The organism is Anaerocolumna jejuensis DSM 15929 (assembly GCF_900142215.1).
Classification (GTDB): domain Bacteria; phylum Bacillota; class Clostridia; order Lachnospirales; family Lachnospiraceae; genus Anaerocolumna; species Anaerocolumna jejuensis.
Genome location: NZ_FRAC01000033.1, coordinates 1 through 57,671 on the forward strand (window position 1 = coordinate 1; position 57,671 = coordinate 57,671).

A 57,671-nucleotide genomic window follows, 5' to 3' on the forward strand; every position below is an offset into this window, starting at 1 on the left:
GACTTGCATGTGTTAAGCACGCCGCCAGCGTTCATCCTGAGCCAGGATCAAACTCTCAAATTAAAGTTTAATCATTTTCAGAATTAACATTGGCTATTTAGAAGCTTATAATTTATGAATAAATCAAAACTTCAACAAGTTAATTTCCGTAGTCTGTGGTGTTACCCACATACTTTTACTGTTTTTAGGTTGTATCATTTCTGATACTGTTCTTTTATTAAAGATTTCTTACTATCAATTTTTGCTCTTATGTAATAGGAACAAAGTCATGATTTCTTAAATCCTTAAATGAAATTTTAAAGAAAATTTCAGGGTTGTTTCACTGTTCAGTTATCAAGGTTCATTTTCTGCTCTTTCAAACTTCATTCAATGGACTTTTCAGCAGCTTTGCCTGCTTACTTTGTTTTCATTTTCTTCAGCTCGTCGGTGCTTTATTACTATAACACAGAGCAAGTTGTTTGTCAATAACTATTTTGAAGTTTTTTTATCAGGTTTTATTGGCCTTATTTATAATTTTCTATACAAAATATATTATTTACAATTTTTATACAATATCTTGTATAATCTGATTATTCGCAAGGTCAATGCAATAAATACTACTGTTTCACAAGCAGCGTATTAAATAATAACACTTATCCTATCCATTGTCAAGTCAATTCAGCAACAAATTTCATCAAATTATAACTAATTAGATTACGTGTAATATTTAAAAGAAAATATTATACGGAAACAATATAAAAACCGTTGACTGCCAGATGAAATCAAATTCACCTGCAATCAACGGTTTGTTCCTTATTTTGATATTCAAATCTAATCAGCCTTCTGTTTTCATAGCCTCAATGGCACTGATTTTAGTTGCTCTGCTGGCGGGATAATAACCGGAGAAAATACCGACCATAATTGCAAGTCCTGCAGCGACTAACGGAAGCCATAAAGGAATAATAGAAAATTTACTGTTTTCAGGATTATACATGTAGCTTGTAGACATCAATGCCTGAAACAGCGGCCCACCGAATTTATTAATCGCCCAGGAGGCTATATAGCTCAAGACAATTCCAAGCACGCCTCCAATCAAACCGATCATACCTGCTTCAAAAAGGAACAGTTTCTTAATATCCTTTACCAGGCATCCCAATACCTTCATAATACCTATTTCTTTTGTTCTTTCATAGATGGACATTATCATAGTATTAGCAATATTAATGGCAGATACCAGCATGGATACAGCGCCGATTGCTCCCAGCACCATCTGCAGCATATTTGCAGTACTTAACATAGGTGCCATAAGCTTAGCAAGACTGTCTGTCTGATAACCCAATGCATCAATTTTCCCCTGTACGTCTTTTACATTCTCAAAATTGTCAACTGTTACCTTTAAATTGGTGTAATGCGCTACAGCGGTCATTGCTTTTTTACGTTCTGTTGTTTTAAGAGTATTTACATATTTATTATACAAATATCTAAAATAACTAATATCCATATAGCTGTTATAGTCAAATTCATAATTATTTGATTTGGTAAGCTGCCCATACCGTTCAACCTTAACTGTCAGCGGCTTCTTTTTTTCATCTATTTGATATTGATAGGGATTAAAACCAAAGGTAATTTTATCTCTTGTGATATCGACCTGTTTAGACGAGCCGAACCTGGAGGTGGGATCGTAAAAATTACTCAGTGAATCACTGCCAAATACGATTACCTTGTTATCCTTTGGCGTAGGCAGGTTTCCGGCTGTGAGAGCAGGAAACTCCATGCCTGATATGTAATTGCTGTCCAAAACGTATAACTGGATATTATTCTGGTAACGGCCGCTATACATGAACATGTTGGTTACTATCATAGGTACAACAGACTTTACATGGGCCAAGGCTTTAACTTCCGCAACCAGTTTATCATCCATAGGGTCTGCCTTGATTGATACATAATTTCCCTTATCATCAACATATCCTCCGGTACTGCTTACAGTAATCGTTGTAAGGCTTCCCTGTTCCATAACCTGCTGGGTATAGCTTTTTTTCATGCCAATACCGATAGATATCATAACCACTATAGATATTGTTCCTATAACTACACCCATAACTGTCAGGGTTGTTCTAGCCTTTCTGCGCTTCAAATTCCGGAGGCCTATTTTGATTAAATCGCTAATCTTCATAAAGCTCTATCCCTTTTTTAATTTTGCGCTTTGCCAACAGGATACCGATTACCACACTGACTGCTAATGTAAGAAAGGAAATGCCTATAACAAAGGGCCAGTTGGAAAGCAAAGGGTCTTTCACTGTACCACCGCCCATACCTGCGGACGTCCCGTCAGGGCTAACTCCCCCACCAGCATCTCCGGCAACCTCACCGCCGCCTCCGGCTGCATTGACTGCCATGCTCGCCGACGCCATGATAGTATTTCCTTCATGAAGATATACCTGTACACCTAAATCCTGATTCATTTCTATCGTCATGGCTTATCTCCTTTCTTTCTTAATCTGCTTCTTCTATTTTTCTTAATTTCTTTTTGTATAAATTAATCTTAATTTTTCTTGCTGTAGCTATTCCAACTCCCAAAATAACCACTTGTATTATCACAAAAATCCATATGGGAAGAATAGCTTTTTTCGCTTGTGCTACATTGCCATCAGGATTTCCTGCTGCACCCGGATCCGGTGTATAAGCAGCTTGTATTGAGCCTGTAAAATCCTTTGTAATTTTAACTTCCTGCCCGGTGCTGTCTTCAAAGGTCACTGTCAATACGCCCTTGGCCTCCCCTTCAACAGAAGGAATTGCTTCAAGCTCAGGGGTTTGCTGCCCTCCGGCCTCTACATTACCTACAAAGAGCATGTCTCCGGTGCTAAGCTTATAATCACCTGATACGGTTGCCTTTACATTGCTTAAAGTGGATTTTCCCATATTGTAAAATGCAAAGGTTATGGTACAGGGCTGGTTTACTACCGGTGCATCATAGGAACCTACTACGATATTATCAACTACAGCCCTGGTATTCTCTGCCGCCTGCAGATTTATCGTTTCCTTGGCAGTCTCCCCGATTTGTCCGGTGGTAGGATTTGCTTTTGCACCTTCATAATCATAGTCCATTGTAACGTCAAGAGGATAGGCCTTCGTTACCGCATCTGATTTCACTCTTATTTTCAGAGTTTTCTTGATTTTTTCACCTGCGGAAATCTTACTGATATAAAAGGTATTGCTTCCATTGTCAACCATGAAGATATTATCTGTCTGACTAAGCGTCACCTTGATGTTCCTCGCACTCATACTTGGATGGGTATTCTTTATTTCAAAGGTAAAATCAAAGGTAGTTCCTGCAACCAGCTTTTCTTCACTAGCTGAAAAATTACTTATAATAAGCTTCGGTTTACTGGAACCTGCACCGTTATTCTGTACATTTAAAATATATAAATTAGCTGTCTCGTCTGCGCTGGTCTTTCCGTTCGCTACGTAGGAATACTTTAATGCCACGCTGCTCGTACCTTCCGGTATCGAATCCGATGCCTTCAGGGACATATTGACCCTTGCCTTATTCCCACCCTTTATGCTGTCTATGTAGTAATACGGTTCAGAACTTAAAGGAGCGAATACATCTCCTGTTGCAGTGGCTAACGATATCTTCACATCACTGATATCCACTTTGCTTTTATTTTCCATATCAAATGATACATTCACTCTGGCACCGGCATTCGGTGCATCCGGACTTTGGGTCACATTGGTAATTACAATATTAGGCTTGCCGCTTTCATCCACACCCTCTGTCGCTTCCACTGACAAATAAACGGAGGTTTTTGTATTAAAGGGAGTCTTTGTTTCATCCGTATAGGCAATAGTAATCGGAACTTCTTTTAATCCGACCTTTGCATTTTGAGATACAATCAACGGAATTTTAACGTCTGTCTTACCATTAACTGCTAATTTATCAACCGCAATTGTCTTTCCTGTATAGCCAGGCAGAAAACCTTCTGAACCCAGTCCGTCAATTGACACCTGGATATCGCGGGCAGGGCTCTTTCCTGTATTGCGAATGGTCACGACCATATTGAACTTATCGCCTGCCACCAGTTCACTGGCATATTTAGTGCTTACTATTTCGATAACAGGAGCCTCTGTATTAGCTGTTACAGTAATGTATACCTGACTGGTGTCGGTAGTTACATTGCCATCCTCATCTTTATACTTCATAGTAACCGTAAGCTTCTTCAGTCCTGCCGTTGCATCACTCTGAATCTTCAGGGGCAGCTTTACATTATAAATTTCCCCGCCTTTCAGAGTTCCCGACTTGCCGATTTTTTGTTCCAGTTTTGAATATCTTGGTGAAATCTTTGTTTCATCAAAGCTCTTGTCATCAATACTGAAATAAGCATTTCGTGCGGTTATTTTTCCTTCATTTCTAATTGTGAAATTAAGGTCAATGCTCTTTCCGATAGTTGCATTATCATAATTTACATTATCGACTGTCAGCTGGGCGGGTTCTATCTCATCCGAAATTATAAAATTAAGGCTGGGAAGGGTATAGGTCGCACTGCTGTAACCGGTGTCAGTACTGTATAAGGCATCAACTTTTACTTCCAGCTTGGTTATTCCTATTTTGGCAGTTTCTTTCACAGCTAAATCAAATTCTATATATAATTTTCCAGCATTAATACCGATAGGCGGATTATCTGATGAAAACCCATCACCGGTCAATGCGACATTTTCAACTTTATATGGTTTTCCCTCTGTCACTACAGTAATTCTTGGCTGTGCCAAATAGCCTCCTACCGCTTTTATCGGCAATTTGACATGGACTGTCTCCCCTGGAACCCCATTTATATCATTCACAGAATCGGCATATACGATACTGATTCCGTTCCCACTGTCCGCAGTGGCTTTTACAGCTGTCCCTCCGGCTAAATTAGCTGCTATCATTGTCATAATCAATACAGCAGTAAAGACCTTTTTAACCTTTCTCATCCTTTAACCCTCTTTTCCTCTATTATTATCATTTCAGCTGATTGTTTCCGCTTTTTCCTTTGCCTGCAGGGTATTCCCTTCAGCACCGGCTGATATGGGCACTTCCTGCTTTTCCTCCTGAGCTTCTTGAGCCTCCTGTTCGTTTGTTACCGCTATGTCCAGGGAGGCTGCCTCTCTTACTTCAATTTCCTGAATTTTTCCGTCCAATATATGTATGATGCGGTCTGCAAAATCCGCTAAACGCCTGTCATGTGTTACCATTACTATGGTTTGGTTATGCTGCTTTGCCATCATTTTAATCAGCTTCATAACATCCATTGTTGTCTTTGTATCCAGATTACCGGTAGGCTCATCAGCAAAAACAATCTCAGGACTTGCCACAAAGGCTCTTGCTATTCCAACTCTCTGCTGCTGCCCGCCGCTCATTTCTTTGGGTTTATGATTCAGCCTGGTTTCCAGCCCTACTTGTTTCAGCATGTCTCTGGCCATTTTCCTTCGCTGTTTTGTCTTTACTCTTTTAAATATCAGCGGAAATTCCACATTCTCCAGTGCCGTCATAGAGCCTATAAGGTTATAGGATTGAAATACAAAGCCTAAATAGCGCTGCCGAAATCTGGCCAGATTATTCTCACTCATTTTATGTATCTTCTTGCCCTTGATGATAATCTGTCCGCCTGAGATTTTTTCTATACCTGCCATGAGATTTAACAGGGTTGATTTACCAGATCCGGAGGTACCCAGTAGGCAGCAGAATTCTCCTTTATAGATGTCGAAGCTTACATCATCCACCGCGTGTATTTTCTCCTGACCCATGCGGTAGATTTTTTTTACGTTTTTAACCTCAATAATTTTTTCAGCCTGGTTTGCCACCTTGAACAATCCCCTCCTTGCTATCGCCTGTCTCCTAACATCTTACAATACATATCTTAAATAAATTCTAGTTGATTTCTTACATTTTTCTTACAATTTATTCCCATAACTTACTATTGATATACTGCAAAAAAGGCCGCATAAAGTCTCCTTATAAGAGGCTCATGCAACCTGATGTACTAATTTATGCCAGCCTCTTCTTTGGACGGCTTTTTCTCTCTTCCCTGCTCCTTTTGTTTCACGCCGTCCTGTTCCTCCTGCTTTTCCTTCAGTCTTGTGTCAACATATCTGGAAAACAAAAGCTTAAGCAAAGCACCGACAGGCACAGCAAAGAGCATTCCAAAAAGTCCTCCGATGGCATTACCGAATATCAAAGAAATGATTACCAGTACCGGATGTATCTTGATACTCTGGCTTAACAGCTTTGGTGCTATTATATTGCCATCCAGAGCCTGCACGATTGCCAATGCAATAACAGCAATTATCAGCTTTTGATATTGGCCATATGCAAGACAGCTTATCGCAGTTCCGAAATAGGCTATAAAGGGTCCCAGGTAAGGTATTAAATTTCCCAGCCCTGCAATTATTCCAATGAGCACCGAATATTTTACCCCGATTATTGACAGAACTACTGTGAGCGCGAACATCATTACCATAACATCCAGGAGCTGTCCCCTGATGTAGCCGGAGAATACATAATCGGCATCCTTTAAAAATATGCTGATCCTTGTATTCCAGCTATTATTTAAAAATGCCCTTCCGACTTTCCTGATATAATTTTTGATCATTTTGCCGTCAATCATAAAGTAGATTGAAATTACCAGGGCAAAGATGACGGTTGTTATATAGGAAGATATATTGGCAAGGGAAGAAACAAACGAAGTCCCTCCGGTCTTTAGTGCATCCACCAGTTTCGTTGCATTATCCTTAATATAATCATTAATCTGTTCCGAATGAATATTAACCGTCTCCAGCTTAGCCAGAACAGAAGCATAAAAATCATTAATATTATTTATATAATTTGTTGCCAAAACTACAATGTCATCTAACTTTGCCAGTCTCAGCTGGTTTGTGACATTATAGACAAGCAGGGAAATGCCAAGCACTATAATAGCAAGAAGCAGCAATACCGTCGTCATAACTGCCCAGGTGCGCCCGGATTTCAGCTTCCAGTTCTTAATCTTTATCTTTCCATAAAGGGTTTCAAAGAAGTTTACAACAGGGTCCAGCAAATAGGCTAAAATAAATGCAATAGCAATTGGCTTGGCGACTCCCATTACCCAATTTAACATACCAAGCAGCCCTGTTAAAATATCCTTTGCGTTTTTTGCTACCAGACTCAATATATATATGACGATACATGTTATGATGACATAAACAGATATTAGCGTGTAGCGTTTATTCATTCTGTTGCTGATTTTCATTGGATACCCATACCTTTCTGTCCATTAAATAAGCATATTTTACCGTTTATTATAGCACAGCAAATCCATCGTGTATACCATTTCACGCTAAGGGAGAAACTTTTTCTTTCCACCGGTCTGCGCTTATACAAAGTACAGACCGCAGATTATTCTCTTTAATACCGGAAGGCTTCTAAATACTGTTTTCTTAACAAGCTGGTAATAGTTACCGGCACTTTCTGCTTCCTCCGGTGTCAACGGCCCGGAGCCAAACCTTGCTTTCAGAACAATATCGATGAATTGCAGAAATTCCTTTTCTTTCAGCTGCTGCAGGTTATCCTCGACCATTAAAGCCGAATGCTTGTAGTCCGCCTCGTCCAATGGTACTCCGGCGGCTCTTATCAGAAATTTCACTTTCCGGTAAATAAGGATTGTTTTCTTTCCCGGCTCCGCTTTTTTTAGGCTGATAAAGCGGTATACCTTTATCAGAACGCCGGCTGTTATAAGGAATACTAAGGTTATTAGCATTGCTGTAAGCATAAATACCGCTATATCCTTATAATTCATATGGCCGCCCTTTGCCGTTTTCTCTGCACCGGAGGAATCTTTTTCATTGTTGGTATCGCTTTGTTCCGGCACGGTAGGGGTCGCGGTTGCCTGTGGTGTCGGTGTGACAGACGGTGTTATTTCATTCTGCCCTGCAGGTGTGCTGTCTTCTTCCGTCTGAAAGCCCGGTGTCATTTCCACAGGAACCCAGCCCCAGCCATCCTTATAGACCTCCACCCATGCATGGGCACCCGAATCACTGATTCGCACCTCACGTTCCACAACTGTCTGCTGCTTCATCTCATCATTTTCAGAGAAAACCGTAACCGTCTTGCTTCCGATATTCTTTCCATTCTTAATAGCCGTGGGTTTTGCTATATACCCTTCTACATATCTGGCCGGTACACCTGCAAAGCGGTACGCCAGGACTGCAGCGCTGGCATAATGCGTACAAAAGCCCTGTTTTTTCTCATAAAGGAAATACTCCACAAAGTCCTTACCCTTTGGTAAAGTGCCGGGCTTTAAAGAATAGGCCGTATTTTTCTGGATATAGGTACGGATATAAGCTGTTAGTTCACTAAGGGCTTTCTCTTCCCCGTATTTTTCTCTCATTTCCGCATATTTACCCTCCATGTCGGCCTTGAGCTGTTCAAGTCCGCTGTAAGGTACCTGCATATAATATTTCTCTATAAAAGTACGGTATTGCTTATCCGTCTCTTTATATTCCATTAACTTATTTTTCAACTCTTCATTCATGCCGCCGTATACTGCTGGCTTCTGTTGATATTTTGCAAGTTCTGTAAAAAAATCGCGATTTAATATATCTTCCTTACCCGTATAATAATAGTAACTAATCAAATAACCCATGTGGGCAGCACTGCTCTTACTATATTCCGGATTGGCCGTATCCATTCCCGTCTCCTCGTTAAGAGAAGGATAATATGGCATATAGGTATATTTGCTGTTTGCACCTACATTCTGGATGTTCATATAATCACGGTAAAAGCCCATAGGCTGAACATATCCCAAGGCTTCTTCCATAAGCCTTATGAGTCCCCCCGTCTGGTCGGCTGCCTCCAGATTAATATTTTCCCACATTGCCTTATATTGAGCATAATCTGCCATAGCTTCATCGCTCAGGCCGTTCCAGGCATTGCCGTCATAGGTGCTTCCGGTAAAGCCTTTCAGGTAAACAGTCTTACTGTTTTCCAGCACATTTATAATAATGTCCGTCTTATTATCATAATTAAGCTTTCCCACACCTCCCAGTCTGCCTTCATTCAGACCGCCGGAGGCTGTGTAATATTTAAAGATAACGATTTTCCCATTATTCAGAAAACCAAAATAGTCAGCTACATTCTTTACATCTATTTTTTCAATCTTTACCCGGACTTCTTTCTTCACCTTCGGAATATTCATTTTATATTCATAGGTCGTTTTTGAAAAGCAAAAGGGAATAAGCAGAAACAGCAGCAAAACGCTGCAAAATATCAAAAAGCTGCCCTTTATGTTTATTCGGTAGTGACTGCTGTCCATTATTTTTTTTTGTTCCTTTAACGCTGCTCTTTCCTCCTTTGTTCCTGCCCCTGACATCCGAATATGGTTGCCCAGTACAAATATGCCAAAAGTAGCAGCTATGTAGGCAGAAAAGGAAGAAGTGGAAGGAATACGTCCAACCACAAAGGGAAGGATAATAATAGGAAGTGTCACCGGATAATATAGTAAATGGGAGGCCTTATTCAATATAATCAAACTAAGTATTAAGGCAAGGGGCAGAGTAACAAAAATAAGAAAAACCGTAATTACCCTTGCCGGCTCATAGTTATCTACCAGAAAAGTATAAGCATGGGTACCATAATACTTATTCATAAAAGTTATGAAATAATTCTCTATCTGCCAAAAACCGTTTCCAACTTCCTTCCACATCCTGAAAAACCCGTATAGATAGGTCGCCAGAATCGGCAGAAAAATTACTATTCCAGCTTTAAAAAAAGCAAAGAGTCCCCAGCATACCAGCCCGAAGAAAAAAATCGCTCCCAAAAGAGGCAGCTGTACTACCGGAAGCTTAAGTCCCGTTGCAAAACCAAATATTACACTATAAAGCACAGCCTCTATGAGGATAATCTGCATTATGGACTGAAGGCAGGGATAACTGCCGTATCCCACAGCCATTACGGTTTCTTTTCCTCTGATAGATATCCCATCAAAAGACTTTTCTTTCTTAGCTCTCATAAAACCTCTTTCCCGTTTCTCTCGTCAGCTTAAGCAATAACACCCAGTTTAAAAATTGTTTCTTTTATATTGTTGATGTCAATAGGGTAGCAATCTATCATGGATTTTTTTAAGAAATCCATTGTTTTTGACTTTAACGGCAGCTTTTGAAGATCATTGATATAAATGATGTATAAATGATGCATGCCTGATTTCTGCAGCTTCAGAATCTTATCTTCCGATACCTCATTGGTGAGATAAATGACATTTCTGCCTGCCTCATCCTCCAGCTCATACACTTCCTTCTCTTCCTCTTTCCTGGTATAAAAAGAAGCACTTAATAACGCTGTCTGCGCCTCATTGCTGCTGTTATTATCTATTATATCCTTTTCAACATACTGCTTTTCAACCCAGTCATACCATACAAGTCTGTGCTGATGCCCTTTTTTTAATATTCCTTCGGAAACCGACATGGCAGCTTCTATATAACTGTCCAGCTGCAGCAATTTCTTCTCGCCCTCTTCCTCTCCTTTAAAATCCATAAAAAAAAGGGCCTTATCTCTTAAGGGCTGACTGTACTCTTTCATAATCAGCTTCTGGTTTTTTCTGCTGAGCTTCCAATGTATCTGGTTGGGCCTGTCCCCTTCTTTATAATCCCTTACCCCAAAGATTTCAGAAGGGTCATTTCCGGGTTTATATTCAAGATAATGGACACTTTCATCATCCATTTCCATATCCGCAGTTTTTCGAATAATATCCCCTGCTATCGGATGAAGGTTCGGCATTACGGATACCATTAACCAATCGGGACATTTTCTGGATACATATCCTATGGATAAGATATCATAGCATTTAATGCGGTAAACCGATATCTTAATATTGCCGCAATGCTCCGACTTCAGATTTAAAACTGCATAGGAGGAACTGTTTTTATCCACACTTAAAATGATCTTATCCTTTTTCCTGCGGTTCGAGATTTCATTGCAATAGGTATAACAAATTTCAAGATGGGTAATGGGTATATCGGAGCGGTTATAAGCTTCGAATTTTATTTCGATGTCCTCTCCCTTTTTGGTCAGGGCCGGCACAGCAGAAACTTTCACTTCCACTCTTCTTAAAGACAGCCAGGCTATAAAAAGGAGTAAAAAGGGCAGCAAAAGGACTGCAAAGAAAAAATTCATGGTAAAGTATACATTATAGAATATGGAAAAGAGACCAACTAACAGAAGAAATATGACATATGCTATTCTTTTTCCAGTCATTTTATGTGTAGTGTACCGCCGCTGTCCTTCCTGCGGCTGCCGCAGATTTTTTGGCTGAAAGAAGCACCAGGGCATCCTTTCTTTCTCTATTTTCTTTCAACCTGTCTTTTGCAGACCTGCCTGTTTTTCTGTATGCTATGCTTTTCCAAGCCCTGGTATTTATCCAATGGCGGATATTTCCCCAAGCCTTGGTATTTATCTAATCTTTGATATTTATCTAATCTTTGATATTTATCCAATCTTTGGTGCCTGTACCTGTTTTAAAATTCCCTTGCTGACCTGCTCCAGGCTTACGTTGTTTACCCTTGCCTCCGGCTTTAATATAATACGGTGTGATATGATATCGTAGAATATGCTTCTGATGTCATCCGGCACCAGAAAATCCCTGCCGTTGATATAGGCATTCGCCTTTGCCATGTTGAGCAGGGCAATGCTTCCTCTCGGGCTTACCCCAAGCTCTACATAGGGGTCCCTTCTCGTCATAAGTATAAGCTTTACCAGATATTCATAGATACTGTCATTTACATAAATTTTTTCCGCCTGCTGCTGCATGGTAAGAATATCTTCCCTGCTGACCACTTCTTTCATTTTGGACAGAGGATTTTCACCATTCCTGTCTTTTAACATACGAATTTCCCCTGCAACATCCGGATATCCCATAGAAAGCCTTATCATAAAACGGTCCAGCTGGGATTCCGGCAGCATGTGGGTGCCTATGGACCCTACCGGGTTCTGGGTTGCTATTACGGTAAAGGGCTTTGGTACCTGCATGGTAATACCGTCAACTGTCACACTGCCTTCTTCCATTACTTCCAGAAGCGCTGACTGTGTCTTAGAGGAGGTACGGTTGATTTCATCAGCAAGGAATAAATTACAAACAACAGGACCCTGCTTGTAATCACCTAATTCTCCATCTCTTGTTATAACATGATAACCGATTACATCTGTGGAAAGTACGTCCGGGGTAAACTGCAAACGGTTATATTCCAGATTCATTACTTTAGAAAAAGCCAAGGCCAGGGTCGTCTTTCCGACACCCGGAATATCCTCTATCAGGATATGCCCTTTCGCTATTATGGCAGTCAGGACTTTCCGAACGATATTTTCCTTGCCAATGACTGTTTTGTTCACTTCTTTCATAATATCCTGTGTAATCTCAAAATTCAGCATTTTATCCTCCATGCATTCCGCCTTACTACCTGCGGCGCCGCATTTTTCAACCCGCTCTCTTTTTTAGACTTCTTTTTTACTATAACTCAATCCCCATATATTTGCAATAGAAATGCTGGTAAGAAACACAGCAAACGCATGAAGGAAGTTTATGGAAGCGGACGATGACCAAGGAGGTTATTTTGGAGTTTTGTTACGCGAGAACCCTTATTCCACTAAAGCGCCAGGAAACGTGACTGGCAGGCAAAACAGCGCCAAACTCGCTGTAACAAATATGGCGGTGTTAGTTATCAAGCTCAAACAGTGGCACCGTTTTACCTAGTCACATTTCCTGCCACTTAAGTGTCATAAGGAACCTCTTGAGGCAAAACTCCAAAATAACCTCCTTGGTCATCTGTACATATCCACTATTTGGTCTCATGCATTTGACCTGTGGCAAGAAAAAGGAATACAAGTATCTGCGGACAGCAAATACAGGTATTCCTATTCTTACATTATCAATTATTGACACCTATTATGAATTCATTCCCAGCATCAGGAATTTTTCATTACAATGCTTTCGATTTCATTGGCCACATCTTCACAGGCATCACAGCATTTTTCAAGCTTACGGTAAACTTCAGTCCAAATCATCAGATCAACAGGGTCTGAAGTGTTTCTGTACAGTTCCTTTACGCCGTTAATATAGAGGGCATCTCCCTCTTCCTCCAGGCGGTTTACCTCAACTACTTCCGCATGAAGCTTCTTGGACTTTTTAAAATTACGCATTTCTTCCACGCTGACATACATGGATTTACAGCAGGCTTCTATGGTCTCTGTAAATTTCGGTATCTCCGGACGGATTTTTTTCACATTGAACATGTCAATGCACATTAATACATCTTCTACCGCATCCGTAACATCGTCAATCTGCTGAGCTACATTAATAATATCTTCTCTTTCAATAGGAGGAAGGAATTCCTTTATAAGATGTTCGATCATATCATGCTTTGCAATATCTGCTGAATGCTCAATATTATGCATTTCTCTGATTTTCTCCTCCAAAGTTGCTGTATGGAAATCAGAGATTGTTTTCTTTAAAAGCTCTGATGCCTGTAAAGAAAACTTGGATAAACCAAGGAGTGCTTCAAAATAATCGTATGCTTTTTTACTGCTCATGTTAATTCCTTTCTCTTAAAAGATTCTCATAAAGATATATGCCATCAGGTACCCGACTACTCCACAGCCCGGGAAGGTCAAAACCCATGCCAAAACCATTTCTTTTACAACACTCCAGTTAACGGAAGAAATTCTTTTGGAGGCTCCAACACCCATTATTGCCGTTGTTTTTGTATGAGTTGTACTTACAGGAAGACTGGTAAGGGAGGAAATCAACAAGCTGATTGCTGCTGCTGTATCAGCTGCAAATCCCTGATATGTATCCAGTTTCACCATTCCCATACCAACTGTTTTTATTATACGGTATCCGCCGATGGAAGTTCCCAGAGCCATAACCAAAGAACAAAGTATCATAAGCCATACGGGAATTGTAAAATTCGTTACATCGCTTTGGCCATTTGCTAAAAACATTCCTAACATGAATACGCCCATAAACTTTTGTCCGTCCTGTGCGCCGTGCATGAATGCCATTGCTGCTCCGCCTAAGATCTGTGCCTTCTGAAAAGCCGGTTTCGATTTTCTTCTGTCCATCCCTTTACAGGCGGCTTCTATTATTCTTACAACCACAAAGCCCAGAACAAAACCAAGCAGGGTAGAAATTACCAGACCATATATTACTTTAATCCATTCATGCCAGTTGATACCGGATATACCTCTCTGAAGAGCGATGGCCGCACCGGAGAGGCCTGCTATTAATGCATGACTTTCACTGGTAGGAATACCAAATACCCATGCTCCTGTTGCCCATGCTACGATGGCAACTAAGGCGGCACACAATGCAATCAGAGAATTATGGGAATCACCTCTGAAATCAACCATATTGTAAATAGTCTGGGCTACTGTCGCATTAAATGCAGTCATTACAAATACACCGAGGAAATTGAAAATAGCTGCCATAATAATGGCCTTCTTCGGTTCCATGGAACGGGTCGACACACAGGTTGCGATAGCGTTGGGTGCATCCGTCCAGCCATTGACCAAAATAACCCCCAAAGTTAAAACAACCGTAATAAGCAAAGCCGGATTATTAATAATCTGGTGGATAAAATCACCAAATAAAATCGTCATATTGCTCTCCCATCTGCGAAAATTCGCTTAATTTTATGGTGGCGCTTGTCTTATCAAGCCTTAAAAAGCTTAACATGAACTTTACAAAATATCAATGTGTTATTAACTTCTTTACATTTTCTTAACGTTTTCTTAACTGGGTATATACCAGTAGGAATACTATAATTCCTATTGTTTTATGCATCATTGCGGTTTTTCTCCCGTTATTTTCTTACGTTTTTTATAGAATGCACTATAAATTACTATTAAGAATTCTTAAGAAAGAATACCTTACATATTTTTGCCTGTTTCTGCCTCCATTTACAGATATCCAGGATTTTCGCTATAATTTTCTATGGTGCAACATAATAAAATATATTATAATAAGAATATTGAAAGTAAATCTTATATATTTTGGAGAAACAACATGCAAAAACCTGATACTTCGGCTATTCTGTCCGATATTTTAAAAACAGTTCTTATATTGTCTGCCTCAGCCATACTATCCTATCTGGTTATTCACAAAACGGGAGAGGACAGTAATGTATATATTTTTTACATTCTTTCCGTTATTATTATTTCCAAAATAACAGAAGGTTATCTTTGCAGCTTTATTGCCTCTTTTTTAGGAATATTAGCTGTATATTACTGCTTGTTCTTCTTAAACCTCCGTTTTACTCCTTCCAGCGAAGGCTACCATCTTACCCTGGCAGGTATGTTCATAATATCTGTTATTATCAGCATGACTACTGCCAACTTAAAAAAGCATGCACGGGAGGCGGAAATCAGAGAAGAAAAAACAAGGCAGCTCAATGAAATCAGCAGAAAGCTTCTGTCTCTGAACGGGGCAGAGAACATAGGAAGCCTTGCTTTGGAATATGTTTCTTCTCTTACGGGCTGCTCCTGCGTTTTCTATTCCAAATCGCCCCAGTCCGGAGAACCGGGCATGATTCACAGCCTTGATCCAAAGCATATCCCAATTATGAATTCAAGCCACGAACGCTTTGTTGCCCACTGGGTCTTTGAAAATCAAAAAATCGCAGGCTTTCAGACGGACTTTGGCAATGAATCCAGTTGTACCTATCTCCCCTTAATATCCCATAAAAAAATCTGGGGAGTTATGGGAATTTTCCAGCTGTGTCAAAAGCCCCTGGATAAAAGTACCCTGGATTATTTAAAGCTCATCATCTCCCAGGCAGCTATTGCACTGGAACGGGAGTATCTGTCAGATTCCCAGCAGAATATCCTGCTGGAGACGGAAAAGGAAAAAATGCGTGCCAATCTGCTGCGTGCAATCTCCCATGATTTGCGTACTCCTCTCACCGGCATGATCGGCGCCAGTGAAACGATTATGAATAACAAAGAACAGCTAAGCCAAAAGGAACAGGATAAGCTTATCAAATATATCTATGAGGATTCCAACTGGCTATTGCACATGGTTGAAAATCTGCTGTCCGTTACCCGTATAAAGGAAGGTGTTTCTTCCGTCAGCAAATCCCCGGAACCTCTTGAGGAGGTAGTAACTGCTGCCGTAGGCCGCTTAAGGAAACGCTATCCAAAGGCCAATGTGCAGGTTAAAATACCGGAAGAGTTTCTGATGGTCCCCATGGATGCCACACTGATAATGCAGGTACTCATTAATCTCCTGGAAAATGGTGTAAAACATGCCGGAAAAGGTGCCTTACTATCACTGAATGTAACGGCTGCCGAAAACGAAGTCCTGTTTCAGGTAGCAGATAACGGAAAAGGCCTTACCTTTAATGATACGGATTCCGTATTTGAAGGTATTTCCCCGACCACTGCCCAGACCAGCGATGCCGTAAAAGGAATCGGTATCGGACTTTCCATCTGCAAGACAATTATTATGGCCCACGGCGGAACCATAAATGCCCAGAACCAGCTAAGCGGCGGAGCACTGTTTACCTTTACACTTCCCCTTGAAGGAGGCAATACACTTGAGCAAGAAAATAAAAATTCTGCTGATTGAGGATGAACCAACTATCAGTAAATTCATTGATGCAACTCTTTCAGCCAATCATTATAAAGTAATCCTGTGCCGTACCGGAAGAGAAGGTATCGAGCTCATCTCCTCCCATTGTCCGGATTTGGTTCTGCTAGACCTTGGTCTTCCTGATATGGATGGATTAGAGGTGATAAAGGAGGTAAAGGAATGGTCTTTCCTTCCCATTTTAGTGGTATCTGCAAGGGATGACGAATATTCCAAGGTTCAGGCTCTGGACGCGGGGGCTGACGACTACATTACAAAGCCCTTTGGAACCAGCGAGCTGCTGGCCCGTATCAGGACAGCCCTCAGGCATTATATCAAGGCTGATTCCAAAGGCGGTAAGGCAAAAAGTTCCTATAAAGCAAAGGATTTTCTTATTGATTTTGACAAGCATCTGGTAACCATCCGCGGAGAGGAGGTCCACCTGACCCAGATAGAATATAAGCTGGTATCCCTTCTGGCCCAGAACCCGGGGAAAGTATTGACCTACGATTCCATTATTACAAAGATATGGGGTCCCTATGCGGAAAAAGATAATCAGATTCTAAGAGTAAATATGGCAAATATCCGAAGAAAAATTGAGAAAAATCCCGTTGAACCGGAATATATCCTGACTGAAATCGGAGTGGGCTACCGAATGGTAGAAGATTTTTCATAGCGATTATTTCGCTGCTTTCACCCATAAGGAATAGAATTATCCCTGTTTCACCGAATATGTTCCGGCTTAACAGGTTAATCAGATGTGCTTTCTGCAGGTATTAAGAGGCTGCTGCAAAAGATGAATAAATACCTGCTAATGTATACATAAATGTATATCCACCCTATGCGGTATAAAACACCTTTTGCAGCAGCACCCCGGTTACCTTTTCAGGAAAGCTGTTTTGTTTATTTCTTTAAAACAAATGCTCTTCCTCTTGAATTACTTGTGCTTACAGTTCGTTTATCAGGGTCTCGCCCTTCTTATACTTTTCAAAGCTTTCTTTAAACATCCTGATTATTTTCTTAATAACATTCTTGGAAATGGCTGAACTATGAGGTGTAATTAGAACATTGTCAAGCTCCCATAAAGGGCTGGCCTCCGGCAGGGGCTCTTCATGAAAAACATCCAGAACCGCTCCCTGAATCCTTCCTTCTCTTAAAGCGGCAATAAGAGCTTCTTCCTCTACCGTATCACCTCTTGCAATATTTACAAAAACCGCTTCCTTTTTCATAAGAGCAAATTCCTCTTCTCCTATCAAATGATAAGTCTCCTGGGTAAGGGGAGCTGCCATTACCACATAATCAGCCTTTGGAAGCATTTCTTTTAACTTGTCCATGGAATACACACCAGCAAAGCCGTCTAATTCACAGGGTGTCCTCTTAAGTCCAAACACCTGCATATCAAAGGCCCCGGCTTTTCTTCCGATTTCAGAGCCGATGTGCCCTGCCCCTATGATCAGGATGGTCTTTCCCTCCATATCTTCCCCAGATATCAGCTCGCCCCACTTTTTTTCTTTCATTAAAGGAAGATACCTGTCATAGTGATGGCTCATGACAAGAAGCCCGCCCATAACATATTCTGCAATGGTCACCGCATGGACACCACTGGTATTGGTAGCCAGAATTCCTCTTTCCTTTAATTCCTTTAAAGGGAGCTTCTCTACGCCGGCACTCACACTGAATACCCACTTTAAAGAAGGAGCTGCCTGAAGCATCTCTTCATCTAAGGGCACCGAAAAGTTCCCTCCTCCAATCGTCACAATAATTTCCGTCTCAGGCAGATATTTTAAAGCCTCTTCCTTTGTAAGGCAGACCTGCACCTTTTCTCCGGTAATGTCCGATATGGCATCCGTATAGGCATTTTGATTATATATAAGCGATATGATCATACTTCTTCCCCTTCTTTTCTTCTAATGGTAAAAAGCCGTTAAAACCAGACATGAATTACACCTGTTTTCACGGCTTTATACTTACAGGCTTTGGATTCCCGCCGCCTTACTTCTTAAAAATATGTCTTTGTAAGCTCTTCTACAATATTCTTCATACAGCCATCCTGAAAAGGAGAATCCAGCCCTACCTTGTTTAACATAGGCTCATAGAATTCTCTTGCGGAAAGTCTGCAAAGCTCAAGATAGCTCTCCCAGGCTTTTCCATAGTCCTTATCCATCTTAATGCGGTATTGAAGAGCGCAGGTCTGTGCCAGGCAGTAGTCAATATAATAAAAGGGATCCACATAAATGTGCTGCTGTCTCTGCCAGAAACCACCCTTTGAAAAGAACGGGTCATTCTCGTAATCCATATGAGGCCTGTATTCACTCTCCAGCTTCATCCAGGCGGCTTTTCTCTCGTCAGGAGTCATATCCGGGTTCTCGTATACGATGTGCTGGAATTCATCTACCATGCAGCCATAGGGAATAAAGATAATGGCATCTGCCAGATGCATTTTTCTGTAATCCTCCGCCCTGTCTCCGAAGAATTTCTCCATGTACCTGTCGGTAAAGAATTCCATGGACATTGAGTGGATTTCTGCTGTTTCCATGGTAATGTCCCTATGCTCTTCCACTTCATAATTTCTGGCTACATATCCCTGGAAGGCATGACCGCATTCGTGAGTAATTACATCTACATCAGAGCTGGTTCCATTAAAGTTCGCAAAAATAAAGGGTGCCCGGTAGTCCGGTAAAAAGGTCATGTAACCGCCGGCCTGCTTATTCTTTCTTCCCATTACATCAAACAGCTCATTTTCATACATGAATTCAAAAAACTCTTTTGTTTCGAGAGATAAATCGCTGTACATCTCCTTACCCCACTTAAGAATTTCTTCCGGCGTGCCAATGGGTGCCGGGTTGCCGTTGTTAAAGAACATTTCATTATCATAGTATTTTAAGGAGTCCAGTCCTAAAGCCTCTCTCCTTTGTTCATGAACCTTTGTAGCAAGAGGAACAAATACCTTCTTCACCTGATCTCTGAAGTTCTTGACCATATCACGGTCATAGCTGTTGCGGTTCATCCGGCAATAGCCCAGCTCCACAAAATCCTTATAGCCCATCTTCCTGGCCTGTGCCGTACGGTTCTTTACCATCTTGTCATAAATATCATCCAGCTCTTTGCTGTGCTCCGCAAAGAAACCGGAAAGCTTGCTCCAGGCTTCCTTTCTGACATTTCTATCGGAATCCGTCAAATATTTTCGAAGCAGGGAAATGTTAAGCTCTTCACCGTTAAAGTCAATCTTAGCACCGGCAATTAGCTTATGGTAGGTGGATTTCAGATTATTATCCTCCTGCATAAGGGGGATTAATTCTTCATTCAGAGCCTTTAACTGCAATTCAATATTCTTAAACGCCACCTTTCCGATTTTTTCTTCCAGGTAGGGCCTGTAGGGTGACTCTAACAGAACCTTGGAATATTGAAGCTTAAGGTCATCAAACTCCGGCTTCTTTTCATCATAATAGTCATTTTCTTTTTCATAGAACTCATCTGCGGTATTGCCGGAATGCCTGATTTCACAAATTGTCATTTGTGTAAGTACCTTATCAATTAGACCGTAAGCCTTTTTATGAATCTCAAACTGCTCTTCTCCGCTTTTTGCTTCCTTTTGCTCCTTTATCAATTCGAAAAAGGATAGTTTTACTTCTTCCATATCCACTCTTTTATATGGAATATCTTTGAATTTCATAATTTAATCCTCCGTTTTTTAAAATAATATCCATTCTTATTATATCTTAATTAAAATAACTATATTCTGCAATGGAGAATATGATAAAATTTATGAATAACTGGATAAATCTTTCATTCATTTATTATTTTACTTCATCCTGTTCTTCATAAAATAAGGCAGCCTTATTCAGGCAGCCATTGCAATTCCTGCAGCCGTGGCTTTCCTTCCACAGCCTGTCGGCAACCGGTTCCCACCTGTCTGCAGCAGGAATACATTTTTCAGTAAGGCTTCCTACCTCTTCCGGATTCTTAAGGTCGGTGGATTTGGCGCCAGACCTTTCCACCATTTCAGCAAGTCTGCCCTGATTATCAAGAAGCGGGCAGGGTCTAAGCAAATTGGCATGAAAAGGCTGGTTCTTATGATATTCCATAAACAAAGGTGATTTTAAGGCCTCCAGTATACTTTTCTCATATACATTACTGTCCGAATAATGAATAAAGGCACAGGGTTCTATATCTCCATTGGCATTGATGTGAAGATACCTTCTGCCGCCTGCAATACAGCCCTTTACATATTCTCCGTCGTTCCAGAAATCTATTGTAAAAATAGGCTTGCTCTCACGGAAATGCCTGATCTGCCGGTATATAAATTCACGCTGCTCTGCTTTAGCCAAAAGCTCCGGTACGGCATCTTTTCCTACCGGCATATAAGTAAAGAACCAGGCAAATTTAGCACCTTTCCCAACCATAAAGTCAAAGTATTCCTCACTTCCGATAACTTCCGTATTCTTACTGGTATAGCAGCAGGATATGCCAAAGGGCAGCTTTTTGGCTCTTAAAAGCTCCATTGCCTTCTCTGTGGCTAAAAAGGTTCCCTTCCCCCTTCTGTAATCCGTTTCCTCCTGAAAGCCCTCCACACTGATTGCCGGGACGAAGTTTTTGACCCGGAGCATCTCCTGTGCAAATTCATCATTTATTAAGGTTCCGTTGGTAAAGGCAAGAAACGCACAGTCCTGGTGCTTTTCACACAGCCTTATAATATCTTTCTTCCGTATAAGCGGTTCTCCGCCGGAATAAACGTAAAAATATATTCCAAGTTCCTTTCCCTGGGTAATAATGCTGTCCAGGGTATCAAAATCCATGTTTAATTTATCCCCATATTCTGCCGACCAGCAACCGATACAGTGCAGATTGCAGCCCGAGGTAGGGTCAAGCAGTATAGCCCAGGGGACATTGCACTGATATTCTTTCCTGGCCTTATTCTGCCTTTTTCCTCCTATAAATACCCCATTGACAATAAAGTTCTCAAAGAGCTTCTTCCTGACTCCATCGTCTACATCCGTATACAGGCTTTTTATAAGACGGTACCAATTGTTATTCTTATTGTCCATATAAGGCAATATAACCTTAGCCTGTTTTGCGACGTATTTTTCCTCCTTATCTATCTTTATCAGCCAATTCAGTACTTTGGGAATGTTTTTTTCAGGATTGGAATCCAGATAATAGACCGCCTTCTTGATACCATAACCCTGTATAGCCTCCTTGATACTTTTTCTTTTCATGACCACCCATATCCGCCTTGTTTTTAGTAATTATATGCAAACAGCCGGTTAAAATGCAATTCCAAAAAGCCTTATATAAAAAGCTTGATTCGGACAGCAGAATGCTATGTTTCTTGAGATTGCCTTCTGATACCCGAATCAAGCTTACCATGTTGTACTATCTTTGCAAATAAAAATGCTGCCATCCTATAGCTCCCATCAAAGGATGGGGCACCTGACGCAGCATAATTATTTTAGAAAATTTAATTTAGGGGTATCTATCTAAGCTATTGATTTTTTACGGGATATCTTTTAATCACTGACTATATTCTATGCATTGATATCTTTTAACCACTGATTACTTTCTATGCATTGATATCCTTTAAATCGGATATTAGTTCCAAATCAGAGGCCGTTACTTTTAAATTCGAACTGAGAGTCTCACCGGATACTGTTGTGACGGTAATTTCGATAACCGTTCCTTCCTGTAGGCCTTTATTATTTACAGCCTCAATAAATTTAGGAAACTTGGGATGGTTACCGGTAAAGGTATCCCAGGATTTCTTTAATTTCATCATTTTTACGGGATTTAACATGATATTCCCTCCTTTTAGTAATTTCAGCTTAACCTTAGCTTATTCGTTTTTTCTCTTTCTTACGCTCTCTGACAGCAAATATTCAATCTGTCCGTTAATAGACCGGTAATCATCCTCTGCCCAAGCAGCGAGTTCGTTCCATAGGGTCGGTGACAGTCTTAAAAGAATTTGCTTTTTGGATTTTTCCTTTTCTTTTAATTGTCTTTCCTTCTGCAGGAGCTCCTGCTCAATCTCTTTTATTCTTTCAAGACGTTTTTGCAGTTCCTCTTCCCTTTTATCTATGCTTCCTTCATTGTTTACTGCCATCTTACTGCCTTTCCTTTAATCTTAATAAAGAGAGCCGCTGTTTACGATAGGCTGCGCATCCTTATTTCCGCAGAGTACTACAAGAAGATTGCTTACCATAGCTGCCTTTCTTTCATCATCAAGCACTACAATCTCTTCCTGCCCCAGCTGGTCAATAGCCATCTTCACCATGCTTACAGCACCTTCCACTATTTTTTGTCTGGCTGCAATCACAGCTACGGCCTGCTGTCTCTGAAGCATTGCTGCCGCAATTTCTTCTGCATAGGATAAATGAGTGATTCTGACTTCCTTTATTTCAAGACCGGCTTCACTTACTCTTTGCTGCAGCTCTATTCTCATGCTTTCGGCGATTTCCTGGCTGCTGCCTCTTAGAGTTTTCTCATCCGCATCATTTTCCATGGTATCATAGGGGTAAAGCCTTGCCACATTTCTTATGGTCGAATCGCACTGGATGGACAGGTAGGTCTTATAATTATCCACATTGAAAACAGCCTTTGTAGGGTCCGCTACTCTCCAGATAACCACCGCACCAATTATGATAGGATTACCTAATACATCATTTACCTTCTGCTTCTCATTGCTAAGGGTAAGGGTCTTTGTTGAAATCTTCTTACTGCCCTGACTTGCAGGATTTGTGGTAGTTGTGCCTGTGGTATAAGTCCCCATATTTATATTCGTATTAACCGGTGACGTTCTTGCCGGATGAATGGCTCCGGCAAAAGGATTGGTATAATAAAAACCTTCCTTTTTGATAGTTCCATAATACTTTCCGAATAAAGTCATTACGATAGCCTCATTGGGATTTAAAATATGAAAACCACTCAGCAGTACACATAATACAACAAAAAGAACAATACCGGCAACCAGTAAAAATGCACCAAGATTATAATTCATTTTACTTAAATTAATAGAGCCGGCAATAATCCCCCAGATTGATACCCCAAACCCGATCAGCACCAGCAATAACATTATTCCACCGCTAAAGGGTTTAATTTCTTTTTCTTCCACGTTATTTAGCCTCTGGCCATTTTCATTTTCCATAATAACTCCTTTCGCTAATATCAAATCAGAGATTTGATATTCCTGATTACTTAGTTGAAAGATTTCCTTTCAATCTGATTTTTCTCATATTAGTATTTATATTAGTATTTATATTAATATGATATCATTATGATATCATATTATCTTTCTATGGTAATTTTGTCAATAGATAAATTGAAAAATTCGGCAGAGAAATTCAAAAATTTAGGAGAAAAACGTATGCCATTATATGTGTTATCATGAATTTTTAAAAAAAAATAAAAAATTCAAACTTTTGCTTGACTTTTGGACAAAATATAGTAGAATATATACGTTGACGCTTCGCAGTTGTGGCGGAATTGGCATACGCGCTAGATTCAGGTTCTAGTCCGCATTACGTGGGTAGGGGTTCAAGTCCCCTCAACTGCATATAAAGAAAAGCCTTGTAAATGTTGAGTTTACAAGGCTTTTTGCTTTTTTACCAAATGATGGTCAGAGTAGAAAATCCACTTGACAGCTGCCAGATTATTTTATTTTCATTTTACTCTGGCGTAATCTATGAATGTTAAAGCCTTGCAGCTAACCATGAGCATGGAAGATATGCCCCTTTCACAGTCTGACAAAGAGCGAATACAAGAATGTATTGACGGGAAAGTAAGTTTTCAAGAAGTCATTACCCTATTAATTCAAAAACATACGCATAAACAGGCTGTATAATTATGAATGGTGAATATTACTATGAATATGAAAAGGATAACTTATACTGCTATCCCAGCACTTATGTATTAAAAAACAAATTAAACATTTTAGATGAGAATGAGTTAAAGACTGCCGAACGCGAAATCACTTCCTTACGCACCGTTCAAGCATTGACCAGTAGAATAGAAGGTAACTTTGATAAGAATTAATGATAAAAGCAATGTCTATAGATACTGATGTATTATAATTACAGAATATACTTTGGAATGTACCATAATATAAACCTATAAAAATATCCATAAATCAAATAATGCTAACCTAATAAAACACATAAAACAGGGCTTGTTCACACATAATGGAATCCACAATAACCACACACAAAATTTAGGTTCAAGTCCCCATAACTGCATACTTTAAAGCTCTCGCAACCTTACTAAATTCAAATGGTTGCGAGCTTCTTATTTCTTTAAAATTCTGTTAACCTCTGCTAACGTGCCTTTTTATAGCATAAACTATAAATGATGAATCCTTTCCATATTGATATCTTATTTTAGTTAATCTTACTTTACTTCCTTTTTGGCTACATGAATTAATTATAAATGTAAATACACATTATCTATGTAATAAAAAATCATAAACATTATTATCACCCGATACATCCAAATTGCAGAAAGATTGACCTCTCATAGGTTCTAATGTATATAATGATAATCCAGATTTCTCAATCCATGAGTTTTTTTAATTTTATATTTTATTAACTGCTGCTGTGATCAATAATCCAGTCAATGATATACTCTGTATGATATTTTCCACTTGCTATGCCCAACCCAAGATCAATAGTATCCTGATTACTTGCATTCACTTCAATGTTATTAACATAACTCTGTATTGATGAATATAGCTCGAAATTTTCATATGTCTGAAATTGTGCGTTCAATGCCATATCAAGTAATCCTTCGTCTCAGACTCCATCTAATCCTCCTGATTGCTCTATGGCCATTGAATGCATTGAAAGAATCTGTTTCTTTTGCAGCTTCATCATTTTGCTAATTCCTCTATGCTTCTGCATACCTAGAAAGAAATTTTCTTGCCGCCTCTTCAACCATTAGGTTGTCGTCAGTAACTTCATCCTGTATCTTACTATAATCGATTATAATATATCTTGGTGCATTATTTTTCAAAATAACCGCTGAACCTTTTTCGTCAACCATACGCGCAACCTCGAATATAAAACTATTTTATCTTAATCACATAGCCATCTTTTCTTAGCTTAGCTTTGGGAAGGTCTCCTGCTATATAACCTAATGTACAATGTCCTATACCTATATAATTATCACCAATACCCCATTCTCTCAAAAGTGCTTTTCCTGCATCACTTTCAAATTCTTCTTTTGCCCGATGAATCCAGCAGGAACCTAGCCCGATGGCATGGGCAGCATTCATAAGATTTCCCAGCACCAGACTGCCATCCTCTATATAGGTCGGTCTATTTTTATCTGCTAGTACGATTATGACCGTGGGTGCACCATAAAATGGTTCAAAACCACTTTGTCCAAGGATATTCGCATTTATTACAGATAATTTTGCAATGATTGCTTTGTCCTGCACTGCTACGATGAGTGGCGACTGTAATCCCCTTCCGTTAGGTGCATAAGTCCCGACTTCCAGTACTGTATTTAATTCTTCTTCCGTAATCTGCTCCGGTTTATATTTATGGATGCTTCTTCTTTCTTTTAAATCTTTTATTGTTGTATTCATATGATATCTCCTCTTGCCATAGCCCTAAAGTTTGGGATTTACTTGTTAATTTATTATCTTATTATCATCCTATTTTCTCTATGGCTTTTCTTTAGGAAAATAACGCTTATCTTTACATACACCACGCAAATTATTACTTCCCTGTCAACAATTAATGGAAGCAGCTGCTTTTCAAGTCTTCTCAGTAATATATAGCTAAAAATTGATCTGCAAAGCCCCAAAATTTCAGAACCTTATTTTTGTATTTGGAATTTTCCAGATGGCAACTACTGTATTACTTAACAATACTATGTTTTGGATACCCACTACATGCTTTCTTAAAATTATCTGAATATACTTAAGTTATTTTTAAATTTTCTGGGTAATATAGTAAAATGATTTTTCTTGTACTATACTAAAAATTAATCTTGAAAGCATTACGCTTAAATTCAGCTAATGCGCCCAGGAATAGACAGTAATTGAGAGGAGAAAAAAATGTATAAGAAGTTTTTAACTTTAAGTGTAATTTTGGTATGCTGTATATTTACAATAAGCTGCACCAAAAAGACTTCCCTGTCTGAAAAACAAAGTTACAGAGCTACTGATACTACCGGTTCCATAATGACATTAGCAAATACACCTGCTGCAATCCCATTAGAAGCTGCTGCAACACCAATAAAGACTGTTTCAACACCATTTAAAGCCGTTTCAACACCATTTAAAGCCGTTTTAACACCATTAAAAGCCGGTGCAATACCATTAAAAACCGTTCCAACCTCAAAAACAGTTAAACAGACTGCTATCTTAAAGGATATAAACGTTGTTTATATGAAGGATAGTAAGAAGGGATGGGCATTACGATTAAATGGCAGTTTAATCACAACAAATAACGCATGGTCTTCCTATAAGGAAATACATAAGTTTACTGCTCACTATGATGATGCTGAATCCATGCCTTCTATTACATATGTGAATAATACTCTATATGTTTTTGGATTTTTTAGCCAGGCAAGTGGCATTGATGTTTATAAATCAAAGGATGATGGCAGTACCTGGAGCAAAGGCCATATAAAATCAGCTAACATTAAAGATGCTAGAGGCGGTGAACTATATAGTAGTTTTGTTAATAATAAAGTTGGATATTTGTTGTACTGCGGCGGCCCGGCTGCAGGACTGATGGAAAAATATTTATTCAAAACTACAGATGGCGGAAAAACCTATAAAGAAATAGATGATGTTTCATATATTCAAGGCTATCCCACTGGTATGGCATTCAATAAAGCCGGTACCGGATTTATTACCAGTACATACCATGGCGCTGATAATTCCTACCTGTATAGGTTAACTAATACTGCTAAGACATGGAAGAATTTAATAGTACGGCAGCCTAAAGATTTAAACTATAGATATATTGAAGGCTACCCACCATACTTTATCGGTAAAAAAGGGATTATGATTTTGAAATATGCGACTGATAATGATCCTGTCTATGTCATATTTCAATCTTCTGACAACGGGAAAACATGGACTCCAGAAGATAGAATTCCCCTGCAAGGCTCCTTAGCAAGCTATAGCTTCAGTAATAGAAATACGTTGTATATCATAGACGTTACAGGAAGAATGCTAAAGGTAGTGAAAAACAATGATAAATGGGCACTAAGCTCAGTAACCACAAAATTTAACCGATAAATAAGTGCAGTGCCAGCAACAGCAAACTGCTTTACTTCAGTAACCACAAAGTTTAATCAATAAAGCGATTATAGCAAATTAATATTTTATGATTTGAGTGACAAAAGCCTTGCTTCAAAAGAAACACAGGCAATTTGCACAAACCAGAAAGAACGAATGCGCCTATGGAAAGGTATTAGAAGTCCTTTCTCTGAATATTTTGTGCTATATTATAAAAAGATTGTTTGAGCGCAAGCGAGTTATCTGTTTTATAATATGCCCAGCACAAAATATTCAGAGAATTAGGACTTCTTATACCTTGGAATCGAAGCATGAGTTCTTTCTGGTTTGTGCAAATTGCCGTCCCCTTTTGAAAGACTACCCTTTCGAGACCCAAATCATTTATTAATCTTTATATAACCCACATATAAAGCAAATTTTAGCTTAGCTTGCTATATACGTGGGTTTGCATATTCTAACAGTCCGGTATTTATCAATTTATCAACAGCCTCTTTTACAGCTTACTTCCTTTATCCACATAAATAGGCTGCTGTTCACAGCCAACTAATATCCTTCCATTACAAAAGACAGCGGATTTATCCGAGAGCACATACTGGAGCAGTGCATTTTCCCCGACAAAGGTCCCTTTCATCAGTATCGAATCCTTTACTACCGCTCCTTTTTCAACGGTAACAGCTGAAAATAATATACTATTTTCCACCTGTCCTTCTATGAGACAGCCGTCTGCTATCAGGCTATGGGAAACCTTAGCATTGCTTCCATATCTGGCAGGTATATCATCCATTACCTTGGTGTAGACCGGACCATAATTGTAGAATAGCATTTCCCTTGCCTTTGGCTCCAAAATATCCATGTTTGCCTTGAAATAGTCATTTATCGAGTTAATTTTTCGAAGGAATCCCTCATACTCCCACGCCGCTAGCTTGTAACGGCCTATATTCTTTTGAAAGATATCCCTTTCAATGTCTGTCAGGCTGTAGGCCATCGCTTCCTGAATTACGCTTACAAGAAATTGCTTTCCCGTAATCCACATGTTGGTTCCGATGAAATTCCCTTCTTCGGCAGTTTGAGATATTTTTATTTCTGTAACCAGCCCTTCTGTGGATATGCTGTAGACCGTTTCCTGCTGCCTCTCCTCTCCTTCCTTCAATTTATAGGAGATTACTGTAATATCCGCCCCTTGCGTAATATGAAAGGACAGCGGCTCTTCCCAATCCATACTGCAAATAGTATCACAATCTGTAATAATAACATAATCATATCTGGATTTATTAATATAGGTCATGATGCCATTCAAGGCCTCGATTTTATTCCGGTAAATACCCGCAGAGGAACGTCCATAGGGAGGGAACAGAAATAATCCTTCTCTTTTTCTTGCCAAATCCCACTCTTTACCGGAACCCAAATGTTCAAGCAAGGACTGATAATTGCTTTTTGCCACTATTCCCACACTGGCAACAGAGGAATTGCGCATGTTGGAGAGCATAAAATCCACTAACCGGTACTTCCCGGCAAAGGGGAGAGCTCCCATAGTCCGGCTGTTGGTTATTTCATGCATTTCTTCATCATGCATATTGGAAAATATGATTCCGATGGCATTCAGATTCATTTCATCACCTCCCGGTGGTCAACATCAACCATCATATTTCCTTCTATTGTTTCAGAATCCTGTATGTGAACATTTCTCCCAATAACGGTCAAAGGTACCAAAGGTCTACCCTCTTCCGGAAAAGCCTCACCGATAGATGCCTTTTCTCCGATAACCGTATTTTCATCAATAATGGCATTTTGGATTTTAGCTCCTTTTTTAATTCGTACTCCCGGTAAAATAATAGAATTACAGATATGGGCACCTTCCTCTACCGTAACCCCATGAAAGATTACGGAGGAATGAATATTCCCGGAAATACTGCAGCCCTCCGTTATGATACAGTTATCCATTGCTGCTCCGGAGCTTATATAATGGGGCAGAAGTACAGGATTATTAGCATAAATCGCCCAATGCCTGTCACTGGTCAGAATATTTTCCTTGCCGGTCAGCAAATCCATCTGCGCTTCCCACAGGCTTTCCATGGTACCGACATCCTTCCAGTAGCCATAAAAGGGATAGGCATACATCCTCTCACCGGCTGCAAGCATGGCAGGAATGATATTTTTTCCAAAGTCATTGGAGGAAGAGGCAAGCTTTTCATCCATTTCAAGATAATTCTTTAATTTATCCCACCGGAAAATATAGATACCCATGGATGCCTTATTGCTCTTTGGCTCCCTGGGTTTTTCCTCGAATTCATAAATCTTATTGTCCTCCTTTGTATTCATGATACCAAAGCGTGAAGCCTCCCCGATATCCACTTCTATTACTGCAATGGTACAATCTGCCTCTTTTTCCTTATGATATTCTAACATTCGGTAATAATTCATTTTATAAATATGATCCCCTGACAGTACTAAAACGTATTCTGCCTTATACCTGTCAATGAAAGGGATATTTTGCGCAATGGCATTGGCCGTTCCCTTATACCAGTCAGAAGCCTCCCTTTTCTGATAGGGAGGCAGAATATGAATTCCGCCGTCTGCCCTGTCTAAATCCCAGGACTGTCCGTTACCAATATAATCATTTAACTCATGGGGCTGATACTGGGTCAGCACACCAACGGTATCGATCCTTGAATTGACACAGTTGGATAAGGTAAAATCAATAATCCGATACTTTCCGCCAAAATAAACAGCAGGCTTTGCCCTGTTCTTCGTCAGAACACCCAGTCTGCTGCCCTCTCCTCCGGCTAAAAGCATGGCAATACATTCTTTTTGCATAAATACCTCTTCTTTCATTATGTCATATACTGCTGCTTTACTGTATTTTTCTCAAATAAAACCAATGAGAGCTGAGCTTAACTTATAACATCCAATTCAGCCTTTATAGCTATATTTTTTAATTCTACAGCTCTCATACAATACTCATATCTATGCTTTAATATCCTTAACCTTTATAGCTTTACATTGCCCGTTGTAATAGCAAATTGCAATTTTTCACATACTTATGATAAACATCTGCTTTTATCTATTATCATTCCAAAAATGACAGCTTTTATGATATTAGAAATTTTGTAAATATGTTAATTTTATGTAACAATAAAAATTAAGATGACTTTGTAAATTCATTGCATATAAAGTAATTTTGCAGCTGGCTGTAAGTCTCACTTCACGAACAGAATACAGCAAATTATGGATATAATATAAAAATTATACCCTAATCCCAAAGCAGAACAGCCCATACAACCCATACCTTTACTTTTTCAATCCTCATATTGATAATTATTTAACAATCTTGTATAATATAAATTGTCTGATATAAAATTGCATACTAAAAAGGAGAAGCACAATATGAAAGGTTTTGGAATGCTGTCAATTAATCAAGCCGGATGGATAGAAAAAGAAAAGCCATCCTGCGGAGCACTGGACGCAATCGTCCATCCGATAGTATTAGCACCTTGTTCATCGGATACACATATCCTTCATGGAGGTTCCGGCGAACATACAAATTTGATTTTAGGCCATGAATCCGTAGGAAGGATTGTAGAAGTCGGCAATCTGGTAAAAAATTTCAAGGCCGGCGATACAGTAGTTGTACCATGCACTACACCGGACTGGCTGACAGAAAATGTACAGGGTGAATATAATGCACATGACGAAGGCCTTATGAATAGTTTTAAGTTTTTAGGCTCCAAGGACGGTACCTTTGCCGAATATTTCCACGTAAATCAGGCAGATGCCAACCTGGTGCTGCTTCCGGAAGGAGTTTCTCCCGAAGCGGCTGTTATGACTGTGGATATGATGTCTACCGGATTTCACGGTGTGGAAAATGCAAATATTAAATTTGGTGATAAGGTAGTCGTAATCGGTATCGGCCCTGTGGGACTGATGGCTGTTGCAGGCTCTAAACTGCACGGCGCAGGCCAGATTATCGCAATCGGCACCCGTCCAAATTGCATTGAAGTGGCGAAAGAATATGGAGCAACAGATATTGTCAGCTATAAGAACGGTGATATCGTCAGCCAGATTATGGAGTTAACTGGAGATGGCGCCGATTCCGTTATCATTGCAGGCGGAAATGCAGAAAGCTTCAGACAGGCAGTTGAAATGACAAAGCCAGGGGGTTATATCTCCAACGTGAATTTCTTTGACATCAAGGAGGTTTTAGCCATGCCCGCTTATTCATGGGGACTTGGTATGGCAAACAAGACAATCCGCGGAGGCTTCTGCCCAGGCGGCGCTTTGAGGATCAGAAAAATGCTCGATATGGTCAAATATAACAGAGTGGATACCACCAAGCTTATTACACATCGTTTTAATGGCATGGAAGAAATTGAAGATGCCTTTAACCTCATGGACAGAAAGTCCAGTGATTTGATTAAGCCGGTTGTTTTTATTGACTAAAAAATCATAGCTGCTATTTTAACATTGCCTGGAGCTGACCAACCTATGTACCACATGTATTAGGAAAACTGCAAAAGCCCTTATTCTATGCGGGATAAGGGAATATCAAAAATAAATATGGACTATCACATTACACAAAAATACCGCCCAAATAGACATGATGGGCGGTATTTTTGTGTTCAGATGGTTCTCACTTGGGGGCACATATTGACTATTTCCTAACATGTTGGCAGGTGAAGTGTAAACTACTCTTCTTTCGTCCCGCAAATTTAAATAGTTATAACATTGCATTTTATAATTTACTATGTTATACTCTCCTTTAAGGTACTGTAGTACCCTATATTTCATAACAATGGAGGTATTTACGTGGCAATAATTCAAACAAAAAATTTAACTAAACGTTATGGCATGAAAAATAGTGTTTGCAATATTAGCCTGACAGCGAATGAAGGTGAAATTTATGGTTTTTTAGGCTTGAATGGTGCTGGAAAAACAACCACAATGCGTATGCTGCTGAAAATGGTTCGGCCAACATCGGGTGAAATTTATTATTCCGGACAACCGATTTCAAAACTATCTTCCGAGTTTTGGAATCAGATCGGCTATTTGATTGAAACACCACATGCCTATCCAAACTTTACAGTTGAAGAAAACCTTATATTATATGCTAAGCAAAGACTCATTCCTGATTCAGAAATCAAAAAACGAATGGATAGCGTCTTACAACAGCTATTGTTGGATGCTTACCGTCAGGTTAAGGCAAAAGACCTCTCTTTGGGAAATAATCAAAAAATTGGATTGGCAAAGGCAATGCTTCATAAACCAAAAATTCTTTTGCTGGACGAGCCCACAAATGGATTAGATCCGGAAGCGCTTGTAGCCGTGCGCCATTCTTTAATTGAAATGGCGAAAAATGGTGCCACCATCTTTATATCCAGCCACCTGCTGGACGAAATGGAAAAGCTGGCAAATCGAATTGGGATAGTGGCTAATGGACACCTGTTACGTGAATTAAACCTTTCCGAATTCGAACGTGAAAGGCAGTCAAATCTTTATATAAAAGTGGCCGGCTCCGCGAAAAACCTCGCTGACTACTTTACTGCTAAAAACTTACAAAGCACATTATTAAGTGAGGAAGAGATACTTGTCCCGGGCGTTTCAATCCGTCAATATTCCTCTTTATTAAAACAGCTTGAGCTGCAAAATTTTAATTTAATGATTTTTCGCCCTGTTCAGGAAAGCTTGGAATCCTTCTTTCTTAGGACAATTAAGGAGGGACATTAATTATGAAACAGATATTGTCAATGATTAAAATTGAAGTTTACAAAATAATACGAGGTCATATACCAATCTTTATTTTGACCTTTTATAGCTTTTTAATAGTTATCCACATGCAAGACAAAACATGGGAAGCTTTTTTGAATAATACTTTCTTTCTTTATTCTACCGTCATTGGGCTAATGGGATTCGGTATTTTAAGCAGCTGGGTATTTGGACGGGAATATCAAGATGGAACTTTTAAAGATATCTTGTCCTTACCAATTTCCCGTACAAACTTGGTCTGCTCAAAGTTTTTGGCTTTAGAATTGTGTTTTATTGCTACGACTTTAATCGCCATTGGGATGACTTTTGCTCTGGGTTCTTGTTTCAGTTTAACAGGCTTTGATTTATTTTTGGCTGGAAGCGTTGTAAAACGGCTGTTTATTGCAACGTTATACAATATCAGTCTTAGTTTTTTGTTTCCATTCATTGCTAGTATAGCAAGGAGTATTCTGGCTCCTGTAAGTATTTCTTTCGGAGCTTTAATTACAGCCGTTGTTTTTGGATCACAACCTGTGGGTCCCTATATCCCGTGGTCGATACCGGGAATATATTTAAGTAATCCTCAGCTTATTAATTTGGCTGGCAAAGTGTCAATTTCCGTTGTTGTATTCATTGGCATCTATGGTACAATATTATGGTGGAATTATGCTGACCAAAAATAGGAGGAATGTAAAGTGAATGATAATGTTAGCCGGCGTCGAGGCGTTACACTGGAAAATGCAATTTTGGATCAGGCTTGGCTGTTACTTGAACAAAAAGGATATAACAAATTGACGATGGATGATGTGGCTCATGGAGCAAAAACCAATAAAAATGCAATTTACCGCCGCTGGCCGCAAAAATGCCATCTTATTTTTGCCGCTATAAGCCGTCAGGCACCGTCTATAAATTTGGAAATCGGAGACCATGGCTCGCTGAAAGATGATTTGACGGCTCTTTTTGAAAGCTTAAATCCAATTTTTAAGATTATCAAGCCCGATGATCTAAGAGATTTGATTGCAGATATGTTTTCCAATACGACATCTTACGATTTGTTTAATGTTATTAATCACGAAAATGATATTCGTAAATCAATTGAGCCTATAATAGCGAGAGCTAATGCCCGCAATGAGATTACGCTTTCGATTAATGATATATCCGAAAAGGCTCTAAACTTACCTTCCCTATTAATTATCAACGAAATTGTCTTGCATGGAAAGCTCACAGAGGCGAGTATTGAGGACATCGTCAATAACATTTTACTTCCGATATTTAAAGCATCATAAAACCGCCAATGGGAATGAGATTTGTGTTGAGGTTTCGACTTCGGTCAAGGAACTGCCGGAACAGTCTGACCGGCAAATCCGAACCCAAAGGCGGCAATACAGTCTGCTTATTTCATTGTTTCCTGTAAAACTGAGGCAGATATTCCTTATGAGCTTCCAGCAGCTCATCCAGTACTGTGATGGCATGGCTCTGGGAGAAGACCAGGGGATTGATCATCATAGCCAGCAATGCCTTATCATAGTCACCGGTAACGGCTGCTTTGGCACCGGCTATCTCAAAGGATTTAATCTGCTGCAGCAGTCCATTGACTGCTTTGGGAAGCTTTCCGACGGATACCGGAACAGGCCCGTTCTTTGTGATGATACAGTTCATTTCCGCTACCTCGTCATATTCCAGTTCATCAAGTACTCCCCGGTTTACCGTATTCACCACCTGGATATCCCGGGTATCATTATAAATGGAGCAAATCAGGTTGCAGGCTGCATCACTGTAATAAGCCCCTCCCCTTTGCTCTAGCTGCTTGGGTTTTTCTTTTAAGTTTACGTCCTTATACAGTTCAAAAAGCTCTTCCTCAATCTTTTTTACCTTCTCTGCTCTTGTACCATTTTCCTTGTAATGCTCGATTGCTTCCTCCAGATATTCCTTTCCCATGAAATAATAGCGGTGATAGGAACAGGGAATTACCCCCAGCTGCTTTAAGAAGCCTTTGTTCCACTCAATTCCTTTGATATTCTTTACACTTTGGTTCCCCCAAAGGTCAATTACTTCCTCCATTACATCTCTGCCGTCAACGTATACTCCCGTCACAAATACCATATGATTAAGTCCGCCAAAGGTAATATAAACCTCCTCCAGGGGACGGTTTAACATTCTGGCAATTGCTTTCTGCATATCAATCGGAACATTACATAAACCGATTGCTTTTTTTCTGCCGGAATAACGGTTCACTGCCTCCATTATCATGCCTACCGGATTCGTAAAGTTTACCAGCCACGCATCCTTGCATAATTCATCCATGTCCTTGCAGATATCAAGAATAACAGGAATTGTACGCAGCCCCTTGAATAAGCCACCGGCTCCATTGGTCTCCTGTCCCAGCATTCCATGGCTCAAGGGAATTCTTTCATCCTTTATTCTGGCATCCAGCAGCCCTACACGAAGCTGTGTGGTTACAAAATCAGCACCCTTCAGGGCCTCTCTTCGGTCCAGGGTCGTATATATCTTCATTGGTAACCCGGCTTTTTCTACCATCCTCCTGGCAAGATTACCGACAATTTCAAGCTTATGCTTGCCTTCCTCAATATCCACCAGCCACAATTCACGTACAGGAAGCTTGTCATATCTTTTTATAAAGCCATCCACCAATTCCGGCGTATAACTGGAGCCCCCGCCAATGGTTGCAATTTTAATCCCTTCGCTCATTTAGAACACCTTTCCTTTCCATATTGTTCTATAAAATTAATCAAGGCACCGATTTTACCTGCATCATTTCCCAGCTTGCAGGCCTCGATTGTCACATAGTCCTTCAAGTGTTTAAAAATATGATATACCCTGCTTTCCAAATCCATAATAAAGTTCTCTCTGGCACTGATTCCGCCTCCGATAATTACTTTCTCCGGATCAAAGCTCACTGCTGTATTTCCGATTACTATTGCCAGATCGTCCAGCCACTCTTCATAGATTTCCCTTACTCTCCTGTCCTCCAGATGGTCAAACACATAATTGCCGTCCACACTCTGGCCCAGCTTTTCAGAAACCCTTCCTGCCAGTACTGCGGTAGCGGATGCTGCCTTATAGGTATATCCTCCGTTATCACCTTCCCGTCCGATTATGGTAAATCCGAATTCACCTGCCTTAAAGTTCCTGCCGCGCAGCAATTTACGATTATGGATAATGGCTCCGCCTATTCCCGTGCCCAGGGTTACCATACAAAAATCAGAACAAGCCTTTCCTGCGCCGAACTTCAATTCTGCCAGAGCCGCACAATTGCTGTCATTTTCAATTGCTACGGGAAGCTCTGTTTGTCTCATCAATTCCTCTTTTAAATTATAGGCCTTAAAATTATCCCCTACACTGTAATCGGAATTCTGCCCGGTTACCGGGTTAATAAAGCCTCCCATGCTTATAGCGACTCCCTCTGCGCCAGCCTTATTCTCATAGATTATTTGTAACAGCTGCTGTAAAAACCTTTCCGGATTTTTTTCCGTGGGCAGTACCAGGGAACTTTCTTCGCAAAATTCTTTATTCATAAGCCCGTATTTAATAAATGTCCCCCCGATATCCATCGTGATATAGTTACCCATAATTCAGAACTCCTTTTCGTAAATTTTCCATCTGCCCTGCAAATGGCAGTGGCAGCGGGAACCAAAGACCTTATTGTAACAAAACCCATAATAATGTATAATAACATAAAACCTACGGAGGCGAGGTAACCATGACTACTGTCGAAATCAGAACCAAAAATATGTATCCTCAATTAAATAAAACCGAGAAAAAGGTTGCGGATTATATTCTTCAAAATATAGACAATATATTTCGTTACCCCTTGGCTAAGTTGGCAAATCTCTCCGGCACAAGCCAGGGAGCCTGGGTCCGCTTCTGCAAATCCATCGGTTTTGACGGAATGAAGGATTTGAAGAAGTCTCTTTTTGTTGAACTGAATGAGACCATAACGGAAAATGAGAATCCCACTCCACAACTGCAGTTTACCGATATCAAGGAGCATTCTACCTATATTTCCATGGCTGAAAATGTGTGCTTTAGCAGTATTCAGGCAATTGAAGCTACCTTAAAGCTCTTTGATGAAGTCATGTTATCAGGTATCGTTGATCAAATAATTAGCGCAAAAGCCATCCGTATCTTTGGCGTCGGTGCTTCCGGCCTGGTTGCAGATGATTTGTATTATAAACTGCTGCGTATCGGATACAATGTTTCCTATTGCCATGATTCCCATATCAGCCTCACCTACGCCTCCACTATAACTGCCGGCGATGTTGCTATCTTCATTTCCTATACCGGCGAAACGAAGGAAATCCTGGAGACTTTGGATATTGCTAAGAAAAACGGTGCCACCACCCTGGCAATCACCAAATATGGAAAAAGCAGCCTGGCACAATCCGTTGATTATGTACTCTATACCAGCTCGCCGGAAATCTATAAAAGAAGCGGTGCCATGAGCTCAAGAATAGCCCAGCTTATCATCGCCGATATTCTCTTTACCGCTATTGCAAACAGAGATTATGACAATGTAACCGGCATGCTGGAAAGCAGCTACCAGGCAACCCATTCCCACCGCAGCGACAACAGCTGATTAATACAGGTGGTATTTTTCCTTTTTCTTTGCAAACTCCTCTGCTTCCACCGCCCACATTTCATATACTTCCTTCGCAGAAAAATCATGGGTCCGGATAAAATCATCTCCGGTATTGTAGTCAATCATAGGTTTTCCGGAGGATGAATAGGGTGCATTATAGGAAAATTTATCACCGGACAGGTTCTTTATTTCCTCTAAAAGATACAGCCCTGTCTTTACCCCGCAAAAGCTCTCTCTGTCGGTAACATGCAGCTGCACTCCCCGGCAAAGTATACCGACATGCTTTGAAAATGTCGGTGTAAAGTAGACCGGCCGGAATAATACCCCGGATAGTCCCTTCTTATTCATATTTATCGCAAGTGTCTCTGCTTCCAGCCATGGCGCTCCTGCCAATTCAAAGGGCTTTGTCGTTCCCCTTCCTTCCGAAATATTGGTTCCTTCCAAAATACAGGTGCTGTTATAGGCAACTGCCGTATCAACTGCCGGCATATTTGGAGACGGCATAATCCAGGGAAGTCCCGTGTCTTCATAATACATTGTCCTCTCCCATCCCGTCATTGGAATTACCTTTAAATCACAGGAAATGTGAAATTCCTGGTTAAACAAAAGTGCTGCTTCCCCTATGGTCAGGCCATACCGGTAAGGAATTGGATGCAAGCCCACAAAGGAGGTAAAGCCAGGCTTAACAAGATTGCCCTCTACCTTAACGCCTCCAACAGGATTTGGCCGGTCGAAAACAAGAAAGGTCTTTTTATATTCCCCGCAGCTTTGCATACAATAGGACATGGTATACAGATAGGTATAGAGCCTTGAGCCCACATCCTGGATATCAAAAGCCAGAACATCAATGTCCTTTAGCATCTCCTCCGAAGGCTTCTTATTCTTCCCATACAGTGAAAAAACAGGCAGACTGGTTTTCTCATCAACATAATAGTTAACCATATCACCTGCCTGTATATCTCCTCTGACACCGTGCTCAGGGGAAAATAACCGTACTAAAGCCGTTTTTTCTTTTAATATATCAATTGTGCTTCTTAAGCCTGAGCCGACCCCTGTTGGATTTGTAATCAATCCGACCCTTTTTCCCTTCAGAAAATCCATCCATTCCCCGGTATTTTCTATTCCAGTCCTTACCATGCTGCAAACCGCCTCCAATCCGAATTGTTATTATGAAATCTAAACCTTCCTGCCTTCCTCCGGCAGCTTAAGTGCCAACAGCATTGCTCCGTATACTGCTGTTCTTTGGGCCTTTGTTATTGTGATTCCAGGATAAGCCTTTTGCATACTCTTACAGAATTTCTCGTAGATTAAGGTATTCTGAAGCAATACACTCCCGGAAACTGCCAGGACCGGTGCTTCTTTCCATTGCCTGACTACCGGCGCAGCCAGCTCTGTCAAATCCCGGGCGCAGTCCTCGATAATCCGTTCCGCTGCTCTGTCCCCGCATTCCACCGCTTTTCCGATTAAAATGGAAAGCTCTGCAATTTCCTTTTTATTGCGTTCTGGCGCATATATGTAGGAAATCAGTTCTTCCACACTGTTGATATTTAGATATTCAAAGACCAGCTCTTTTAACAGGGTGGGCTCCCTACGTCCATCATTTGACTTTACAATGGCTGAAAGGCTTTCCCTTGCAATTGCATAGCCGCTCCCGACATCATCGATCAGATGTCCATAGCCGCCGGTGCGGTAGGAATCCCCCCCTTTATCCTTTCCCAAACAGATGGAGCCGGTACCGGATATGAGTATAATACCCTCCTGGTTTTCCAACGCACCGGCAAAGGCCGTATCAACATCGCCCACAATTTTTACCGGACACCGGTAGCCTGCCTTTCTGATATGCTCCAGCAGCTGTTCTTTTACGGCAAGATTACTGATGCCGGCAGCTCCGACGCAAATTGCAGCGCACTCCTGTGCCTGAAAGCTCTTCTCTGTGATTCTATGAAAAATACTCTGCAGGTTGGAATCAATCTGTTCCTTACTGCTTCCATTATAATTCATCGTCCCGCCGGTGAACTCCTCCAGCACCCTTCCACTGGTATCCGCAAGCAAGACGGCGGTCTTTGTCCCTCCGCCGTCCATTCCGATTACATATCTCTCCACTGTCTGTTCCTCCTGCGCTCCAGGCTAATGCTCTGCCTGCTTTAAAGTTACCGGAAGCTTTCCCGCTGCATTATACTGTCTTCTAATAACCTCTTCCAATGCATCGAATACCACCGTATTATATTCAAAGGCTGCCAGCTTATGTATTTTATTATCCAGCAATGAAAAGTCATAGGGATTTCTTAAGGTAACTGCCAGCACTTCCTTTCCCTCCCGGCTGATTTTATTTGCCAAGGCAAGCTGCCCCGTATTCAGATGACCGTTGTATAAGCCATAGATTACGCTGGGTGCATCTTTTAACTGTGACATTGCTGCTCCAATCTCCTCCTCACCCGGATTCACCGGCACTTCCAGATATCTGCAGCCAAGCTTTCCAGCCATGTATTTTCCGAAATGCAGCTCCTTATCCACGGAGCTGCTGGCCAGGGTGGATCGGTAGGCATAACTGCCGATAACCACCGTATCTTTTGTGACCTCCGGCAGCTCCATTGGCGATACCTTGGTTATTCCTTCCAAGGTCATCCTTAAGACGGCTTCCTTTTGCTCCTTACTGCCAATAACAGAGATATCCTTAAGTTCAGGTTCAATCCGGTATTTTTCCTTCCATTTCAAAATATTGCTTACCGCCCGGTCAATATATTCCACCGGAATCTCCCCTGCTGACACAGCTTCTTCAATCCTTTGAATTGCCTCCTTAACCAGAGCCGGCGTATGGGAGATGCAGAGCAGCTCTGCCCCCGCCTTTACTGCTTCCACTGCCCCTTCGGCTGTACCGTAGAAGGACTGGATTGCCCCCATCTCCAGACAGTCTGTAATAATAATTCCCTGAAAGCCCAATTGTTCCCTCAGTAGTCCGGTCAATATTGCCCTTGACATGGTTGCCGGTTTTTTATCCTTTTCCAGCTTCGGAAACAGGATATGGGAGGTCATAACACAGGGTGCCCCCTGCTTAATTGCACTAAAAAAAGGAATCAGTTCATCATCCATTAATTCAGACAGGTCTTTTTCTACCACCGGAAGACCCATATGGGAATCCGTGGCCGTATTGCCATGCCCCGGGAAGTGCTTTACGGCAGGCATAACCCCTTCGTCCAGCAGCCCTTTCATCATATTGATTCCGTAACGTTCCACCTGGTATGGATCGCTGGAATAGGACCTGACACCAATGACGGGATTATCCGGGTTGGAATTTACATCCAATACCGGAGCCAGATTTACATTGATTCCAAGTTTTCTTAACTGTTTCCCTGTAATCCTCCCTGCCTGGTAAGCATATTCCGGTTTTCCGGTGGCTGCAATCAGCATTGCTCCCGGTACATTGCACGCCTCCCCGGGGAGCCTTGTGACCACCCCTCCTTCCTGGTCGACGGCGATAAAAGCAGGATGGCCGGTACTTTGTTCAATTCTCAAATGCAGGTCCGTGCAGGTATGCTGCACCTGCTCTGCATTGCAAAGATTATAGGAGAACAAAATAATATTGGCTACCTTATATTCTTCAATTAATTCAATCAATTCTGGTGTAATATCGGCAGTTGGAAATCCTGTCATGATCATCTGACCGATTTTATCCCTAAGCTTCCATTCCTTCATACTAACCACCATGCCTATAACCCCTCCCTGATAACACGGTAGGTTTCCGGTGGAATCATAAAGCATTCCGCTCTTCCCTTTCTGGCTTCGATTCCTCTTACTCTGCTCAAATGGTCGTAATACTCCATGTAAGGAAAAGAAGTACTGCCTGTCACGAACCAGTGGGCAGCAATTGCCTTTTTCCACAATTCATATCCCTCCGTCGTATCCACAAACAGATAGGGCTTGAAATCCACTGCATCCTCCCAGTTTTCCGCATAGTAAAAACGACCTGCAAAATGGGGCGGATTTTCTCTTAGAAACCCCGGCAAAGAAGCATAAAAGCGGGCATCATTTACAATCTTATGGGTATTGTTATGGTCCTTATGCATGGCGCTTTTGAAATGAGTGATCAAAATGTCCGGCTTGACCTTGCGGATTACATCACATACCTGAAAACGTACCTCATCATTATCCGGCAATTCGCCGTCAGGATAGTCAAATACAATTGCCTCTCCCTTTAACATTCCTGCAAAGGTCTGTGCTTCCTGTACCTTCTGTTTTCTATAATCAGCAATATCCCTGCCTGCCGGAGCTCCCTTTTCACCTGCCGTCAACGCCAGCGTTACGATATGCGCCCCCTCCAGGGCATGCTTTGCCAAAGCCATTCCTGCTGTAAGCTCCATATCACCGATGTGTCCGCCTACCGCTAATATGGTTAATTTCCCATCCTTCATAGTTCTCTCCTTCCTGCTGCTTTCCAGCACCCTGCTTAAAGCATCTTTCTCATAACAGCAAATTCCTGCACCCTTCGAAAACCCGCCTGGCTATATATCCGGGCAGCCGGATTTTCCGCACCGGTATACAATGACATATAGGCTGCCTGAACCTTCTTCTCTTCTTCGCACAGCTTATAAAATAAGATGGTTCCAAGCCCGTGACCCTCATGCTCTTTCACAACGCCAATTCCGGTAAAATATCCCCGTCCGTTTTCCTGCCGGAGCATTGGACCTGCAAATCCGACTACCGCTCCGTTCTTGGCAGCAATCAGTACAGGCGTCCCTTCTCTCGTACACTGAAGAATTTCTCTTTCCCACAAGGGGTTTTCCAGTTTTTTCAGCATCTGCTCCACATTGCAGTGTCTGGCCTTATCGAACAGAGAGACCTCATAGCCTTCCCCTGCCGCTTTTTCTTCTTTTTCCGCAATTGCCTGGGGAATGCCAAATCCCTTTAAATCTAAGTACATTGCCTGCTCTGTGGTACGCAGAACATAGCCGTTCTGCAAAAGCTCTTCATAAAACCTGCTGTTTTTAAATACCCCCGGTGCATTATTATGTTCATGCCGGTCGGTATTCCTGATGTACCAGGGCAGCATCATCGGATTGAAGAACAAAATTTCCGACTGGGTTTTACCTGCCCTTTGAAATGTTTCTTCCAGCAGACTTAGCAGCTGTATGTAATTTTCGGAGTTTTCTACATCCTCCCCCAATATGACACAGGTAATATAACCGCTGGTTTCTCCCAAGGGTAAGTCCTCTCCCATGCATCCGCAGGCAAATCCGGTAATTTCATTAGCTTTTCGCATAACAAAGGCCTGTTCCGGATTAAAATATGCATTTCCGGTGAAAATGTCTGAAAACGAATCCATATCCAATTCCTTATATCCAAGCTTTACGGCTGCCGTATTCCAGAGTTTCAGGATGCCATCCCTATATTCCTCTTTATACGTATCTATCATGGCTTTCTTCCCAGGCTGCCCTACTTACCACACCCTGGCTCCTTTCTTTCCATTATCACTTAAGTTTCACAAAGCTGCCGTTTATAAGAGTAATTCACCTACAACTAAATATTGAAAGAGACAACATTATAAGGATATCTTACCCATTACCACCGGCCTGTTTGCACCTGTAACGGAAGAAATGGTATTACACCTTCCCTGCATTGTACAGTCCGCCAGCAGGGCAAAGGCAACCGCCTCCTTTGCATCACTGTTAAAGCCGAGATCCTCCTGTAACAGCACTTCTACCTTATACTGCTTTAATCTTTTCCGTATTCTGTCGACCAATACACGGTTATAGCTGCCTCCGCCGCCAATCAGCAATTGATCTGCCAGATGATGGGGCAGGATATATCTCTGATAGGAAGCTTCTATGGACCACGCCGTAAAATCTGTCACTGTTGCCATGGCATCTTCAAAGGATATGTCAGAAGCTTGAATCCTATCATACAGCTGGTTTATATAAATGTCTCCAAACAGCTCCCTGCCGGTGGATTTCGGCGGTCTTTCATCAAAATATTCATGGCTGCACAGTTCCTTTAACAGGGAAGCATCTATACTGCCGCCAGCTGCAATGCAGCCCCCCTCATCCATCTTTTTCTTACCGCCGGTAAAGCGGGACATTAATCCATCGATAATCATGTTTCCGGGTCCGGTATCAAAAGCATATACCTCACCGGCATTGCAGCCTGCCGGCAATACGGTAATATTTCCAATACCGCCGATATTCTGAAGCAGTATCGTCTTACTGCTACTTCTGTACAGAAGGTACTCCGTAAAGGGAACGAGGGGTGCACCCTGGCCTCCGGCTGCCATGTCTGCAACACGAAAATCACTGACACAGGGAATACCGGTCCGGTTCGCAATTACTGCGCCTTCTCCGATTTGTACGGTATACCGTACCGGCCAGCCATCCTTGCCGCAAATCTGCGGATGGTGATAAATCGTCTGCCCATGGGAACCGATGCAGCCTATCTCTTCCATTCCAATTCCCGCCTTTTTGGCTACTGAGACTGCTGCCTGTGCATAAAGCTCACCTAAGAGCATATTCATATAGCCAATCTTATCCACAGTAGCATGCCCGGTATCAAACAAATCAAAAATCCCGGCTCTGATTTCCTCCGGAAAGGGTTTATTCTCAAATTCCAGCAGCTTTACCCTTCCGTCATTGGAATCTCCGGTGATTTCCACCAGGGCGGCGTCAATTCCGTCCACGGAGGTTCCCGACATCAGCCCTATTACTTTTCTGATTTCTTTCCTTTTAAATAATTCCATCCCTTACCATCTCCAATGCGTATCGTAAATATGATGCTTTTATTTCGAACTAACAGCCATGACTTCTCAGTACGCCGCAAGATTGTGCCGAGGATTTGGCAGGCAGAATCTTGTATGTGAAAATTGCCCTTTAATTTTCACACAAGCCTGCTAACCTTTTACCGCACCGACCGTCACGCCCTCCAGGAAATACTTCTGCAAGGCAAAGAACAGAATAAACATAGGCAATGCCGATATGGTTGCGCCGGCCATCATAGGTGAAAAATAGGTAGTATTCGCAAAGCTGAAATTTTTTAAGCCTACCTGGATTGTCTGCATCTGCTCTGTCTTGGTAACGAGGAAGGGCCAGAAGAATGTATTCCAGTTATTCATAAAGGTATTGATTGCCATAACCGCCATAACTGTCTTCGACAGGGGCATAATAATCCTGGTCAGCAGCTTGAACTGGCTGCAGCCTTCTATTTTGGAAGCCTCAATAATCTCTGTGGGCAGTGAACCGATGAACTGCTTTGCCAGGAACACATTATAGGCAGATACCAGTCCGGGAGCAATTAACGCAGAATAGGTATTATCCATCTTCAGAACATTTACAATCAGTATATAAAGCGGAACCTGGGTTACCTGATAGGGTATCATCATGGAAACCAGCAGGATGGAAAATAGTACTTTATTTCCGCGGAAACGGAGCTTACTGAAGGCATATCCCGCTGCGGTAGCAAAGATAACATTCGATGCCGTTACTACCCCTGCAACAAGAAAGGAATTGAGAATCCACCGGAAAGAATACTTGCTGTAATCGAAGAAAAACCGATAGGATGCAAGGGTAGGATGTTTCATAATTAAAGAATAACTGGCTGCACCGGATTCCACCGGATTCCCAAAGGATGACATGATCATGTAATAGATGGGGAAAAGCGTAGCCAATGCTAAAATAACCAGCAGGAGCATAATGCTGCCGTTGCGGAGGTATTGCCTGCCTTTTTCATTTTTACTGTAATTTTTATAGAGAGCCATCGGTATCCGCCTTTCTAATATTCCACATTATCGCCGGTCAATTTAAATTGTAAAAATGTAAATATACCTATAATAACTGTCAAAACCAGTGCCTGTGCCGATGCCTGGCCATATTCAAAATACTTGAAAGCATTATTGAAAATTAAAAGGCCGACCATGGTCGTTTTATTATCCGGCCCGCCGCCAGTCATCAGAAATGCGTTCTGGAATACCTGAAAGGAACCGATTACGCTGGTGATTAACAGGAATACCGTGGTAGGCTTTACAAGAGGAAGAACAATATATCTTAGCTTTTGAAAGAAGGTGGCTCCGTCAATCTCTGCTGATTCGTAATAGGAATTGTCAATGCCAAGCAGTGCCGCTATGTAAATAATAATCGTGGTTCCATGGCTGGACAGCAGAGCCATAAAAATCAGGGAAAACATAGCTGTATTTGAACTTCCGAGCCAATTCTGATTATCCACACCTAAAAATGAAACCAATCTATTGAGTAAGCCTGACGGCAACGGATCATAAATCCACTTCCAGACAAAGGAAAGGGCTACCCCGGAAGCGATTGCCGGCAGGTAATAGGCAGCTTTAAAAAAGTTCTGTTTTCTTTTTGTCAGGGGTACGATTAATATGGATATAACAAAAGAAATCATCATGGAAAGAGGTACTGTAATACCGGTATAGACAACGGTATTCACCAGTGATTGATAAAACAAGGAGCTTTTAAAGGTCTTTGTGTAATTTTCCAGGCCAATCCATTCTGTTTTCAGAGGCTTGAACTTCTGGAAGCTGATTATGAACGCATCAATAATGGGATAAAGGGTAAAGAGTGCAAATACCAAAAAAGGAGCCAGAATAAAAATATATCCCCAGATGCTTTCATTCGTTAACCTTCTCTTTTTTCTTGTGTTCAGTGATGTATTTTTGATTTTATTCATAGCATCCTCCGATTAAAAAAGCTGCTGCAAAATTTTTACCCCTTAACCTTCTCCAAAGTTATAGTCGGATAGTTTGCAGCAGCCCTTCCTATTCTGCTTTATTATACAAATCAATTACTTTCTGGAGTATTAGTCAGCTACGACACCGTCTTTTCCGAAAGCTTCAATTGCTGCTGCTTTAACGGCATCATACATTTCCTGAGGTGTAATTTCATTTGCAAGTAATGCCTGAAATTTAGGTACCATTACCTCATCGGAAAGCTTCTGTGCTGCAGCACCAAGCTCCGGAGTAATATCCGTACGTGCTTCGGAAATCTGGGATGCAAGTAATTGTGCTGCTTCTGTATTATTTTCATTCTTGCCTTCCGGCTGTTCGATATTTGCCATTGCCTGCCTTCCAGTTTCACAAATCGGAGAGATATATAAATCGTTACAGGTAATTGCAGCAATCTTTCCGCTTGCCAGATAGTACATTGCCTTTGCCACATTGGATAAATGTTCGCTGGTCGGCTCTTCTTTGCCTCTGAACATTACATATCCGTCAATTGCGCCGGCTGCCTGCATCTTATTTCCAAAGAAGGTAGGAACGGGAAGGATGATGTAATCTGCCTTGATACTGCCTTCCACCGCACTTCCGTCTTTTGCATCAATCTTGTCATTGTTTGATTTTGCGGAACGTTCAAATACGGATAAGCCTTTTCCCGTAATCATGGTCTGTCCTGTCAGGAACATATTCCAACGTTTTCCGGCATCAATAGAACTGAGTTCTTTGGGCATGGAGCCGTCATCAATGAGAGTTCTCATGTCTTCCAGCAGCTTTAAGAAATTCTTGCTGGTATAAGCGTATTTTAAATCCTTGGTGAAAGCATCGGGCATACCTGCATTTTTAACAAAGATATTCAGGTAATCTGCAGCCGCAACGCCAGAGCAGGCAAATACGAAGCCATATCTTTTCACTGTATTGCCTTCCTTAACAACTCCGGCTTTGATGGCTTCTCTGAATTCATCAAAGGTCCAGCCATCCTTCTGAACTTTCTTCCAGTCCACTCCTGCCGCTTCTAACATCTCTTTGTTACCGCCAATACCATGGACCTCAGCATAAGCGGGCATACCATACAACCCATCACCGTTTCTATAGTAATTTAAGATATTCTGGTCAAAATCCTTCAGCATATCCTCTGTTGCTATCTTGCTGATATCCAGCAATAACCCGGAATCTATGTATTTTGGAATGGTGTTTGCCCCAACAAAAGCAATGTCCGGCGGAGAACCTGCCTGCACCTGTACGTCAAGCTTCTGTGTAACATCTTCCCAGCTTGCCGCCTCGATTTTAAGTGTCAGATTGGGGTATTGTTCATGAAATTCCTTCGTCCACTCATCGAAATTATCCTGGTAGGTAGGGCTGACCGGCGGTAATAATACCGTAACCGTATCCTCTGCAGCCCCCGCGTTCTTATCGCCCGATGCATCCGCAGCAGTCTGACTGTCTTTTTTGTTTTCTTTTGCCGTATCGCTTGCCCCATTATTCCTGCATCCAACCAATGCAGACAATGACATTACGATTACTAATAGTAATGCTAAACCCTTTCTCATACTTTCTTTCCTCCTATAATTTTATATAAATTTGCATATACAAATATATATCCTAAAAAATCAATCAATCCCTTCTTTTGACCTGATCCAATGCTTTCTTTAAGTATCCCTGGTTCGCATCCAGTGTATCCTGCGCTTCCTTAAGCGAATAGCCTGAAAGTATCATCATAATTGCAGTTTTGGAACTGTGATTGGCTTCCTCCAGATACCTGCTGGCGACTTCTTCATCAACTCCTGTAACAGTCCGGATTATCCTGATGGCTCTCTCATTCAGTTTAATATTGGATGCCTTCAGATCAACCATCATATTGCCGTATACCTTACCAAGCTTAATCATGGTTGTCGTTGTCAGCATATTTAAAATCAGCTTCTGCGCGGTTCCGGCTTTCATCCTCGTGGAACCGATTATAACTTCCGGTCCGACAACTGCTGCTATGCAGATATCACATAAGGCTTCCAGTTTCGTATTAGGATTATTGACGATTCCGATAGTGGCTGCCGAAAGCTCTCTTGCCTGCTTTACCGCCCCCAGTACATAAGCCGCACCTCCGCTTGCGGTAATTCCGATAACAACATCCTTCTCTGTTACCTTACACCGGGTAACCTGATTCCTTCCCTCCTCTTCGCTGTCTTCATAGCCTTCTACTGCTGTTCTAAGAGCAATATCCCCTCCTGCTATATAGCCTTGAATTAATGAGGGCTCCGATCCAAAGGTAGGCGGACACTCGGAAGCATCCAATACCCCCAGTCTTCCCGAGGTTCCCGCCCCCAGATAAAACATCCGTCCTCCGTTACTAAGAGCCTTATAAATTACTTCAACAGCCTTTGCAATCTTTGGTATTTCATTCTTTACAATATCCGCCACCTGGCTGTCTTCAAAGTTAATCATCTCTAATATTTGCTCTGTACTGCACTCATCAATCTCTCTTGTATTCTGATTCACCTGCTCTGTCATTAAACCCGATAAGTATTCATTCATTATGTACCTACTCTTTCATTATGCATTCCATACCAAAATTTTTTTGGTAGTTTTGCACAATTTATTGTTTTTATTCGTATGTTTTTTATCTTCTTTCTATATAATAATTTATCCAAATCAGAAAGTCAATACATTTTGTAATTTTATTTTTATTTTTTTATATTTTTATGAAATTTTATTTCATAAAAGTCAGACTTTTGTCAGATACAAAAAAATGCCAACTAATTTTACTTAGTTGGCAGTCAAATCAATGATTTTATTTTTTTGTTATTTTTTCAATATCCGCTTGTCGATCTGATAAAACAGTTCCCCGAAAGCAAGGCAGATAAAAACAAAGATAAGTGTATTGAACGGCTCAAATCCAGGCAATAACCTATATCCTGCTGTTCCTCCTAAAAGGAGTACACCTACAATTAAAAACAGTCGTCCTAATCGCTGCATAAGCCATCCCTCATGATTTCATCCGTTACCCCTGTAACCCTCTGGATTGTCTATCCATATCTTCCACCACTATATCATAAATTTCACCTAATGAAGAACAATACTCCAGAATCTTCCATGGTTCGTTTGTATGGTAATGAATCTTAATAAGCTCTTCATCTCCTACTGCCAATAAACAGTCCCCGCTGAAGGTATTGTTAAAATAATCATTTATTGCATCTTCATCCAAATTTTTTCCTTCAATAAGAAGCTGTGTATCATATCTAAATTCCAACATTTCCTTGATCCTCCAATGTTCTATATATCGTTATTTTACTTTAATCTATCTCAATAGTAAATAATTTCGAATCAACTTTTTCATTTATGCAGGCTGTCTGCCCCAAGAGATATTTTCTCCCTTGCTTGAAAACCGTCCATTCCCGGCATCATGATATCCAAAGGATGGTAATTAATCATGATAAAAAATTTTTTGGTAATAAAGTTCACATTCCCTGGGGTAGTTGGACTTATCGATGTCTGCAAGCAGCTTATTATTAAAATACTCACTAAAATCGCTTTTGGGAACAGCATCCTCATCGTTATAGATAGCAAGCATCGCCGCTTTCATTTGTTCTTCCATATAACACGGAACATGCCCTGCCAGAACAATCATATTATGCTGATCCGTATGCCCCAGATATAAATCAATTAAAAGGAATTTGTCCTTCCCGGCGTCAAAAAAAACATGTACGTCACCCTGACCTCTATCAAGGTTACAATATTCTTCAGCCAATTCATTGGCATTTACAGCAATCTCCAATAATTGGAACAGGCCTGTCACTTCATTTGTGAAAACAGCCTCTTTAGCCTCCCAGTTATCCCGAAAACTGCCCTCGAACAAGATTTCAAATGGTATCACATATTCTACTTCATATGGCATATTCCTCACCTCGATAAGTATAATTTAAGGAATTTAACTTCTTTTACTGATTTCATCTGTTATCAAAGCTTTTGATATATACATTGCTTCTATCATATTCTTGAAGCGGGTGTGATTAGAGGTGCCCTCTGCAAATTTTTGCTGAGCTTTTTCGCATTTGCTGATAATGGAAGATACGGGCCGCAATGCATCCATCAATTCTTCTTTTGTATATTCTTCTTCTGTATATTTGTCCAATACATTTTCGTCCGCTATCAAAGCCTTTGAAATATATAACGCTTTTATTCTGTTCTTAAGGAGTGTGTGCTGGGAGGTACCCTCTGCAAATTTGGGCTGTGCCTTTTCACATCTGCTGATAACTGAAGAAACAATTTGCAGAGCTTCCTCTAATTCTTTTCTTGTATATTGCTCCATCCTAGTTCACCTCAAATTCCGGATTATTGCCTTGTCATAAGGCGGTTTCTCCATTACACAATGAATTAATTGTACCCTCAAGGCTTTTTCGCCAAATACAAAGCAATCGTATCGTTAAGTGTTATTTTATTTCCCATATTTATAATAGTCTCACGGATTCCGTTATAAAAGCTTGATTTATATGGCTCCTGCAATGTGATATGCTCTACCTGTGTACTGGCTAAGTATTCAATATACTCCTCGGCGGTATACACTCTTGTCCTTTTCCAATCACTATAATTGTAATCAACAAAACCATAATTGACAACATTGTCATAATCCAGTCTGCATGTATATTTTGTTTCAACTTGAAAATGTTCATCATATACCTTTTGTATTGCGTCATACAATGCTCCATTCGGTGTTTTTTCATCTGTCCGTGTCATAAACATTGCTAATGTTCCACCGCTTTTAAGAAGCTCATTCACCTTTGGAAAGCAGATTTTTTCCGGTATCCACTGTATCGTTGCCGCCGAAAAGACCAAATCGTATTTTTGAATGCCAAAGTCATGGGTTTCAACCTTCCTCCCGATAAGAATCAAAGTTTGCATTATTTTTTATTTAATTTCATTTCGTACATAAATTCCAGCTTCCGGTAATAGTCCATTTCAATCAAATCCGTAGGCTTTACCTCTCCGTCCCTTTTATCAAAGTAGGCAATGCCTGCAAAGGTAAGCATCTTATGGACAAACTGTGAGCAGAACATAATATTGGGCTTATGGGAATATTTTAAGACAAGTCCCATAAGGTTATAGGCGCTGCCGTCCCTGTTGATCTCCTGTACCTTATCATAAATCCTGGTCTTCTGCTCCCTGGTACAGGAAAGCTTGTACACCAATATGGAAGCCTCCTCTTTCTTATTAAAAAAATCCAGCATTTCATAATTCAGCCCCGGTGGATATACTCTTTCCCCGCCATTATAACTGATTACGGTCTTTAATTCCGGATCAAAGGATAAAGAAGCATGATTATATTGCTTCCCCGTAAATGTTGAAATAATTTCACTGGCCGGACTGCCGGTATTGGAAAGAATAATATAGATATTTTTATCACCCAGCCATTTTCTCGCTTCTTCAAAATACTCTTGCGTTAAGACCCCTTTATTAATATATTCAAAGGAATTATGCCGGTACAGCTCGTCCTTAATGCTTAATAAATTTTCAACAGAAAATGCCTTACCTGCTTTATCAATCTTCTCCATCGCGCTGATAATCTTATCTCTGCCAGCTTTGATGTCAGCAAAGCTGATGCTTGCAACCTCCTGGGCAGAGGGCAGGTAGAGGTCTGCATATTTATTAATGGTCACGAACCTTTCTACCAGAAAAGGAAACCATATGACAACAGCTCCAAACATCCTGCCTATGAGCCTGTGGATTTCCGTCTGGCCGGATTGAAAGGTCACGATGGATATATAGGTTATCTGTAATGCCATAATTGCAAAATATATGGGAATTAAACATAGCTTAATCCTGCTTTCCGTTGGCACCATTAAAGTCCGCATAAACATCAGCAAACAGATGAATATATAAGTGCAGACCGTGAATACGAAATTTCCGCCGATTATTGTATTGATAATCATTAAAATCAGTAACAGCTTTAAGGCTATCGTATATCTTTTTAAATTCTTCATACATGGCTCCTAAAACCTTTTTCATTGCCTCTTATTGGAATTCATCAGAATAAATTCAAAGTCCATTATCATTTTCTGCATTTCATTTTCTCCGGGTTATTCTCAAGAAGGTTTTAACGGTATTATAACACGAAAGTCCTATTTTTGATATGCTCTTTAAAACTATTTAACTATCACCTGACCCAAAAAGGAACCAAAACCCAAAGCTTGGTTCCCTCTTTCAATACATCACCTGCTCAATTAGTTGCAGGGCAGGATAATCCGGTCATGCAAACAGCCGATTATAATTTTCAGTAAAAAAGTCCTTAAACTGTTTTTCTGCATTCGAAAAATATTTTTGCTTTTGCCAGGACAGTCCGATTTGTATTTTGGGATTAGGAGACACTATTTTCAGCATTTTAAGATGGCTTTTTCCTTCATGAGGACGTTCTATCATATATTTTGGCAGAAGGGCGATACCCCTGTTCAGCTCCAGCATATCCTTAATCAAGCTGCCTCCCACCTCAAACTTAATGTTGGGTGTAAATCCGGCTGATTGGCAAATATCGTCTGTTATTTTTCTAAAATTGTAGCTATGGTCAAGGGTGATAAATGCGTCCTCAGCCACTTTATACAGGTCGATTGATTTTTGATCTGCATACCGATGACTTTCTGGTACCACCAGCACAATCTCCTCTTCCTTTAATATCCGGCATATAATATCATCGCCGCTGATTGCAGGAACCGCCAGGCCAAAATCAATCTCCCCCGACTGCAGCTGTTTCTCAACATTTTCGCGTGTATCACATCTTTGGGTAATCATAATATCCTTATGCTCCAGAAGAAATTTTTTTAGAATCCCTGATAAAAGCTGCGGATTTGTGGTCGCAAGTGAAATACGTCTGGACTGAGTTCCGTTAATTTCCGACACTTCATTTTTTGCATTTTCCAGTTCAAAGAAAATTCTATTCACCCTTGCCAAAAAAGCTGCTCCTGATTCATTCAACTCGATATTACGTCCCTTTCTGTCGAACAGCTTTGCACCCAGCTCATCCTCTAAATGAGATATTGTCATACTCAACGATGGCTGTGAAATATTCAATTCCTCTGCCGCCCTTGAAAAGTTCTGTGTTTTGGCGGCAATCTGGAAGTATTTTAATTGTAACAATTCCATGTCAGTTACCTCAACCTGTTAATTATTTTCAAATAGCCGTTCGGGACATTCCAGAAGTTTCTTTACACTATTCAGAAATTTACCAGCATATGCACCGTCCACCGGCCGGTGATCAAAAGAAATGGTCAGCGGAAGTACCTTAGCTTCTCTCCATTGTCCGGATTGCATGTAAGTCGATGGCTTTACGGAACCAATGCATATACCTGAAATAATGGGCTGGGCAATTGCAATTGAGCCGCTATCCACATGAAATGACCCAAAGTTCGATATCGGAAAATTTCCAAGGTGCTGCCGGCAAAACTCCATGGGATCTAAATCTGAGCCCCTTGGATTTTCCATTAATCTCTTCAAAGTTTTCAGAAATGCACCGTTTCCAGAGCGGATTTTATCCAATTCTTCCGTGGTTTCCTTTGCGATCGATCCAAGACTTTTTCTGTCGGGATGATGTAAAGCAATATATTCAACATGCTGTTCAACCTCAACCGGAATACTGATTACCAATTCATTATTCTCAATGATGTCTTTACTGGTGAAGAAACTAAAAAGCAAAGGATAATTTTTCAGTGCATCAGCAACTGCCTTTGTAACAAGATGCGTGATCGTAATATGGGTTGAAGATTGATTATTCCTATTTGCAATTGCCCTTAGTTCAAGCAGGTGAGTCACATCAACTGTAATCATCATTGTAACAGTTGGAACCATTCCTTCGGCTCTGTATTTTTGAATCTGAAAGCGCCGAAACATAATATCTTTCTGCGTCAATAACTGCTGCATACGCTTTTTCTCCTTCATTCTATATTCACTTTTATTATAAGTTTAATATTATCATTATCAATATATAGTTAGCTATTAATATATAAGTTTAAATTTATATATTAATTCGATAAATTAATTTATGAATCTCTGCACTTTGATTGATATTATAGAATAAAATACTCACAATCCCAATATATTTATGTAAAGCTTCCCATTTTGAGGTTTCAACTTTGACAGCTGAAGAGGCCAAAAGAATCTATAGCAATGAGTTTGCCGACCTAATTGTTGAATATGCCGGCAATGAACCCTCTTTCAAACAATATCCCAATGCCACCTTTCAGAGTCTCGTCCACACTGAGCCAGCTGAAGGCCATGGCCATGTTACCTATGTGATGAGAATTCCCATTAATGAGCTTTCCAATCAGACAATTTCACAGTTAGGATATACTGCAATGCCCGCCCTGCTAGGAATCATCAGCGAATCGGCTGTGGAAGCATCCGGCATTACCAGAATCAGAACTATCCCCAAACTTAATCTCAGAGGCGAAGGCGTATTGATCGGTATTGTGGATACCGGTATTGACTATACAAATCCTATCTTTCTAAAAGCAGACGGAACAACAAAAATATCGGTTCTCTGGGATCAGGCAATCTATGGAGAAGACTATCAATCCAATACATTTTATGGTACTGAATATACCGGAGAGCAGATAAATCAGGCACTAAAAAGCCCAAATCCTTATGCTATAGTGCCCAGCAGAGATGAAAACGGCCATGGAACCATGCTGGCAGGTATTATAGCAGGGAACGAGGTGCCGGAGCAGGGATTCACGGGAATCGTGCCGGATGCTGAACTTGTGGTAGTTAAATTAAAGCCTCCAAAACAATATTTAAGGGATTTTTGGAAAGTACCGGATAATGCCGTATGTTTTCAGGAGAATGACATCTCCCTTGCTTTGGAATATCTTGAATTAACGGCCAACCGGTTAGGAAAACCCATGGCTATCTGTTTGGCTTTGGGTACATCTCTGGATTCCCACGACAGCAAGAGTTATTTAAGCAGGTGGGTCTCTATAAGGGCAGAAAATTATAATTTTTCCATCCAAACTGCTGCCGGTAATGAAGGGAGTGCAAAAAGGCATTTTTTTGGTTCCATCAATCCATCGAAAGGATTTGAAACCGTGGAATTAAAGGTGGGGGAAAATGAAGGGGATTTTTCCATGGAATTATGGGGAGATTCTCCAGGACTGTTTTCCATGGATATAAAAACTCCCTCAGGAGAATATATACCTCGAATTATTCCAAAAATAAATGAGGCAAGATTAGCTTCTTTCATTTTTGAACAAACAAAAATTAATATTGATTATCAAATTGTTGAATCCGGCAGCGGTGATCAGTTGATTTTACTTCGGTTTACCAAACCTGCTCCCGGCATATGGGTTTTTAGAGTCTATGGAAAGGGTGATTTAAGCTTAAGTTTTCATATCTGGCTGCCAATGGAAGGCTTCATTTCAAATGATACCTACTTTCTTCGCCCGGATCCAAACACTACCCTGTTATCTCTGGGCAACAGTACGGAAGCCATCACCGTGACTGCCTACAATCATGAAGACCGAAGCCTTTATTTAAATGCCAGCAAAGGCTATACCAGAACCGGTGTTATAAAACCGGATATTGCCGCACCCGGAGTAAATATCCTGAGCCCTGATTTAAGCCATGGATTTGCAGCCGTGAGCGGAACCAGTCCTGCGGTCGCCCACACTTCCGGTGTTGCCGCCATGTTATTGGAATGGGGCATAGTAAAAGGTAATTTTCCTTCCATGAAAACTGCGGATATTAAAATTTTAATGATCCGGGGTGCAAACAGAGCACCCGAACTTGTTTATCCGAATAAAGAGTGGGGATACGGTATTCTGGATGTATACAATATTTTCAACAGTCTTCGAGAAGGTTTATAAACCCATGCAATTCTTGATTTCCATTATTAGAAGGAGTCTTAATAATGACCTTGGAAGAACGCTATAAAATTATAAGTAATGATTATGCCGATTTATTTATAGAATATAATAGAAATCCAAAATTATTAGAGATATTCCCCAATTCTACCCCTCACTTAATAAATACCAGGTTTGCTATTGCTTATGTTCCTTCCAATCAATTAAATAGTACCTTTATCAGTCAATTCAGTTATTCCGCCATACCTAACCTGTATGGCCTAACAAGCCAGGAAAGCCTGGAAGCTTCCGGTGTCCTGAAACTACGAAGGGTTCCCGACTTTAACCTTCTCGGTAAAGACGTATTGGTCGGCATCATTGATACGGGTATTGATTACAAAAATCCAATTTTTCTTCATCCGGATGGTTCCTCTAAAATCCAATATATATGGGATCAATCCCTGGATAGTAATAACTTTCCGGAACGGTTTTTATATGGCACAGAATTCTCCAAAAATCAGATAGAGCAGGCATTAGCATATAGTGATCCACTATCTGTGGTTCCCAGTACGGATGAAATCGGCCATGGTACCATGCTGGCCGGAATCATGGCCGGCTCAGAGGATGCTAAAAATAATTTCTCCGGAGTTGCCCCGGAGGCTGATCTTATTGTTGTAAAATTAAAACAGGCAAAGCAGAATTTAAAGGATTTTTATATTATTCCCCCGGACATCCCCTGTTATCAGGAAAATGATATTATGTGGGGTATCGAATATATTTTGCAAAGAGCAGAAGAGCTAAAACGTCCCTGCGCCGTGTGTATCGGTCTTGGCTCTTCTCAGGGCGGCCATGACGGAAGAGGTGCGTTAACCAATATATTATCAATTTACAGCGGCATACCAGGTTTTATCATCTGCCTTTCCGCCGGTAATGAAGGAGATAAAAAACGGCACCACAGTAA

Annotated in this window: 51 protein-coding genes, 1 tRNA gene and 1 rRNA gene (1 of these 53 running past the window's edge); 12 read left to right on the plus strand and 41 right to left on the minus strand. The window is 40.8% G+C overall.

The window, feature by feature from the left end; all coding sequences use genetic code 11:
- From BUB77_RS24440 to BUB77_RS24480, 9 genes are all read right to left on the minus strand, one after another.
- Positions 1-63: ribosomal RNA gene (locus BUB77_RS24440) — 16S ribosomal RNA — on the minus strand; the annotation flags it as partial.
- A gap of 751 nt (positions 64-814) precedes the next feature.
- Positions 815-2,152 (minus strand): ABC transporter permease, encoded by a 1,338-nt coding sequence (locus BUB77_RS24445; RefSeq protein WP_073279802.1) that lies wholly within the window; start codon positions 2,150-2,152, stop codon positions 815-817.
- Complete coding sequence (locus BUB77_RS24450) at positions 2,142-2,453, minus strand: hypothetical protein (RefSeq protein ID WP_073279803.1); 312 nt, start codon at positions 2,451-2,453, stop codon at positions 2,142-2,144. Before BUB77_RS24450 ends, BUB77_RS24445 begins: the two co-directional genes overlap by 11 nt.
- Positions 2,454-2,472: 19 nt before the next feature.
- A complete protein-coding gene (locus tag BUB77_RS24455) occupies positions 2,473-4,950 on the minus strand; it encodes a COG1361 S-layer family protein (protein ID WP_073279804.1) in 2,478 nt (825 codons plus the stop codon).
- Between the two features lie 33 nt (positions 4,951-4,983).
- Positions 4,984-5,763: an ABC transporter ATP-binding protein gene (locus BUB77_RS24460; RefSeq protein WP_084124697.1), complete on the minus strand. Its 780-nt coding sequence runs from the start codon at positions 5,761-5,763 to the stop codon at positions 4,984-4,986.
- Positions 5,764-5,999: 236 nt separating this feature from the next.
- Entirely contained in the window at positions 6,000-7,244 is a 1,245-nt protein-coding gene (locus BUB77_RS24465) for an AI-2E family transporter (protein ID WP_073279806.1), read from the minus strand.
- Positions 7,245-7,367: 123 nt separating this feature from the next.
- Positions 7,368-10,001, minus strand: coding sequence for a transglutaminase-like domain-containing protein (locus tag BUB77_RS24470; protein WP_073279807.1), 2,634 nt, complete (start codon positions 9,999-10,001; stop codon positions 7,368-7,370).
- A gap of 29 nt (positions 10,002-10,030) precedes the next feature.
- The gene (locus tag BUB77_RS24475; protein WP_170866739.1) at positions 10,031-11,083 is read right to left on the minus strand and encodes a DUF58 domain-containing protein; all 1,053 of its coding nucleotides are present in this window, start codon (positions 11,081-11,083) and stop codon (positions 10,031-10,033) included.
- Positions 11,084-11,473: 390 nt separating this feature from the next.
- Entirely contained in the window at positions 11,474-12,424 is a 951-nt protein-coding gene (locus BUB77_RS24480) for an AAA family ATPase (RefSeq protein ID WP_139241312.1), read from the minus strand.
- 139 nt (positions 12,425-12,563) lie between these two features.
- Here BUB77_RS24480 and BUB77_RS30135 point away from each other — a divergent pair, with 139 nt between their 5' ends.
- Positions 12,564-12,734 (plus strand): hypothetical protein, encoded by a 171-nt coding sequence (locus tag BUB77_RS30135; RefSeq protein ID WP_170866740.1) that lies wholly within the window; start codon positions 12,564-12,566, stop codon positions 12,732-12,734.
- Positions 12,735-12,946: 212 nt separating this feature from the next.
- On the opposite strand, the gene BUB77_RS24485 is transcribed toward BUB77_RS30135, so the two are convergent.
- On the minus strand, positions 12,947-13,570 hold the full coding sequence (locus BUB77_RS24485) for a DUF47 domain-containing protein (RefSeq protein ID WP_073279809.1): 624 nt from the start codon (positions 13,568-13,570) through the stop codon (positions 12,947-12,949).
- Between the two features lie 15 nt (positions 13,571-13,585).
- Complete coding sequence (locus BUB77_RS24490; RefSeq protein ID WP_073279810.1) at positions 13,586-14,638, minus strand: inorganic phosphate transporter; 1,053 nt, start codon at positions 14,636-14,638, stop codon at positions 13,586-13,588.
- 406 nt (positions 14,639-15,044) lie between these two features.
- On the opposite strand from BUB77_RS24490, the gene BUB77_RS24495 reads away from it, so the two are divergent.
- Entirely contained in the window at positions 15,045-16,604 is a 1,560-nt protein-coding gene (locus tag BUB77_RS24495) for an ATP-binding protein (RefSeq protein WP_073279811.1), read from the plus strand.
- The gene (locus BUB77_RS24500) at positions 16,573-17,280 is read left to right on the plus strand and encodes a response regulator (protein ID WP_073279812.1); all 708 of its coding nucleotides are present in this window, start codon (positions 16,573-16,575) and stop codon (positions 17,278-17,280) included. The genes BUB77_RS24495 and BUB77_RS24500 overlap by 32 nt, the downstream gene beginning before the upstream one ends.
- A 271-nt stretch (positions 17,281-17,551) precedes the next feature.
- Here the strand turns inward: BUB77_RS24500 and BUB77_RS24505 are convergent, their stop codons facing one another.
- The 6 genes from BUB77_RS24505 to BUB77_RS24530 form a co-directional block, all read right to left on the minus strand.
- A complete protein-coding gene (locus BUB77_RS24505; RefSeq protein ID WP_073279813.1) occupies positions 17,552-18,490 on the minus strand; it encodes a D-2-hydroxyacid dehydrogenase in 939 nt (312 codons plus the stop codon).
- 113 nt (positions 18,491-18,603) lie between these two features.
- Entirely contained in the window at positions 18,604-20,277 is a 1,674-nt protein-coding gene (locus BUB77_RS24510) for a M3 family oligoendopeptidase (protein WP_073279814.1), read from the minus strand.
- A gap of 124 nt (positions 20,278-20,401) precedes the next feature.
- Complete coding sequence (locus BUB77_RS24515) at positions 20,402-21,820, minus strand: radical SAM/SPASM domain-containing protein (protein ID WP_073279815.1); 1,419 nt, start codon at positions 21,818-21,820, stop codon at positions 20,402-20,404.
- Between the two features lie 344 nt (positions 21,821-22,164).
- Entirely contained in the window at positions 22,165-22,395 is a 231-nt protein-coding gene (locus tag BUB77_RS24520) for a hypothetical protein (protein ID WP_073279816.1), read from the minus strand.
- A gap of 39 nt (positions 22,396-22,434) precedes the next feature.
- Positions 22,435-22,611 (minus strand): type II toxin-antitoxin system antitoxin, encoded by a 177-nt coding sequence (locus BUB77_RS24525; protein ID WP_139241315.1) that lies wholly within the window; start codon positions 22,609-22,611, stop codon positions 22,435-22,437.
- A gap of 111 nt (positions 22,612-22,722) precedes the next feature.
- Positions 22,723-23,742 carry an SPFH domain-containing protein gene (locus BUB77_RS24530; RefSeq protein ID WP_073279818.1) on the minus strand — a complete coding sequence of 340 codons (1,020 nt, stop codon included), beginning with the start codon at positions 23,740-23,742 and terminating at the stop codon, positions 22,723-22,725.
- A 323-nt stretch (positions 23,743-24,065) separates the two neighbouring features.
- Here BUB77_RS24530 and BUB77_RS24535 point away from each other — a divergent pair.
- Positions 24,066-24,150 (plus strand) — tRNA-Leu (locus tag BUB77_RS24535).
- Between the two features lie 1,024 nt (positions 24,151-25,174).
- On the opposite strand, the gene BUB77_RS24545 is transcribed toward BUB77_RS24535, so the two are convergent.
- The 3 genes from BUB77_RS24545 to BUB77_RS24550 all read right to left on the minus strand — a co-directional run bounded on the left by BUB77_RS24545 (position 25,175) and on the right by BUB77_RS24550 (position 26,178).
- A complete protein-coding gene (locus tag BUB77_RS24545) occupies positions 25,175-25,363 on the minus strand; it encodes a hypothetical protein (protein WP_073279820.1) in 189 nt (62 codons plus the stop codon).
- Positions 25,364-25,475: 112 nt separating this feature from the next.
- Positions 25,476-25,631 (minus strand): type II toxin-antitoxin system Phd/YefM family antitoxin, encoded by a 156-nt coding sequence (locus BUB77_RS30140; protein WP_242962577.1) that lies wholly within the window; start codon positions 25,629-25,631, stop codon positions 25,476-25,478.
- 22 nt (positions 25,632-25,653) lie between these two features.
- On the minus strand, positions 25,654-26,178 hold the full coding sequence (locus BUB77_RS24550; protein ID WP_073279821.1) for a nitroreductase: 525 nt from the start codon (positions 26,176-26,178) through the stop codon (positions 25,654-25,656).
- A gap of 474 nt (positions 26,179-26,652) precedes the next feature.
- Between BUB77_RS24550 and BUB77_RS24555 the strand changes: the two genes are divergently transcribed.
- Positions 26,653-27,846, plus strand: coding sequence for a WD40/YVTN/BNR-like repeat-containing protein (locus tag BUB77_RS24555; protein WP_073279822.1), 1,194 nt, complete (start codon positions 26,653-26,655; stop codon positions 27,844-27,846).
- 493 nt (positions 27,847-28,339) lie between these two features.
- Here BUB77_RS24555 and glgD read toward each other — a convergent pair whose 3' ends face one another.
- Positions 28,340-29,455, minus strand: coding sequence for a glucose-1-phosphate adenylyltransferase subunit GlgD (gene glgD, locus BUB77_RS24560; protein WP_073279823.1), 1,116 nt, complete (start codon positions 29,453-29,455; stop codon positions 28,340-28,342).
- Positions 29,452-30,660: a glucose-1-phosphate adenylyltransferase gene (locus BUB77_RS24565; protein WP_242962578.1), complete on the minus strand. Its 1,209-nt coding sequence runs from the start codon at positions 30,658-30,660 to the stop codon at positions 29,452-29,454. The genes glgD and BUB77_RS24565 overlap by 4 nt, the downstream gene beginning before the upstream one ends.
- Before the next feature lie 570 nt (positions 30,661-31,230).
- Between BUB77_RS24565 and BUB77_RS24570 the strand changes: the two genes are divergently transcribed.
- The 4 genes from BUB77_RS24570 (at position 31,231) to BUB77_RS24585 (ending at position 34,871) form a co-directional block, all read left to right on the plus strand.
- Positions 31,231-32,283, plus strand: coding sequence for an NAD(P)-dependent alcohol dehydrogenase (locus tag BUB77_RS24570; protein WP_073279825.1), 1,053 nt, complete (start codon positions 31,231-31,233; stop codon positions 32,281-32,283).
- 366 nt (positions 32,284-32,649) lie between these two features.
- Entirely contained in the window at positions 32,650-33,567 is a 918-nt protein-coding gene (locus BUB77_RS24575) for an ABC transporter ATP-binding protein (RefSeq protein WP_073279826.1), read from the plus strand.
- Positions 33,568-33,569: 2 nt separating this feature from the next.
- Positions 33,570-34,268, plus strand: a complete 699-nt coding sequence (locus tag BUB77_RS24580; RefSeq protein WP_073279827.1) for an ABC transporter permease — start codon at positions 33,570-33,572, stop codon at positions 34,266-34,268.
- A gap of 12 nt (positions 34,269-34,280) precedes the next feature.
- Entirely contained in the window at positions 34,281-34,871 is a 591-nt protein-coding gene (locus BUB77_RS24585; RefSeq protein ID WP_073279828.1) for a TetR/AcrR family transcriptional regulator, read from the plus strand.
- A gap of 112 nt (positions 34,872-34,983) precedes the next feature.
- Here the strand turns inward: BUB77_RS24585 and BUB77_RS24590 are convergent, their stop codons facing one another.
- A complete protein-coding gene (locus tag BUB77_RS24590) occupies positions 34,984-36,294 on the minus strand; it encodes a 6-phospho-beta-glucosidase (RefSeq protein WP_073279829.1) in 1,311 nt (436 codons plus the stop codon).
- Positions 36,291-37,175 carry an ROK family protein gene (locus BUB77_RS24595; protein WP_073279830.1) on the minus strand — a complete coding sequence of 295 codons (885 nt, stop codon included), beginning with the start codon at positions 37,173-37,175 and terminating at the stop codon, positions 36,291-36,293. Before BUB77_RS24595 ends, BUB77_RS24590 begins: the two co-directional genes overlap by 4 nt.
- Positions 37,176-37,306: 131 nt before the next feature.
- On the opposite strand from BUB77_RS24595, the gene BUB77_RS24600 reads away from it, so the two are divergent.
- Complete coding sequence (locus tag BUB77_RS24600; RefSeq protein ID WP_073279831.1) at positions 37,307-38,182, plus strand: MurR/RpiR family transcriptional regulator; 876 nt, start codon at positions 37,307-37,309, stop codon at positions 38,180-38,182.
- Here the strand turns inward: BUB77_RS24600 and BUB77_RS24605 are convergent, their stop codons facing one another.
- From BUB77_RS24605 to BUB77_RS24685, 17 genes are all read right to left on the minus strand, one after another.
- Positions 38,183-39,322: an exo-beta-N-acetylmuramidase NamZ family protein gene (locus tag BUB77_RS24605; protein ID WP_073279832.1), complete on the minus strand. Its 1,140-nt coding sequence runs from the start codon at positions 39,320-39,322 to the stop codon at positions 38,183-38,185.
- Between the two features lie 39 nt (positions 39,323-39,361).
- A complete protein-coding gene (locus tag BUB77_RS24610) occupies positions 39,362-40,288 on the minus strand; it encodes a BadF/BadG/BcrA/BcrD ATPase family protein (protein ID WP_084124689.1) in 927 nt (308 codons plus the stop codon).
- A 24-nt stretch (positions 40,289-40,312) separates the two neighbouring features.
- Positions 40,313-41,890 (minus strand): glycoside hydrolase family 3 protein, encoded by a 1,578-nt coding sequence (locus BUB77_RS24615; RefSeq protein ID WP_073279833.1) that lies wholly within the window; start codon positions 41,888-41,890, stop codon positions 40,313-40,315.
- A 2-nt stretch (positions 41,891-41,892) separates the two neighbouring features.
- A complete protein-coding gene (locus BUB77_RS24620) occupies positions 41,893-42,594 on the minus strand; it encodes a PIG-L deacetylase family protein (RefSeq protein WP_073279834.1) in 702 nt (233 codons plus the stop codon).
- Between the two features lie 35 nt (positions 42,595-42,629).
- A complete protein-coding gene (locus tag BUB77_RS24625; RefSeq protein WP_073279835.1) occupies positions 42,630-43,595 on the minus strand; it encodes a GNAT family N-acetyltransferase in 966 nt (321 codons plus the stop codon).
- A 126-nt stretch (positions 43,596-43,721) separates the two neighbouring features.
- Positions 43,722-44,909, minus strand: coding sequence for an anhydro-N-acetylmuramic acid kinase (locus BUB77_RS24630; RefSeq protein ID WP_073279836.1), 1,188 nt, complete (start codon positions 44,907-44,909; stop codon positions 43,722-43,724).
- Positions 44,910-45,059: 150 nt separating this feature from the next.
- Positions 45,060-45,923 (minus strand): carbohydrate ABC transporter permease, encoded by an 864-nt coding sequence (locus tag BUB77_RS24635; RefSeq protein WP_073279837.1) that lies wholly within the window; start codon positions 45,921-45,923, stop codon positions 45,060-45,062.
- 14 nt (positions 45,924-45,937) lie between these two features.
- Positions 45,938-46,852 carry a carbohydrate ABC transporter permease gene (locus tag BUB77_RS24640; RefSeq protein ID WP_073279838.1) on the minus strand — a complete coding sequence of 305 codons (915 nt, stop codon included), beginning with the start codon at positions 46,850-46,852 and terminating at the stop codon, positions 45,938-45,940.
- Between the two features lie 129 nt (positions 46,853-46,981).
- The gene (locus tag BUB77_RS24645; protein ID WP_073279839.1) at positions 46,982-48,445 is read right to left on the minus strand and encodes an ABC transporter substrate-binding protein; all 1,464 of its coding nucleotides are present in this window, start codon (positions 48,443-48,445) and stop codon (positions 46,982-46,984) included.
- 64 nt (positions 48,446-48,509) lie between these two features.
- Entirely contained in the window at positions 48,510-49,424 is a 915-nt protein-coding gene (gene murQ / locus BUB77_RS24650) for an N-acetylmuramic acid 6-phosphate etherase (protein WP_073279840.1), read from the minus strand.
- A 466-nt stretch (positions 49,425-49,890) separates the two neighbouring features.
- Positions 49,891-50,142: a kinase to dihydroxyacetone kinase gene (locus BUB77_RS24655; RefSeq protein WP_073279841.1), complete on the minus strand. Its 252-nt coding sequence runs from the start codon at positions 50,140-50,142 to the stop codon at positions 49,891-49,893.
- A 171-nt stretch (positions 50,143-50,313) separates the two neighbouring features.
- Positions 50,314-50,784, minus strand: coding sequence for a hypothetical protein (locus tag BUB77_RS24660; RefSeq protein WP_073279842.1), 471 nt, complete (start codon positions 50,782-50,784; stop codon positions 50,314-50,316).
- A gap of 33 nt (positions 50,785-50,817) precedes the next feature.
- Positions 50,818-51,198 (minus strand): hypothetical protein, encoded by a 381-nt coding sequence (locus tag BUB77_RS24665; protein WP_073279843.1) that lies wholly within the window; start codon positions 51,196-51,198, stop codon positions 50,818-50,820.
- Positions 51,199-51,275: 77 nt separating this feature from the next.
- The gene (locus BUB77_RS24670; RefSeq protein WP_207650862.1) at positions 51,276-51,788 is read right to left on the minus strand and encodes a class I SAM-dependent methyltransferase; all 513 of its coding nucleotides are present in this window, start codon (positions 51,786-51,788) and stop codon (positions 51,276-51,278) included.
- The gene (locus tag BUB77_RS24675; RefSeq protein ID WP_073279844.1) at positions 51,788-52,867 is read right to left on the minus strand and encodes a hypothetical protein; all 1,080 of its coding nucleotides are present in this window, start codon (positions 52,865-52,867) and stop codon (positions 51,788-51,790) included. The genes BUB77_RS24670 and BUB77_RS24675 overlap by 1 nt, the downstream gene beginning before the upstream one ends.
- A 265-nt stretch (positions 52,868-53,132) precedes the next feature.
- Positions 53,133-54,020: a LysR family transcriptional regulator gene (locus tag BUB77_RS24680; protein WP_073279845.1), complete on the minus strand. Its 888-nt coding sequence runs from the start codon at positions 54,018-54,020 to the stop codon at positions 53,133-53,135.
- 18 nt (positions 54,021-54,038) lie between these two features.
- The gene (locus tag BUB77_RS24685) at positions 54,039-54,794 is read right to left on the minus strand and encodes a 2-oxo acid dehydrogenase subunit E2 (protein ID WP_073279846.1); all 756 of its coding nucleotides are present in this window, start codon (positions 54,792-54,794) and stop codon (positions 54,039-54,041) included.
- Between the two features lie 212 nt (positions 54,795-55,006).
- On the opposite strand from BUB77_RS24685, the gene BUB77_RS24690 reads away from it, so the two are divergent.
- Both BUB77_RS24690 and BUB77_RS24695 read left to right on the plus strand, forming a co-directional pair.
- Positions 55,007-56,734: a S8 family peptidase gene (locus tag BUB77_RS24690; protein WP_073279847.1), complete on the plus strand. Its 1,728-nt coding sequence runs from the start codon at positions 55,007-55,009 to the stop codon at positions 56,732-56,734.
- A 44-nt stretch (positions 56,735-56,778) separates the two neighbouring features.
- Positions 56,779-57,671 carry the 5' portion of a S8 family peptidase gene (locus tag BUB77_RS24695; RefSeq protein ID WP_073279848.1) on the plus strand. 823 nt of this gene lie beyond the right edge of the window, so the window shows 893 of its 1,716 coding nt (coding positions 1-893); its start codon is at positions 56,779-56,781; its stop codon lies beyond the right edge, outside the window.

Excerpts from the sequence above, each read along its gene's own strand:
- BUB77_RS24445 (WP_073279802.1), bottom strand. The coding sequence starts at position 2,152 with ATGAAGATTAGCGATTTAATCAAAATAGGCCTCCGGAATTTGAAGCGC.
- BUB77_RS24450 (WP_073279803.1), bottom strand. The coding sequence starts at position 2,453 with ATGACGATAGAAATGAATCAGGATTTAGGTGTACAGGTATATCTTCAT.
- BUB77_RS24455 (WP_073279804.1), bottom strand. The coding sequence starts at position 4,950 with ATGAGAAAGGTTAAAAAGGTCTTTACTGCTGTATTGATTATGACAATG.
- BUB77_RS24460 (WP_084124697.1), bottom strand. The coding sequence starts at position 5,763 with ATGGGTCAGGAGAAAATACACGCGGTGGATGATGTAAGCTTCGACATC.
- BUB77_RS24465 (WP_073279806.1), bottom strand. The coding sequence starts at position 7,244 with ATGAAAATCAGCAACAGAATGAATAAACGCTACACGCTAATATCTGTT.
- BUB77_RS24470 (WP_073279807.1), bottom strand. The coding sequence starts at position 10,001 with ATGAGAGCTAAGAAAGAAAAGTCTTTTGATGGGATATCTATCAGAGGA.
- BUB77_RS24480 (WP_139241312.1), bottom strand. The coding sequence starts at position 12,424 with ATGGAGGATAAAATGCTGAATTTTGAGATTACACAGGATATTATGAAA.
- BUB77_RS30135 (WP_170866740.1), top strand. The coding sequence starts at position 12,564 with ATGGAAGCGGACGATGACCAAGGAGGTTATTTTGGAGTTTTGTTACGC.
- BUB77_RS24485 (WP_073279809.1), bottom strand. The coding sequence starts at position 13,570 with ATGAGCAGTAAAAAAGCATACGATTATTTTGAAGCACTCCTTGGTTTA.
- BUB77_RS24490 (WP_073279810.1), bottom strand. The coding sequence starts at position 14,638 with ATGACGATTTTATTTGGTGATTTTATCCACCAGATTATTAATAATCCG.
- BUB77_RS24495 (WP_073279811.1), top strand. The coding sequence starts at position 15,045 with ATGCAAAAACCTGATACTTCGGCTATTCTGTCCGATATTTTAAAAACA.
- BUB77_RS24505 (WP_073279813.1), bottom strand. The coding sequence starts at position 18,490 with ATGATCATATCGCTTATATATAATCAAAATGCCTATACGGATGCCATA.
- BUB77_RS24510 (WP_073279814.1), bottom strand. The coding sequence starts at position 20,277 with ATGAAATTCAAAGATATTCCATATAAAAGAGTGGATATGGAAGAAGTA.
- BUB77_RS24515 (WP_073279815.1), bottom strand. The coding sequence starts at position 21,820 with ATGAAAAGAAAAAGTATCAAGGAGGCTATACAGGGTTATGGTATCAAG.
- BUB77_RS24520 (WP_073279816.1), bottom strand. The coding sequence starts at position 22,395 with ATGTTAAATCCCGTAAAAATGATGAAATTAAAGAAATCCTGGGATACC.
- BUB77_RS24530 (WP_073279818.1), bottom strand. The coding sequence starts at position 23,742 with ATGGAAAATGAAAATGGCCAGAGGCTAAATAACGTGGAAGAAAAAGAA.
- BUB77_RS24545 (WP_073279820.1), bottom strand. The coding sequence starts at position 25,363 with ATGGCATTGAACGCACAATTTCAGACATATGAAAATTTCGAGCTATAT.
- BUB77_RS30140 (WP_242962577.1), bottom strand. The coding sequence starts at position 25,631 with ATGGTTGACGAAAAAGGTTCAGCGGTTATTTTGAAAAATAATGCACCA.
- BUB77_RS24550 (WP_073279821.1), bottom strand. The coding sequence starts at position 26,178 with ATGAATACAACAATAAAAGATTTAAAAGAAAGAAGAAGCATCCATAAA.
- BUB77_RS24555 (WP_073279822.1), top strand. The coding sequence starts at position 26,653 with ATGTATAAGAAGTTTTTAACTTTAAGTGTAATTTTGGTATGCTGTATA.
- glgD (WP_073279823.1), bottom strand. The coding sequence starts at position 29,455 with ATGAATCTGAATGCCATCGGAATCATATTTTCCAATATGCATGATGAA.
- BUB77_RS24565 (WP_242962578.1), bottom strand. The coding sequence starts at position 30,660 with ATGCAAAAAGAATGTATTGCCATGCTTTTAGCCGGAGGAGAGGGCAGC.
- BUB77_RS24570 (WP_073279825.1), top strand. The coding sequence starts at position 31,231 with ATGAAAGGTTTTGGAATGCTGTCAATTAATCAAGCCGGATGGATAGAA.
- BUB77_RS24580 (WP_073279827.1), top strand. The coding sequence starts at position 33,570 with ATGAAACAGATATTGTCAATGATTAAAATTGAAGTTTACAAAATAATA.
- BUB77_RS24590 (WP_073279829.1), bottom strand. The coding sequence starts at position 36,294 with ATGAGCGAAGGGATTAAAATTGCAACCATTGGCGGGGGCTCCAGTTAT.
- BUB77_RS24595 (WP_073279830.1), bottom strand. The coding sequence starts at position 37,175 with ATGGGTAACTATATCACGATGGATATCGGGGGGACATTTATTAAATAC.
- BUB77_RS24600 (WP_073279831.1), top strand. The coding sequence starts at position 37,307 with ATGACTACTGTCGAAATCAGAACCAAAAATATGTATCCTCAATTAAAT.
- BUB77_RS24605 (WP_073279832.1), bottom strand. The coding sequence starts at position 39,322 with ATGGTAAGGACTGGAATAGAAAATACCGGGGAATGGATGGATTTTCTG.
- BUB77_RS24615 (WP_073279833.1), bottom strand. The coding sequence starts at position 41,890 with ATGGTGGTTAGTATGAAGGAATGGAAGCTTAGGGATAAAATCGGTCAG.
- BUB77_RS24620 (WP_073279834.1), bottom strand. The coding sequence starts at position 42,594 with ATGAAGGATGGGAAATTAACCATATTAGCGGTAGGCGGACACATCGGT.
- BUB77_RS24625 (WP_073279835.1), bottom strand. The coding sequence starts at position 43,595 with ATGATAGATACGTATAAAGAGGAATATAGGGATGGCATCCTGAAACTC.
- BUB77_RS24630 (WP_073279836.1), bottom strand. The coding sequence starts at position 44,909 with ATGGAATTATTTAAAAGGAAAGAAATCAGAAAAGTAATAGGGCTGATG.
- BUB77_RS24635 (WP_073279837.1), bottom strand. The coding sequence starts at position 45,923 with ATGGCTCTCTATAAAAATTACAGTAAAAATGAAAAAGGCAGGCAATAC.
- BUB77_RS24640 (WP_073279838.1), bottom strand. The coding sequence starts at position 46,852 with ATGAATAAAATCAAAAATACATCACTGAACACAAGAAAAAAGAGAAGG.
- BUB77_RS24645 (WP_073279839.1), bottom strand. The coding sequence starts at position 48,445 with ATGAGAAAGGGTTTAGCATTACTATTAGTAATCGTAATGTCATTGTCT.
- murQ (WP_073279840.1), bottom strand. The coding sequence starts at position 49,424 with ATGAATGAATACTTATCGGGTTTAATGACAGAGCAGGTGAATCAGAAT.
- BUB77_RS24655 (WP_073279841.1), bottom strand. The coding sequence starts at position 50,142 with ATGTTGGAATTTAGATATGATACACAGCTTCTTATTGAAGGAAAAAAT.
- BUB77_RS24660 (WP_073279842.1), bottom strand. The coding sequence starts at position 50,784 with ATGCCATATGAAGTAGAATATGTGATACCATTTGAAATCTTGTTCGAG.
- BUB77_RS24665 (WP_073279843.1), bottom strand. The coding sequence starts at position 51,198 with ATGGAGCAATATACAAGAAAAGAATTAGAGGAAGCTCTGCAAATTGTT.
- BUB77_RS24670 (WP_207650862.1), bottom strand. The coding sequence starts at position 51,788 with ATGCAAACTTTGATTCTTATCGGGAGGAAGGTTGAAACCCATGACTTT.
- BUB77_RS24675 (WP_073279844.1), bottom strand. The coding sequence starts at position 52,867 with ATGAAGAATTTAAAAAGATATACGATAGCCTTAAAGCTGTTACTGATT.
- BUB77_RS24680 (WP_073279845.1), bottom strand. The coding sequence starts at position 54,020 with ATGGAATTGTTACAATTAAAATACTTCCAGATTGCCGCCAAAACACAG.
- BUB77_RS24685 (WP_073279846.1), bottom strand. The coding sequence starts at position 54,794 with ATGCAGCAGTTATTGACGCAGAAAGATATTATGTTTCGGCGCTTTCAG.